Here is a 57671-nt window from a genome sequence, read left to right as displayed (position 1 = left end):
AATGGATATTGAAAAATGCAAAGTGAGTGGTGAGGGTGAGTGGCAGTTGTGGGTAGTAATCGCATGTTTAAAGCACTTTAATCAATATTCACCATTAACAACTCGCCGAATGATAAATATTATGAAAAATAAAAAAATTTATCCGTGGGTAGTGGTTATGCTTTTGTGGGGCGTAGCGCTATTGAATTATATGGACCGGCAGATGCTTGCTACCATGAAGCCAGCTATGATGACGACTTTTGCCGAGCTGGAAAGTGCTGCCAACTTTGGCAGGCTGATGGCAATTTTTCTTTGGATATATGCTTTCATGAGCCCCGTTTCAGGATTAATAGCAGACAGGATAAACAGGAAATGGTTAATTACAGGCAGTTTGTTTGTATGGTCTGCCGTTACTATGCTAATGGGATTTTGTACAGAATTTAATCAACTGTATATTTTGCGGGGTATCATGGGTATTAGCGAGGCTTTTTATATGCCTGCAGGCCTGGCTGTGATAGCCGATTATCATGAAGGAAAAACCAGGTCGCTGGCTATCGGAATCCACATGACCGGGATTTACCTGGGACAGGCTTTCGGTGGTTTCGGGGCCATTTTTGCCACTAATTTTTCATGGGAAACCACCTTTCATGTATTTGGGTTTATTGGGATTGCTTACAGCTTAATCTTAATATTTTTTTTAAAAGAAAAACGTGGCAGCCAGGATGAAAAACATGCCGGCCAAACTTTTTTTCGGGAGGTTGGATCAGCTTTAAAAGGTATGGGCACTTTATTAAAAACCATAACCTTCTGGGTGATCTTATTTTATTTTGCCGCACCAAGTTTTCCGGGGTGGGCAGCTAAGAATTGGCTGCCTACACTTATATCCACATCCCTTGATATTAACATGGACTATGCCGGGCCCATTGCAACAATAACTTTATCGCTCTCTTCTTTGATAGGCGTATTGGGTGGCGGAATTATTTCCGACAGGTGGGTGCAACGTAATTTACGGGGCAGGATTTATACCGGCGTTATTGGTCTCGGATTAACTATACCATCGTTATTATTAATTGGATTGGGTGGAAACATTGTTCCTGTTATAATTGGCGCCATTGGTTTTGGCTTTGGCTTCGGTATGTTTGATGTGAACAATATGCCCGTCCTCTGCCAGTTTGCATCACCGCGCCATCGCGCTACGGGCTATGGATTAATGAACCTTGTTGGAATATCATCAGGCGCATTCATAACAAACTTCCTTGGCGAATCAGCAGATTCAGGAACGCTGGGCCGGGATTTTGCTATTCTTGGCCTTGTGGTGCTGGCAGCTATCATTTTGGTACTTACGGTATTAAAGCCTAAGTATGTAAATAAAGTGCATCCGGGATAAGAAATTATAATAATGAAGATGTTTGCAAATCAGGCAGGAACTTACGCCGCCATGTTGAGGTAACGAGACATCTCCAAAATTTAAGCTGGTTGAATGCTAAGAGATTTCTTCTATCGTCGAAATGACGCTTGAAGAACTTCCTGTTTTGCCAATCACTTCAATTTCATAACATGCAATCTCAACATTTTTATCCCGAATTCACGTTAAATAAATTGTAGATTGATAAGAAGGCCTTGGTAATATTCCGGAAGTTATTTACACCACTTCACGAACCCCGATAGCTTTGTTTTTTACAACCATTCCCGATACCAATATAGCAGAGATAATAAACACATTAAACACAAACAGGTCTCCAATGATTACCTGGCTTAACGAATGCTGACTGTTAAAGATAAATTCACCGCCTGCAATCATTCTTATTACAGCTACTGCGGTGGTAGACCATACCAATATCAAAAACATTGATTGTAGAACAAATGGTTTTCTTTGAAATAGAGCAACCAACACACTAACGATAAATGAAGGAACGGTTGTGATTATGAAAAACAATGGCAGAGACTGTAATCCGGGGAAAAGACGATCATCGGTAACAAGATCGATCATGCAGTGGCAAAAGGTTAATGTAACTGCAATTTGAAAGCCGAGGTATGGCCAACACAGCGCTATAAGAATTAACATGCAGCCAATAAATAAATAACTGGTAAGTACCCTTCCTGTTGTGGCAATAGATGCATAAAATATTCCATTGCGGCCATTAATTGTTTCCAGGTACGATTCAAATAACTGCATGACCACATAAATAAATACTCCAATAAACAAAGCAGCAATCAATTCAATGAAAAATGACTTACTGATCTTTGTTTCCATCTTTGGATAAGTGCCAGCGTTTATATTCCTGCATTTCCATGCTGCAAAACCAAGAAAGCCGCCCAATAAAAACCCAAATGAAAACTCCATCATCTTCCACCAGTCAACAACCAAAAGCCGGGCGCCATATTTAGCTCCTACCGTAATCCAAAGCGAACCAAACCCAAAGCCTAATGCACCTCCAAGCAAACCATACCATACAAAGTGTAAGATGATCCTGAAATCCATGGCTGTTATTTTTGTTCTCAGGTAAATTAATAACCCGGCTGAAGCAAACAATAACCCTGCCCATGATTCCTTTCGTGGTTGATTGAACGGGTCTGAAAAATATATGATTTTAGGATCGTTAATTAATTTCAGGCCTATCACAAAACCAATTAAAAATATCAGAAAACCAGTAATAATGGTTTTGACTTTAATGCGCTCATGCACTAATCCCAAACCAATAAATAATCCGCTGCTTAATCCCCAAACACCACCTTTAACACTGGTGCCTGTAAAGCCCCACCAAACCGTGTCAGTGTCTCTAAGAAAACCAATGGTTTGCCCGTAAGTCATTTCACCACCCATCGCTGTTCCGGCAGTTCCGAAAACCACTGCTATTGCAGCAAACAAAAGCGGTACATCAAGCAACATGCAAATAGCGATCATAACCATGGCACCGGGAATCATGGCGCCATAAGGCCCTCCGCCAATAAATCCGCGTAAACCCCAGCCTAACAGCATCGATACAGCAGGAAATAAAATGAAGAACAACCGCGAAGGCTTATGTTTAATTGAGGTACTGCGCTGCGCGGCTACTGTCGCTTCCAATGCATTCATTTTTTTAATTTGAAGTTGTAGATGAAGTATAACCTAATCTGTTGCACGATTAGTAAAGTGAACTAATAAAGGGCTTTAAGATCGCTCAGGAGATTCCCACTTTCGTGGGAATGACGTGTGAGAAGTTTATGAGCTTCTTGCCTGTTTAGAAGGCAAGTGTAAAACACAACCATTTAAACGTCATGCCCAGCTTGACTGGGCATCTCATCAAGCTAAAAACTTAACCTTATAATTCAATCGCACAACCTATTAATCTATAACAGCGTTATCTTTTCCCTTGGCTTTTCAGGTATTTTATCAGCTTTTCAGGATGATCTGTTTGTAATCCATCTGCCCCCTGCTTCAATGCCTGTTTCCACGTTGCCGGCCCTTCATCCTCACGCTGCACATCGAGCCACACTGCGATTTTTCTTTTATGCACGAGGTTAACCAAATTAACAGTATATGCATTATCCACTACATCCAAATGTTTTGCGGCCAGGAAATTATTCAGTTGAAGGATGTCCGCATTTTCCGGAAGGCTTGACATGAGTGGAACCTGCGGCGCAACCTTTTTCCATTGTTCATATTGTTCTTCTTTATTCAAATAAACCACCACATTGTTTTGCATCCCGTAGTCTTTTAATAACCTGTATGTTTTCTTCACATCAGCATCTTTAAAATCCAGATAAATATTAATTCTTCCTTTACATACATTCAATACATCGGCAAACTCAGGAATGTGATAAGCTGCAGTATCTCCTTTAACAACAGGTTTTATTTCCAGGTCTTTGATGTCATTATAATTCAAATCTTTTACCTGCCCTTGCATTCCTGTCATCCTGGAAACAGCTGCATCATGCATAATAACCAGGTGGCCATCTTTGGTAGTGCGCAGGTCTGTTTCTATATAATCCACACCTTCTTTTATAGCGTTTTCATAAGCAGCCAATGTGTTTTCAGGAACGTTTAAATGGCTTCCGCGATGTGCTATTACAACTAATGCATGCTTCGTTTTTGGCAAAGGCGTTGATTGCCGTATATAGCTGTTTTGGTTAATGATATTGTATGCGCTTACAATGCAGGTAAACAGGAAAGTGAATAGTATAATTAAAAGTTTTCTCACAAATAAAATGAGGTTTTATGAATTGTCAATTTCCCGGTATCAATGCAGGGTTTACAACAACGTATTTTATAGATTCCAATTTTTCCTGCTGCTGGTAAGAATACGTTATGTGCAGCATTCCATCAGCAGCCTGCAGCATGGAAGGATATGAAAAACTTCCTTCACCTTTTTTAACCTGTTCAAGATGTGTTTTCCAGTTCCATGTTTTTCCTTCATCATCAGATAAATACAGGCTTATTTGATAACGCCCATCATCAATATCATTGCCAATAAATGCCCATCTTCCATCGCTAAGCTTTAATACCTGCACGCTGGCGGTATTGGGAATTTCTGTTTTTTGCGCTGCTGTCCAGGTTCTTCCTGTATCAACAGACTCACTTACCTGAACCCTTGGTGGCGTATCGCCATTATCGCGCATATACGATACAATCGTTCCATCTTTTTTTTGAATCAAAGAAGGCTGCACATTGCCTCTTCCAACTATTGGCAGGCTGGGTTGCCAGTTTGTTCCGTCATCATCAGAAATGGCAACCAGTGAAAAATTAAAACCATCGGAATACAGCGGAAGCAATATTTTATTTTCTCCTAAAAGCAATGGTTTAATTCTTGTCATCCAGCCAATGCTTCGTTTGCCTTCATCTTTAGCAGCATCAATGATCATTTTATCATATTCAGGAGCATAAGCTGCCCAAGCCGATGTGCCGTTAGGTAAATCTTTAAATTTAGATGTTGCTTCTTTTGCAAAATTCTCATTTGGTTTTAATAGAATATTATCCTGCCAGTTCCATACAGGCGCTCCATTCTTATTATAATCAATGGATGTTTTGTATTTAAGAATTGAATATTCCCAACGGTTGGCCTGCACCGCTATCCAAACGAGGAATAATTTATTTTGATGATTAAGAAAGAGCACGGGGTTACAATCCGGGATATTGTAGGTATCAGCCATGAGGAATGGTTTACTCCATACAGCCTCACCTTTTTTTAAACGTGCCCCCATAATTTTTACATCATCGGCGGTTCGTTCCCCACTGCCTTCAAACCACGCTGCAAGAAAATCACCATTGGGGAGATTCACTATGGAGCTGCCATGCGTGTGCAAAGGCTGGGGCGGAAAAATAAGCATGCTTTTAACCATAGCATTTAAGGTTGCAGTTTGACTGTATGCAATGCCATTTATCAATAAAACCAATACGAATAAAAGTTTGAATTTTTTCATTGATAATTATTTTGATTTACCTGTGCAGGCCCCGTTCCCGTAAATATTTTAAAAGGTTTGCCGGATAGTCTGTTTGAATTACGTTCACGGCTTTCATTTGTAAGAGGCTGTCGTAGCCCGAATTCTTCTTCGTTTTTTCAAGGTCATCAAATTTACCTAAAGCATTTAACCACACACGAACATTCTGGCTCCTGATTTGCCCCATCAATGTATGGTTATAAAAACCTGGATCAACATGTATAACCGGCACTTTGTAGTTTTTTAAAATGTCCAGAACATCTTCCTTCCTGTAAGCACGGGGCATTACTGCAATTGAATTGTCAATGCTGTCCACCGTAGAAGTATAGCGGTAATCATACACAAAAAACAGCACCTGTTTTTGCATGCCTGTTTCGCGAATAATTTTGCAAACATTTATTGCATCTTCAAGAGAGTCTAATTTAAAATCAATATCAACCATGATGTGATCTTTTGCCGCCCGCAGCGCACTTTCAAATGTTGGAATTCTTTCGCTGGTTGCTTGCCCGTTTTGCAATAATGGTATTTGTTTCAATTCATCAAAAGTGTAACTGCTCACTTCACCTTTACTTGAAGTAATGCGGTCGATATTTTTGTCGTGCGATAATACATACACACCATCTTTGGTTTTGCGAACATCGAGTTCTATGATATCTGCACCTGTTTTTATGGCCTTCCTTATGGCTGCCAGCGAATTCTCAGGATCAACCAAATGTGCCGACCGGTGGGCTGTAACCATCACATGTTCCGGGTGGTGATAGAACTCGTTTAATATGGTATCAACGCGTGTGTTTTGAGCAAGTAAGGGCTGGAGCAGGGCCATGGAAACCAGGCTGGACAATATGATGCGAAGAAGCTTGTTTAATTTCATCTTTAATAAATTAATTTGGTTTATCATTTTCTTATTAACGTAAGTTCAGACAAGTATAAAAGAGGCAGATGTTATGAAATGGAAAACTGATTGCAAAACATACACCTCTTTGAACGTCATTTCGACGATAGGAGAAATCTCTTAACATTCAGCCAGCCTACATTTCATGAAAATCATTACCCCGGCATTACGATGCAAATTCCTGCTCAATTAGCAAACCTCTTCACTATTAAGTTCTCATCCCTGCACTTACGTTATTATAAGTCATCTATTCTCCCTGCTTAATAAAAGCAATTAAATCAGCCATCTGTTGCTTATCAATTTTTTTTTCAAAATCATTCAGCATAGGTGACACCTCTAATGTTTTGAGTGATCTTATATCCTTTTTTGCAATGGTTATTTTTACACCGCCCTGCTTGTTCACAACAATAGCATTGGATGTTTGCGAAACTATAATCCCTTGCTGCATCGATCCATCATTCAACACTATGTTCCATAATTCGTAACCATGAGAAATTGAAAGATTTGGATCCAGGATATTAATCATAATATTCTCCGGGTTCCAGCTTTGAACTGTGCCAAGGTCAGGGCCAAAAGCAGTGCCCATTTTACCCCTTAGCTGGTGGCATGCCAGGCAATTGGTTATGCAAACCGCCTTTCCTTTGTTGGCATCGCCTTTCAATTTAAGTGCGACTTGATATTCTTTTATTACCAGGCTACGGTCTTCTTTCTTTCCTGATAACAATGTCCTGGCATATGCTTTAAGAGAATCCGGAATATCCCGCATAAGAACCACTGTTACAGGCCAGCCTAATTCCGCTTTTGTTATTGTTCCGTTTGAAATGTTTTGAAGCAACAGGGAAATGCGGGGCACGGAGAAAGGTTCAGTAATAAATGTATTAAGCGCGTCTTCTTTTATGCCGGGAAATAAGGATGCCCAGTTTTTTAATATAAATGTTGAAACTGTTGTATCCGGAATTTTGCTTAAGGCACGTATGGCAGCCACCTGTATATCCCTTGGCGCATCCGGTGTAATTAAGCTTTCTAAAAATGCAGCTTCCTGTTTAGGATTTTGAAGTGCCATAAGATTAACAGCCTCTGTTCTTATATCCGGTGACATGTTTTTATCAGCCGCAATTTTTTTAGCTTCCTGCATTACAATGGGCTCCGGCGAACTATCGGCAATCCCAATATTTTCCAGCATGATCCGGGCATTTCTTCTGATGTTTACATCAGGATGATGAAGGCAAACATCAATCAATAATTTCCGCTCTGATTTTAAACCATCAGGAACTGAGCTTCTGTTTTTAAGACCTTCTGCAAGCCCTTCCAATAAAGGTGCTTTCCAGGTCATTGCTACTCCGGCGGCTGGTTCAACGGCTCTCTGTAAATATGAATGTATTGTTTTGAAATCCTTATTTGCCCCGATCACAGTTCCAAGACGCGTTACCAGCGAAGCATAAGCAGGAACTGCAGGATCGAATTTTTTTAGCACACCTTCCAGCATAGCATCACTTTGTGATGATGAAGCGCTTAATGCAGCTACCTGTACCCATTTATCATTAATATCTTTAAACAAAAGTTCCTGCCTTGCCGCACCTGCTTCCGGGGTGTTTAAATAACCCAGCGTGCACAATAACTGGTATCTCACTTTATCATTAGTATCTGACTTTAAAGCAATCAATTCAGGCGCCAGTTCAGGCGATGTATGAAGATGAAGTTCCGCCAACTGAATTGCATTTTCACGTACACCGGGTTCCGGGTCCTGCAATGCCTTCGCAATTAATTCCGGCGTTAATTTATTCATGCCCTCTAATGTCCACAACGCGTGTAAGCGGCCTAAAGATTTTGTGTTTTGCGCCATCTTAACCAAATAAGGAACCACCATGTCATGATTTCTATCTATCAATAATCGTTGCGCATTGCGCCTCCACCAGATATTAGGGCTGGAAAGTTTTTCAACTAATTGTATATCGGAAGAATCGTTCAGGTTTAGATGAGAAGTCCAACTCGCAGGAGCTGCGTCTGTTGCGCTTATACGATAGATGCGGCCTTTATCACGGCCATTATAAAGTTTACCGGATTCTATATCAGATTTCGACATCCATTCCGGATGTTCAATAATTTCCCTGTAATAATCCACTACATACAACGCTCCGTCCGGGCCGATGTACATGTTTACAGGCCGAAACCATGCATCGGTAGAAGCCAAAAACTCCTGGTGTTCAAAAATCCGGCTTGCAGTAAAAGAAGCGCCTTTATCTTTTAGGCGATCGGCGTGCACCAGGTTACTTACAGGTTCACATACAAAGGTAATGTCATGATTAAACTTATCAGGGAAAGCACCTCCCTGGTAAGTTGTAATACCGCAGGCGGAAGTAATCACACCCACATCAGTCAGCAATTGATGTTCCGGATTTTTGGTAACCGGAAACACATCGCAGGCATCTCCGTGATCAGAAAGAGATTCCGTAGCATCGCCAACAATTTGATCGGGATTGCGTTTGAGATAACGGTTTGCTATTACTTCCTGATAAATATGATTGGCATTATATACCAGGAAATGATGCCCCCAATCATCAAAACTTTGCCCGAACTGGGTGGAACCTGAAGTTTCTTCCAGTGCATGCATATCAGGCTTAAAGCGCACAATACGTCCCTGTGCGTTTACCGGCAAGCGGGCGCCGTTAGGATCGTCGGGGAAAAAAATATCTCTGCCCTTATCTCCGAATATTTTTTGATAAGTGTTTGATTCTTCAACGCCTTCATGTGCGAGATAAATCCAATTGTCTAAGCCATATAAGGGACGATTAACAAGATATTGCGGGTTCGTTAAAGCAAACCCCGTAAGCATCACCTTTCTTATGTCAGCCTTGCCATCACCGTTTGTATCTTCCAGGTAATACACATTTGGAGGATCCGTTACAATAATGCCTTTTTTCCAGCGCATCACACCGGTAGGAAGTACAAGCGTATCAGCAAATACAGTTCGTGTATCCATCTTTCCATCTCCATCCGTATCGCTCAGCATAATTATTTTACCGGAGTTACTCACGTTTAATGGGTAACCATGCATTTCCACCACATACATGAGGCCTTCTTCATCTATAGTCATATCAACTGGATCAGAGACCATAGGCTCGGCGGCCACTAATTCAATCTTAAATCCGGCTGGCAGTTTAAATGTAGAAAGTGCTTTTTCGGCAGCTTCGCCGGAAGGAGAGGAGGGCTGATGCCCGCAGCCTGCCGTAATTAATACAAGCAGCCATGCGGGCCATCCAATACAATTATTGAATTTATTCTTCATCATCAAAAAATATATTTTTCGAAGCATTATTTCACATTCGTTTCATTGCCTGTTACACCATCCGGGTAAGCTGATCCCTTCCTTTCTTTTCTTCTTCTATTTTTTAATTGTAAATGAATCAATCACTTTATTGTCAGCATTTGTTGCCGTAAAGCTTAATGTGTTTCCTTCAATTTTTACATACTGATAGAGGTCTCCGTTAAAATTTCTCAGCACTGCATACGGCTCTTCAGGATGGGTTTCGGGTTTTGTTGGAATGGCTACAGACTCCACATAAGCCGTGCCTTCGTTGTAAGAACCAACAACTTTTCCTCCCTTCATGGGCTTGGTGCGCATATAGTAATGGATATGACCATTCATTACCATATCAACATGATATTTGTCGAAGAGCGGTATCCATGCTGCCTGTATATCAGGGTAAGGTTCATCCCAGTTGTAGGGCGCAAAATGGAACATGGCAAACTTCCAGGTGGCATCGGTTTTAGCAAGCTGATCTTCTATCCATGCTTTTTGTGAATCTATCGGAGCTGTAGATTCAATCATCAGGAACAAGGCATTTTTATACCTGAACGAATACGTATGTTCAGGTTGAACACCAGCCGGTGCATTTTTGGGATAGCTGAACAGATCGCGGTACATCCACGCGCCTAATCCCTGGTGGGTGTCATGGTTACCAATTACCGCCATCAAAGGCTTCCTGCAAATAACATCTTTACTGAATTGAAAAAGGTCATCCCATTGATCGCGATGCAAGCCTTCGCTAACCATGTCGCCGGCTATGGAATAAAATGCTGCATCAGGATGAGATTGATCAGCAAGATTATAAAGCTTAGTTATTGTGGGAGAGTGGTGCGTGTCACCAGTCCAGACAAAAGAAAATGAACTATCCTGTGCCGGGGTTGAAAACGTATATTTTTCGTTCCAGTTGGTTTGTGGCGGAATCTGATATTCGTAGGTTGTACCTGGCTTTAAGTTTTTTAATTTAGCTGTAAAACGGTTAATAAACCTGTCATTCATAAGATCACGATCTTCCATCCTGTATTTTTCTGCAGCAACCGACTGCACTGTATCTGAACCTTTTTCCCGGTAGTTGATTTTTCCTGTATCAACGGTAGTATCTGTTCTCCACTGGACATCAATGCTGGTTGCGGGATCATCACTCCAGGTCAGCATAACCTGGTCAGGCGTAGAAGAAGAGGGATACGCTGTTTTACGAAATGCCCCGATCAAATGCGATTCTGTTCCCCTTCCCCTGATCGTTGTTAGCAGCTTTTGGCCTTTCATATCGCCCGGCACATTTATCAACACCAGTTCCGTCCAGTCGTGGTAAGTAAATGCACTATCCTGAAGTATTTCTACATATTGGTCTGCCGGGAAGAAATTACTTAATTCAAGTTGATCATTTTTATTTTGAGGGGCCACTGAAACAAAATAATGCAGCATATAATCTTCGAAACCATTTACGCCCAAACCTATATGACCTTTATCAAAATTTTTCTGCCACACCTCATACGTAACCTCTTCATTTTTCATGGTTTTGCTGGTCTTTACAAACCCGGTGGGAGCCAACCAAAACGGCACCGTTTTTTGTTGTGTGCTTCTCATAACAGACACTACAACCGGCACATTCACATCGAACATCCAGTGCCTGGTTGCCAACACCTCTTTTTCATTGTCATTAAACAAAGCCATAACCTGGTCATTGGTCAGTGAATCCAATTGTTTTTCAGTCATGGTTTTGTAGAGTTTGGTAACGGTTTCATCCATCACATCCTTTACTGTTTGTTCCCCGGTATTTTTATCAGCACAGGAATTGAATGTTATTACAACAAACAGAATCAGAATATTTAAAAGCTTTGAAAATTTACTTGCCAATTGATATTATTTTTTATGATTTACCCAGTGTTATGTGAGCAAACTATGTCGTTCAGTTGTGAATGAATACACGTTCCCTCTATTTTACCGGTGCACTGATCACTCCAAGGTACCGGCCTATCCAATAAGGTAGCAGCCAGATATCGCCTGCGCTATATTCAGACCTGCCTCCATCGCCATCGTCCAGGTCAAACCTATTGGAATTATGACGGCTGATGCCCAGCTCATCCGGTGGCAAAACTTCCGTAGTGGTTTGCTTCCTGAAGTTGGGGGCCACCAATTCGATGTCTTTTCGCTGGCTGTTCTTAACGGTCCAGTTTACTAAATCGAGGGGATAATTCTGCAGGTACCAGATAGCTTCATTCAGATCAAAATCTTTTGTTCCGGTTAATGCTGTCATGATATTCCACAAGCCTTCTTTCTCCGGGCGTTCACGCTGCCAGTGATCAATGATAGCTTTTTTGAAATCGGCTTTTAGCGTATCATTTAGTGCATAGCGATACAATCCCCAGTAACCACAGTAATACATTTCGTCATCGGAATGGTTCCAGCCATCAGATAATTCCTTGCTCAATTCATCGGCATCATCCGGCGCATGGCCAATTTCTGCCATTGGCCGCATCAGGTTTTTCAAATATCCCTTTTCGTTCAACAGGTAAAAAGCGGCTTGTTTGTACTTCTCTTTTTTAGTGAAATAATAGGCTGTTTGCAGCATGGCAATAATGTTGGATGAATTGATCTTACGGTCGCCCACATTTTCCGGGCGGGCATTTACATAATCAGGATGCCACCTGCCCCACCGGGTTGGTTTGCCGTCCCAGTCTATCATATAAAAATCATTTTTGACAATAGTTGACATCAGTGTATCGATCAACATAATAGCTTTATTACGGATGTCATTTTCATGCACCAGTTCTGCAATTGCACCCAGGGCAAAAATGTGACCGATGGCTTCATCGCTGCTGGTGGTTGATTTCCAGTCCCACTCGGGGTCATCGGCCCTGCGCCAGGCCGGATCATGATATTTATAACCGCGCCTTTCAAACGACCTTGATGGAAATCCCGGAACAGGATTAATAGTATAGAGGCGTTCAATCGCATCCAGCGATTCCCGTACATTTTGCAATGCATCAGGTGATTGGGTAACGGCATATCGAAATGTTTCGCCGGCCAGGTACATGGAAGTCCATAAACCATCATTATCCGAATCTTCCATGCTCCCGGTGGTTACATCACCATCCTTCATATTTGAAACGGTGGCATTAAAACCAAGCCGGATATGCCGGTTTCGTACCTGTTTTTCATAAAACATCGCTTTATCATGCAAAGACATTTCTTTAAAATAAATTTGACCCAGTCCTTTAGTAGTTAATACAAGTACGGAATTGTCAGGGCCTTTTGCAATGCTGATCACCGTATCAGAAGGCAGCCAGCGTTTGGATGCGTAATAATTGAACTTTCCATCTTTGCGCAATTGCATGGCGCCCCATGTTGAGCCAAACCAGAGCGTACCATCAACATTGCTGATAGTGGTCAAATCGGGCCAGGGCATTTTTGTATGAATAGTGCCGGTTTGTTTTTTTGTTTTTGCATCAATTTCAAAATAACCGTCAGTTGTGCCTACGAACAGTTTTTCATTGGCGGGTTCAATACAGGTAAGATTATTTCCGCTGACTACTTTCGTCAGCGTTTTATTTGCGGGAGAAAAATTGCTGATGGATTCATTGCCCAGGATCCAGAAGATATTATTTGCTGTGTCAAACCTGATGTCTTTTATCGCTTCGCCTGGAAGATTACCTGCCCATAAATTTTTAGAATCTTTCAGTAGCGCCAGGTTTTTACCATCCGAAATAAGAAAAGTAAAATCTTTACCCCCGGCAAAAATTTTGGCGCCGGGCGTGGCATGCTTTGAGAATAACTTTGCTGCCCAGGCATTGCTTAATAACGCCTGCGTATCTATGTAAACCAACTGGTCGCGGTAAGTCCCGATGCCTGCGATTTTTTTATCAGAAGTTTGCTTGTCCTGTTCATCAGTTACAAGTGTTCCGGGAAAAAGTAACTGGCCGGCGCGTGTACGCAGTAATCCTTTTGACGATAGTACCTGGATGTAACCGTTTCTGTCTGAAACAACTTTCAGCAATTTTGCATCGTTATCTGTATTCAGGAATTTGATGCTATAGTCTTGCAAAAAAACATTATCAGCGTATTGCGTAGCCTGGCTTTTTGATAAAAATGATGTTAGAATAAAAGAAATGAAAAGAAAAATAGCCTGTTGATTTTTTCGATACATCATTACTGATTTAGTTTAATTTTTTAATGCCGGGCGTTCAGGGCTTAATACCTTGTTTTCAGCTTTTAAACCTGGTTGATTATTTCAGGTAATACCAGGCAGTGGCTTTTTAATTGAGAATTATAATGCGCTGCGAAAAAGGTTGTTTAATATAATTAAACCCGTCTGCTGAGCACACCCGAATAAAGGGAAGCTGCTTATCTTTTTTAAATTCCCTGCGGTTTTGAATAAAGCAAGCCAAAAAAGCTTACAGCGCTACCGGAGGCAGCGGCTTTAAGAATATATTTTTAGCATAATGATTATAGAATAAGCAATGCGGATTGCGTTAAGAAAACGATTCGCATTGCTTGTTTAATAATACTATTGCAGCAGCCACATTTTTGAATACTGATCGTCAACCTGGGGCGATAAACCGGCAACGCCTTCATTATATGCATCTACGTTTTGCCCTAATTCATTTGCGGGATAACGGTAACGCAAAGGAAACTCGTAACCGCTTAAATAGCCGTTTTTAAATATATCAGGTAGTTTGGTGCGCCTGATATCAAGATAAGTTTCCGCAGATACAAAAAATAACCCAAGCCATTTTTGATCGGCAATTTTGGCGAGTTTGCCAGCCTGGTCTGCCGGTAAAGCAATACTTGGCTGAGCCAGGTAAGTATTTATATCCGCTTCTGATATTCCCCACCGCTCCATGGAAAATCGAATTCCGTTGCGATAATAAGTATCTGCACTTCCTGTTATCATGCCTTTTGCAGCCGCTTCTGCCAGAATAAACTGCAACTCATCGCTGTTCATTATCATGGCTTTTAACAGCGGGTGGCTGTTTTGCCTGAACAACTGGGAGAATTTAGATACTTTAAAATTACCATACGCGCCGCCGAGGGCAGTGTTCCAGTGGGCGTTGCCATTTTTCCAGTCTCCCGGCATACCGGCAACAAAACCCACATATAGTTTGTTGGAATCCAGCAAAATATCGGGTGTTAAGTATTGCGCCATTTCAGGATTGGAACGATCTATCAGCTCCCAGGTGGAAGTATAGGTAAAACCATTTGGATCTGTTGTATTAACCGTAACGCCGTTAAGTGCAGGATTACTTGTCCATGGATTTTCAACAGGCGCAATCCAAACTTTTAACCGGGGGTCGTTTAATTCCGTTAATTTATCTACAAGTGTTTTGCAAGGCCTTCTCCTGTCAAACTCAGTACCGCCATTATCATTTAAAGTACCTCCCTGCCAGGAGTTTTCCGCAGTTGTGCCAATATAGGAAATAGATACATTATCATCTGCAGTAGTAAAAACAGGCGTAGCGGAAGCATTTTGTATAATGGCTGCAATTTGCTGCCCTGCATCGGGTATTTTATTGGAAGCCCGCATTAATAAGCGGATCTTAAGTGAATTGGCAAATTCCTGCCATTGCAATTTATTTCCCTTAAACACAAGGTCATAAGTGGAGGAAATAGCCTCAGTACCATTCGCTATCATGGTATTGGCATCATCAAGCTCTTTGAGCAGGCCTGTATAAATATCTGCCTGTTTATCATATTTTGGATATAAAATCCCTTCCCGCGCTTTAAGCGCCTGTGAGTAGTAAACGTCGCCATAATAGTCAGTCATAAAAGAAAACAACAGCACCCTGAATGTGGTAAAAATCCCTTTATGCACCATCGATCCCCGTTTGTCTGCCAGCCCGATGGCCCCGTCAACCAGCTTCAGGATATTCATAGCAGCATACATATCATCCAATGGCTGTTTAAAGCCGGAGTAGTAGTTGTCGCTGCCCTGGTAATTTCTTTCAATATACTGAACAGCGCCGGGGAGCCTGCTGGCTTCGTAGCCCATATTCTGGTAAAAAAGAGCAGTTTGTTTAATTACAGATGACAGGAGATAAGCATCATTAACATCTTCCACAGCATCTAATTGTTGCAGGCTGTCGGAAGTCCTCAATGCATCTTTACTGCAGGAAGCAACTGAAGCCATTAAAACAATTGCAAGAACTTTTATTGAAAATGATTTCATAATGTAATTTTTATGATTAACACCGCAGATTAAAAATTAACGCCGAGTTTTATTCCATAAGAGCGGATACTTGGCAATGTGGCACGAAGAATTCCCTGATTAGTGCCCACCCCGCTAAATGCCGATTCGGGATCTTCATGCCGGCCTGACTTATTCCACTGGAAAATATTTCTTCCAATTAATGAAAGTGTTAAGTTATTCATCTTATACTTGCTGATTAGTTTATCAGGCAGGGTATAAGCAATTGAAATTTCCCTTAGTTTAAAGTTCGTTGCATCATAAGTGCGGGTAGAAGAAAAATTCCAGATCACATCCCCGTAACTGTTATAGGGATATTGATAAAAAGTGTTGTTCTTATCTGCACCATTAACAATATAATCTTCATCCTTGGCATCGGCCGGGTCGCCGGTATAATCTGGATTAACGAATACGCCTTTTGCATAACTGGCGTCATCTACTTCGTCTGTGCGCTGCCCGTCATTGTTATTATTAATAGCCTCGTATTGGCTCGATCCTGCGGCAGGCCAGGGCAGGCCACCCAATGATGCATCACGCCCGCCTTCCCAGTAGGGATTATTGGTTCCTTTTGTGCCAAAGGTTGTTTTCACCCTTCCGTTTGATTCAAGGTATTGTTGGTTTACAGAAATATATTGTCCTCCTTTACGAAGACTGCCCACTATGTTAATTGAAAACCGTTTGTACCTTAAAGTTGTATTAAGGCCCAATATAAAATCCGGGTTGAAATTGGCTAACTGCCTGCGGTCGGCATTATCGGGACTGTTTTGAAATTCACCCCCTTCTCCGTCCAATAAAGGCATGCCTTTATATTTACCGGTTTTCACCCTCAGTATGGCATTTTGTTCATAAATATTTCCGATTTCCTCGCCTTTGGCAATCTTCACAACTGTTTTGCCATCATAATTGGCGAAGATGTATCCGTTAGGGGCAAACTTGTCTGACAGCTTTGTAATGGTGGCTTTGTAATGTGTAAAGCTGGCGGAAACGTCCCAGTTCCAGTTTTTAGATCTTACAGGTGTTACAGTTAAGCCCCATTCGTAACCCTTGCTTGTAACATTACCAATATTGGTTAGCAGCCCGGTATAACCCGTTCCCGGTACCAATGGAATATTATCAAGCTGGTTTTTTTGTACTTTTTCGAAATAAGTAAAATCAAATTTTATACGGTTTTTAAGCATCCAGATATCTGCTCCCAGCTCCGTTGTAATAGAATGCTGGGGTTTTATATCCGGGTCCACCAGGGCTGCATTCAGCACCACCGTTTTTGCTGCGCCCCAATCACTCGTTTCAAAGGAATAGGTATCTACAGACCTTTGTTTTAATAATCCATTTCCCACATCTGCCACGGCCAGCCTGCCTTTCAAAAGATTAAAAATTTCGGGTAACTTAAATGTTTCGGAGGCTATCCAGCTAAGCGATGCTGACGGGTAGAAATAATTGATTTTTTGCTCTGCATAAGCGCCATTAAAATCTTCCCTGCCGGTAACATCTAAAAACAACTGGTTGTTATATCCTACAGTAGCAAGCGCGTAAGCACTAAATCCCTGGGTTATATTATACGGTGCATTGGCGCCGCTGGTAATAGACAAAGTGCCGGGTGCTGCATTGGCAAGCGTAAACAGGGCAGGGGTGCTGAGATCGCCGGCTGTTGCTTCCATGCTGGAAGTATTTGAGTAAGCATAATTGCCTCCCACAGAAGCTGATAAAGAGAATTTTTTGAAATTATTGCTATAGGTTAAAATAACATCGGAACTTGTTTGCAGGTTAGCGTTGCTGCCCTGAACAAATTGCCCGTATTTATCGCTTCTCGATCCCCATGATTTCCTGAGTTCATAGTTCTCTTTTACATTATCCATGCCGGTGCGTAATAACAGCGAAAAAGCTTTTCCCATTTGCCAGTCTAATTGCACTTTACCAAAATAATTATCCCTTGTAAAACGGTGCAGATATTCGTAAGTGGTAAACCAGGGGTTGTCGTTTGCCACGCCTCCATCAATATCCATAATGGAGCCATTTTGCAAACTTCCCTCAAACCCTGTGAGCCAGTAATTGTGCATTTCTGAAAGTGGCTGCAGGTTATTGGGAAAATTAAAAAGCAAAGAGTTTAATACGCTGTTTGATCCTACGCTGTTTTGTTTATTTGGCGAATAAGTATGAAAATAGTTGGCGCTTACCGAAATTCTTACATTGTTGGTTATTCTGTACTCTGTATTGAGGTTAAACGATTTTTGATTGGTTTTTGTATTCGGCATCACGCCCTCGTTCCCCATGTTGGACATTGAAAAGCGAAATGATCCTTTAGTGTAATTACCAAAAACGCTTATACTGTTGGTAATCGTGTTTCCTGTTCGAAGGTAGGCTTTCACCCGGTCTTCATTGGAGGATATTTGCGGGCCGTTTGCCCATTGCTGCGCTTTTACATCCCAGTAATCTGCTGTAAATGACCCATCGGTAGGAGGCCCCCATGTATCGGTATTATCATATTGCCATTCGTAAATCCGTTCGCCCTGCCCGTATTGCATTTGTTCAGCTATAAACTGGTAAGGCTGGTCTGCAAGCGCAGAGAGATTATATGATACTCCAAGCCCTTTTTGGCCGCCTCTTCCAGACTTTGTAGTAATCATCACTACGCCATTACCGCCCTGTGCGCCATAAAGTGCGCCTGCGCTACCTCCTTTAAGAATGGAAACAGAAGCGATGTCTTCAGGATTTAATTGAGAAAGAATATTTCCAAAATCAACCCCGTCTTTCGACGTAAATGTTTGAGTGCCTACCGGTATCCCGTCAATCACATACAGCGGTTGCGACCTGGAAGATACGTCAGCGCCGCTGCTTATTGAAGGCATTGTTGTTGTGCCACGAATATTTACCATTACGGAGGAAGTAGGGTCGCTGCTAAGGTTAGTAAGGTTTACACCGCTTACCTTACCATCCAGGGATTTCAGCACGTTTGGATTAGCTGCTTTAACCAGGTCTTCGGAATTAATATCGCTCACGGAATAGCCTAACGATCTTTTCTGCCTTGAAATGCCAAGGGCGGTCACTACTACATCATCTAAAGAAGAAACTTCAGGGCTTAATGTAATGTCGAGATGCAGTTGGTCGCCCACCTTTACGGTAAAAGGTTTATATCCTACATAGCTAAACCTTAATTCAGCAGAAGGCGGTACCGATATTGAAAAGTTTCCTAAATTATCTGTGCTTACGCCTGACGTTTGCCCCACTACAGATACCGATACGCCTTCTAAAGGGTTACCTTTTTCGTCTTTTACCGTTCCGGTTATTCTCACATCATTTACCTCCAATTTCGTTTTCTTTTCTGCAGGCGGTCTCATGGTTTTGCCGGTCTTAAACCTGTAATTCCCACTATAAGAAAAACCTTCCAGGGGAATATAAATAAGCGCAACCATGATAAGGAGGGAAATACATCTTAACTTAAACAGGATGCGGTCATTTTTAAAAAATTGATGCAAAGGGAAAGATTTCATCGTTAAGCATTTTTAGTTTGTAGAATTTTTAATTAACAGAGAGCTAATAAAACAGCGTTGGTAATTTCGGCAATTGTTTAAATCAAAGTAAAAGCTAAGGCTCTAAATCCCAAACGAAAATAGATTATATGCCTGTTAACTTTATATTGATTGTTACCAAATCATTGTACCATCTTATCATGTTAATTTGAGGGTGGAATTCAGCCGCCCGTCCCGGGCTTAACATGTACTGCATAACCGGTTTTGAAAGCTTTGGGTTATGCTGCTTTAATTCACATTAAACTGTTTGATGAATTCAACGGCACTATCAAAAGAAATTAACAGCTAAAGACGGGCAGTCGCATATAATTTATAACATATTTATTAAACCCATAAGCATGTTTAAAATTATTTAAGATAGCTGCGGCATCATGCAAGGCATATTTTTTTTCTGTTATTAATAGTTTACGGCCGCCCTTATCTTTTTATAATAGTTATGGAGAAGGTGGTTGATAGTGCGCTATATTTATTAAAAGGCTAATTTGCGATGATATAAATACATTGACGGCGTTTGGCACATACTGACATAAATATCTGGCAATCGTTCTTAAGTGGTGATAAATTTTCATTTGAAGAATTAATGAAAACTTATTACGAAGTTCTTTTCAACTATGGTTCAAAGTACGCAGGAGATAAAGAGCTTATAAAGGATTGTATTCAGGAATTATTCATTGGCCTATGGACCAGGCGGCATAATCTTAGCCAGGATGTAAATCCTAAAGCATACCTTATAGCCTCTTTCAGAAGATCCTTACACAGAAAGATACAATCTGAAAAGAAAATATTGCAGGCAGGGGAAGTACCCGGCAACTTTGATTTCGAATTATCAATTGAAGAAAGAATAATTTACAACGAAAACGATAAGCTACTGGCCTATAAATTAAAAGAATTAATTGAAGCCCTGCCCGAGCGGCAAAAAGAAGTAATATACCTTAAATTTTTTGTGGGATTGAACCGTGATGAAATTGCCGAAATTATGGGTAACAAGCCACAAACTGTTTCCAATCTTTTACAAATAGCTTTTAAAACACTAAGGATAGAATTGAAAGATATGTCCGTTGTTAAGATTGCACTAATGATTACAGCCTTTTGTTTTAAATAGCTGTATTATCGGTTTATCCATACCGGCGCCAGCCAGGCAACAGGTTTTTTTGCATCGGCATTTTTTGCATCGCCACCGCCGGCATTCCAAACCCGTACAAAATAATATGTCGATCCTTCATCTGGCAGGCTTACATTCCAGGTAACCGTATATTCCCCTTTGGTAGTATAGGTTTTTGCTATTTTGCCGCTGTCTGTAATAATATCAAGTTTTGTAATTTTATCTGAAGCATCATTTATATCGGGATCGTTAATATTGATTTTAAAACGATAGGTTTTTGCAGAAGGAATTGTAGAGCCCATAATGTTATCATTAACCGTATAACTGCATTGAATATTTTTTTCAAGCGATGCATATGTTCGCCTGTTTTTCATTGCATCAAGAATGGCCGCTTTCGTTTTATTCTCTGCCAGCACAAATGTTCTCGAAGTATGATTTGCTATGCCGGTTAAACCATGATTATCATTACCGCAAACAGGCGAGACTTTCCATCCTTTATCCAAAGCATTTATGAAACCTTCATAATGAATTTTATTATTTGAATTGATTACTTCCAACATGGTAATAATATTGGTTATGGAATCGTCCCGGTATGCCCAGTTGTTATATTGTTCAGGCCCGGGATGATTAAAGCTTGCTACCACCGGACCTTCTCCGTTTGGTTTTACAGTTTTAAGCCAATTATATAAGTATTTAAGATCAATACCTGGTTTTAATGCATTAAGGTATGTTGCTGTATTGATAACATTGATATGCCCCTGGCCGTTGGGTCCATCATTTTCCGAATGCTCATAGCCTCTTATGGCAACGAAATCTTTGTTGGTAGCAGCTTCAGCGCTTTTCGCGGTACTTATCCATGCTTTATTTAAACTATCCGGTGGATTAAAAATATATTCCTGTGAATGATCTGTTGTTACATAAAAATCATAACTGTTTTCTTTCGCCACTTTATAATGTACAACAGGATCTCCCTGGTATTTTTGCCAGCCGGCTTTTAATGAAAGGCCAGGCCCCGGATATTGGCTTGATTTTATAATGATAATAGCAGGGCATGCCTCAATTTTTACGTAGCCAGCCTTCCATGTGTCTATAGCATCATCGGTGCTGTCTTTATCAAAAACTGCAATTCCTTTACAATTGTTTTTTTCTATCTGTTCACCATGAGACCATGTATAACTTGTGTGTGCATGTGTGTTGCCTGTATATATATTGTATTTACCTGCAATCTTATTGGTTTGCGCATTAAGCATTTTGGCAAGCAAGAAAAAGCAAAACAAAAAAGCGTACCTGTATTTTTCTGTAATCGTCATGCGTTAGGTTTTTATCATTTATCAAGAGACGCAGAATAAATTTTGATACCATCTATTATTGCCTTAAAAAAATTTTCTTTTTATAGTATCCGGAAACTGCTTTTGTCTCTTAATACTTGACGGTTGTTTTATGCTGTAAGCATGATCATGGTTAAGCATTGCTTTGGATCAGAATGTAAAACTTGTTCAGAACCCGGGATATTAAAATTTAATTGAATGGAGATGAAGTTCAGATTATTAATTATGCTTGTTTTCTGTTTATCCTGTTTTCAGAAAACAAGCAACGCCCAAACAAAACCAAACATCATTGTAATAGTAGCAGATGATCTTGGTTATGGCAGCCTCGGCTGTTATGGACAGCAAATGATACATACGCCAAACATTGATGCGCTTGCTGCTGGTGGTATTAAACTTACAGATTACTATTCCGGCTCAAGTGTGTGTGCACCATCAAGGGAAGCAATGCTTACAGGCATGCATACCGGCCACACGTTTATACGTGGTAATTTTCTTACGGATGAAAAAGAAGATCCGGCCATGCCCTCTGATAAAACAACGCTTGCAGAGCTGTTAAAACAAAATGGTTATGAAACAGCGTTGTTTGGCAAATGGGGGTTAGGTGGCGAAGGCCATGGCCCGGAAACGCAGGGATTTGATAGTTCATTCTGTTATCTTGATCAGATAAAAGCACATAATTATTACCCACCTTTTTTATATGAGAACGGCAAGAAGATAAAGATAAAAGCTAATGCCAATGATGGCCGTGGTGAATATAGCCATCATCTTTTTGCCGCAAAAACTTTGACATATATCAGCAACAGGAAAAAAGATCAGCCGTTCTTTTTATTCCTGCCTTATACGCTTCCGCATGGGGAATATACCTTACCTGCAGCTGCGCCCTACTCTTCCAAAGACTGGAAAGAGCTATTTAAAGTATATGCCACCATGATATCATTGCTCGACAGTGATGTAGGCAGAATTGTACAGGCTTTAAAAGATAAGGGCTTATTTGAAAACACGCTTATCATCTTTACAAGTGATAACGGCGCCAACCTTGCCTTCGCAAAATTCTTTAATGGCAACGGGCCTTACAACGGCGCCAAATTCGGGTTAAATGAAGGTGGCATACGTGTTCCGTTTATTGCGCATTGGAATGGAAAAATAAAGCCTGCCCGGCAATCAAATCATGTGTGCGCATCCTGGGATATCCTGCCAACAATATGTGAAGCGGCCGGAATACAAAGGTCTTCAAAAATTGATGGAGTTTCTTTTCTTCCTTCACTCTTAAATCAAAAACAAACAGCGCATGAATATTTATATTGGGAATATTACAACTATAATTATAACTGGGATAAGCCGGAAAACAATTTGCCAAGAAATTATCTTGATAGCCGGGCTGTAAGAATTGGCAAATGGAAAGGCCTGCAGCAAAATATGTATAAAGATAAAAATGCGGCCATTGAGTTATATGATCTTTCAAATGATGCGGGTGAAAAGATAAACCTCGCCGAAAAAAATCCTGAAATTGTAAAACAGGTGCAGCAGGTTTTTAAAGAAGCTTCGCTTCCCGATCCTCCTTTTTTTCCATACACCAAATAATTATCGAATAAATAAATCATAATGAAAAATATATCATTTATTGTAAAATGTTTGTATGCTTTTGCATCATTATTCCTGCTTTGTTTTTCCCTTCGAAGTGAAGCCCAGATGCATGTTATTGACGTAAAGAGTTCTGATGAACTAAAAGATTTTTTTAAGTATTCAGAAGACAGAATTCCATTTATAAGTTCACACAGGGGCGGCCCATTAAAGGATTATCCTGAAAACTGCATTAAAACATTTAATAATACTTTGCAACATACATGGTCGCTGATAGAAATGGATCCGCATTATACCAAAGACAGTGCTTTGGTTGTAATGCACGATCCAACGCTTGACAGAACTTCAAACGGGCATGGTAAAATAGCAGATCATACGCTGAATGAATTAATGCAGCTGCGTTTAAAAGATATGGAAGGTAAACTTACCAATGAAAGAATGCCAACATTTGATGAAGTGCTTGAATGGGCAAAAGGTAAAACGATGCTGATGATTGATGCGAAAGAAGTACCAATAGAAGTGCGTGTTAAGAAAGTAAAAGAGCATCATGCTGAAAACAATGCAATGGTAATGGCCTATACGCTGGATGATGCAAAAAAATGTTACGCGCTTGATAAAAATATTATGATGGAAGCCGTATTTATTCATGATAAAAAAACGGCGGATGAATTTGATAAATCAGGTGTGCCATGGGAAAAAGTTGTTGTATTTGTAACGCATACAGAACCAAAAGAAGCAGATATATTTGATTACATTCACGCCAAAGGGGCAATGTGCATAAGAGGCAGTTCAAGAACGATTGATAAAGACTTTACAAAAGGTATCATAAAAGACACGGCTGCCTTGTATGAAAAATACAGGGAACTAATTAAAAGCGGCGCCGATATAATTGAAGCAGACCTTGGTATTGAAGCCGGAGCCGGTATAAAATCTTTGCAAAAAATGACCGGCAGCAAAAAGAAATATTTTAAAATAGTAAAATGAATCATCACGTTATAAGGATTATTCTAATCAAACTGTTTGTATTTGTTATTGCAGGTGCCGGAAATATTGTATTTGCAGGTAATATCTATAAGACCATTTGTAACGATTCATTGCCAAATCAAATATTAATAACGGATCAAAACCTTAACCGCTTACTTATAGTTGATGCTAATAAAAGGCAAACAACCTGGGAATGGCTTCCTGCCAGAGATGGAATTGATTCAGCTAATGTGGAATGGTTTCATGCCATCAGCGAAGTAAAACCTGTTTTCAATTCACAATATATATTGACTGTAGCTTCCGGTGGCGGCATGGCCCTTATACGCATTACCGATAAAAAGGTTTTGTTTTATGCTTATGCCGGTGGCAATACGCATTCTGCTGCTATGCTGCCTGATGGTAATATTGTTACAGCATCCAGCACCGGTAATTATTTAATGGTGTTTCATACGGATACATTGAGCTTTCCAAATAATGTCTATTCAAAAAAAATATACCTGCCTTTTGCACACAATACTGTGTGGGATAAAAAGCGGCAGGTGTTATGGAGCGCGGGAAAAAATAAAATATATAAATACAGTTATAATTTTAATTGCCAGTATCCTGATTTGATTTTATTGGATTCAATAAAAATTGATGGCGATGATGCGCATGATCTTTATCCTGATTATGGTAAAGATTCTTTATGGGTCACAACCCCTAAACATGTTTTTAAATTCAGCCCGGCAGATAATAAAATAGTTGCAGTTAACGATGTGAATACGGTAAATATAAAATCTGTTTCATCCGGCCCCGAAGGATATAAAACTATTATGATGAAGCCGAAAGAAAAATGGTGGACGGATGAAGTGAATGATGCTGATGGTAGTATAATTTATCAGCAGGATAGTCTTAAAATATATAAGGCAAGATGGCTGTTAAATAATGATTTTTCTGAAAGGGAAAATGAAGAATTTACGCCTTGCCGGTAGTTTGTTCTTAGATAAAAAATAAATTATAATAGTATCAACGTTCAAAAAAGTGCTCTTACTAATTAAACTGATTAAAGATGATTGCAAAGCCAGCGTTATTTAGCTTATTTTTTTTTCTGAGTAACGGCCTACATGCCCAGTCAACACCGGCGAAGCCCAATATTATTTTAATTTATACAGACGATCTTGGTTATGGAGATATAAGTGCTTACGGCGCAACCAAAGTGCATACACCCAATATTGATAAACTGGCCGGCGAAGGATTAAGTTTTACCAACGCGCATGCATCTTCGTCAACCTGTACGCCCTCACGCTATTCATTGCTTACAGGCAAATATGCATGGCGGCAGCAAGGCACCGGGATAGCGCCGGGCGACGCGGCGCTCATCATCCCAACAAATAGTACAACCCTGCCCGGTATGTTGCAAAAAGCCGGATATAAAACCGCTGCTGTTGGTAAGTGGCATCTTGGTTTGGGGCCGGCCGGTGGCCCGGATTGGAACGGCGATATAAAACCCGGGCCTTTGGAAATAGGTTTCAATTATTGCTTTATTATGCCTGCAACCGGCGATCGTGTTCCATGTGTTTATCTCGAAAATCATCGTATTGTAAATCTTGATCCTGCTGATCCTATACAGGTAAATTATAAAGAAAAGGTTGGCAATGATCCTACCGGAAAAGAAAATCCTGGGTTGTTAAAAATGAAACCTTCGCACGGTCATGATAATACAATTGTAAATGGTGTTAGCCGTATTGGCTGGATGAGTGGTGGCAATAAAGCAAGATGGGTAGATGAAAAAATCAGTTCTGTGTTAACCGGTAAAGCCATTGACTTTATTAATCAGAATAAAAACAATCCTTTCTTTTTGTATTTCGCAACACATAACATACATGTGCCGCGTATGCCCGATTCTGCATTTGTTGGTAAGAGCGGTTTGGGTGCAAGAGGCGATGCCATTCTTGAGCTGGACTGGATTGTTGGGCGCATTACACATACACTCGATAGCCTGGGCATTGCCGATAATACACTGTTGATTTTTTCGAGTGATAACGGGCCGGTTGTTGATGATGGTTATATGGACGAAGCGGTAAAAAAATTAAACGGGCATACACCAGGCGGGCCATTAAGAGGAGGTAAGTACAGCGCTTTTGATGCCGGCACAAGAATACCTTTTATTATACGCTGGCCGGGAAAAATTGATGCCGGAAAAAAATCGGATGCATTGATAAGCCAGCTTGATTTATATGCATCATTTGCAAAACTTACAGGAACAAAAATCGGTAATAATAATGCGCCGGACAGTTTTGATGAGCTTAATGTGCTTTTAGGCAAGTCTTCAAAAAACAGGCAATATGTTATTGAACATGCAGTGAACGGAACGCTTTCAATAATAAAAGATAACTGGAAATATATTGAACCGCATGCAGGTGATGCGTTAATGAAAAATACAAATATTGAAAGCGGCTTTAGTCTTCAGCCGCAGTTGTATGATCTCTCAAAAGATATAAAAGAGCAAACAAATCTCGCAGAAAAATATCCTGCGAAAGCCAAAGAATTAGCCGCCTTGCTTGAATCTGTAAAGAAGGAACCATAATAATTTATCCAATAAGAAAAAATTTTTCTGATCAGATGGTATCTGTATAGTTTTTTTGTCTCTACATCAATAACCACCATTATGAACAAAAATGATTTTCAGGAACATTCAGATCTTAACGATCTTATATGGAGCGATGACTTTAGAAACTGGGTGTTAAGGCCTGATGCGGTTTCTGATGCATTTTGGCATGAATGGTTAAGCAAAAATCCAGATAAAAAACAGTTAACGGATTCTGCAAAAAATATAATTCTTTCATTAAAAGCGAAAGAGCCGGGATTAACAGCAGAGGAAATGAGGATGGCCATACATAAAATTATGAATGAAAGCTATGCGACTAAACAAGCCGTGGTGAGAAAGCTCATGCCTCAAAAATATTGGTATGGTATTGCTGCTTCTATAATTTTTCTGCTGGTTACAAGCTTGTTTTTTTTGTTTAGAAATCCGCAATCAAACAACAATCTTTTATCAAAACAAAAAATTGTGCAGGATAGTGTGCTGGTGGCAGAAAATAATACAGGTAAGCCCAAAACAATTGTGCTGGAAGATGGCACTAAAATAACACTGGAAGATAATTCTTTCATACGCTGCCCGGCCAGTTTTAAAGGTTTGCTCATGAGGCGTGTTTATTTAACAGGCGATGCTTTTTTTGAAGTAGCACATGATGAATCCAAACCCTTTTTGGTATATGCAGGCGGGCTTATAACAAGAGTGCTGGGTACAAAATTTTTTATACACTCACTCGATAAAAATAAACAGGTTAGTGTAGAGGTAATGTCGGGTGTAGTGGCTGTTTATCGGGAAAAAGTGAAAGACTCTGTCAGCGCTGATAACAAAAAAGAATATTCGCTTGTATTAACACAAAATCAAAAAGCAAACTATTCAGAAGCAGATGAAAAGCTGGTGGCTACACTTGTTAATAACCCTGTAGAAATAGCGCCTAACACAACAAACCTGAATTTTCAAAATACATCGGTAGATAAAATATTTGATACTATAAGTGCTGCTTATGGTATTGATATAGTTTTTGATAAAGCTTTATTTGCCAAACGAACTTTTACAGCTGAGTTAGCTAAAGAATCATTGTATGAAAAGATGGATATTATAACCAAAGCATTGAATGCCCGTTATGAAATTAAAGATGGAAAAATCTTTGTTTATGCGGAATCTCAATAAAATTACTGATAGCTTTTAAAACAAATTTTCTCTAAAGATTGCTTTGTACAAATGCTGCGGATTATGTAGTGAACCGCAGGCAATAAACTATTGTTTAAGCTGCAATAATCTTTTAATTTAACCAGAAAATAAACTCACTATTACTATATCATTAAATGTAAATAGTTAACTATAAACAACTGTATTTACGAACTAAACTTGCCGGATATGAAATTGATCAAACCTATTTTGCTGGTAGCATTTACTATAATGCTTGGCACGCAAACCATGCTCGCACAAAACGTTTTAAACAAAAAGATTTCACTTGAAACGAGCAACGAAAACATTACCCAAATCCTTAGCCTTATTGAAAAAGAGGCTAATGTAAGATTTGCCTACAGTGCCGAAAATTTTGGAACAGATAAACTGTATTGCAACTATAAAGTGCAACCGCTTTCCAATATTCTTACCCAGGTATTGGAGAAAGATAATATTGCTTACAAGGTGCAGGGCAATCTTATCGTTTTGTACAAAAAGGAGACGGCCAATAAAAGAACGGATACCATTATAACCGGCAAAGTGCTGAGTACTTCCAATGAAGCATTAAGCAGTGTAAGCGTAACTGTAAAAGGCGGCCAAAGCGGAACATCTACAGATGAAACCGGCAATTATGCTATATCAGTTCCCGACCATAATGCTGTGCTTGTTTTTTCTCATGTAGGATATAATTCAGAAGAAGTAGCCATAAACGGGAGAGACGTTGTAAATATTTCCCTCACACCTTCATCCTCTTCCCTTGAAGATGTTGTAGTAGTAGGATATGGCACACAAAAGAAAGCTGTGGTAACCGGCGCCATTTCGAGTGTAAAAGCATCCGATCTCGAAAACCAGCAAATAGGCAGGATTGAACAGGCGCTGCAGGGCCGGGCATCAGGATTAACCATTGCATCAAGCTCGGGCGCACCCGGCTCTGCTGCAACGGTGCGGATAAGAGGCACCACTTCATTGAATGATGGCGCCAACGAGCCTTTGTATGTTGTGGATGGCGTTGTAGTTACAAGCGGAGGTATTGATTACCTGAACCCATCTGATATTGAATCTATAGAAGTTTTAAAAGATGCAGCTTCTGCGGCCATATATGGCGCCCGTTCTGCTGCCGGTGTAATTTTGGTTACCACCAAAAAAGGAAAATCAGGTGCCCTGCGTATTTTATATAACGGTTATTACGGCGTTCAGTCTCCTGCAAAAAAACTTAACCTGCTCAATGCCTCGCAGTATGCTTTTTACCGGAATGAGCAGGCCGTAAATGATGGCGGCAACGCGGTATTCGAAAACCCTGAATCTTTTGGCAAAGGCACCGACTGGCAGGACCAGGTATTTAATAATCATGCCGCTATTCAAAACCATAACGTAAGCTTAAGCGGTGGTGGCGACCGTTATACTTTTTATTCATCCTTTGGATACTTTGGACAGGATGGTATTGTGGCTCCGCAGATATCTGATTACAACAGGTATAATTTCAGAATAAACAGTTCTTATAATGTAACACGATGGCTCACGTTTGGAGAAACGTTGGGTTATTCCCACATCGATACAAAAAGCAATGTGGCCGGCAATACGGATTTTGGCGGGCCGCTGAGCTCTGCCATTATGATGGACCCTATAACAAAAGTGGTAATTACTGATCCCGCTGAGGCAGGCGAAGTGCCTTATTCAACGCAGCCTGTGGTAAGGGATGGTAATGGCAACCCGTATGGCATATCCAGCTATGTGGTGCAGCAGGTTACCAATCCCCTGGCTTATACCAAAATAAATGAAGGCAACAATAACTGGTCTGATGATTTTGTCGGCAACGTTTTCCTGGAAGCCCAGCCTGTAAAAGGTTTAAGATTACGTTCAACTGTTGGCGCCACACTTAGCTATGGCGGCAGCGAAAGGTTTACCCCAATCTATTATCTCAATTCAAACCAGTTCGCTACCAATACTGCGTTTGGACGCACCATGAACAGGTCGTTAAATTATAATCTTGAAAACACCGTTTCTTATGGCAGAGAATTGAACAAACACGATTTCACCATACTGGTGGGCCAGGGTACATATCTTGACAACAACAGCCGCGGAACCAGCGTTACCTACTACAACATTCCCGCTTCTACATTTAAAGAAGCTTCGCTGAATTATGATGTATCAACAACCGATATTTCAGCCAGTGGCTTTGAAGGCATTCATCATACAGTTAGTTCATTGTTCAGCAGGTTAACTTACGACTACGATGGTAAATATCTTTTCACCGGTATTATAAGAAGAGATGGTTCTTCGCGTTTTGGTCCTAATAACCGGTATGGTTATTTTCCATCTGCTTCTGCCGGCTGGGTTTTGTCAAGAGAGAATTTCTGGGGCGATAATAACTTCATCAACTTCCTGAAATTGCGGGCCTCTTATGGTGTTACCGGTAATGATGTACTGGGTAATTTCCGTTATCTCTCCACTGTAGGCGGCGGAAGAAATTACAGCTTTGGCATTGATAACTATTTAATAGGATACAGCCCTGATGCACCCGCCAATCCGGATCTTAAATGGGAACAAACAAGCCAGTTAAATTTTGGGTTTGATGCGGTGCTTTTTCAAAACTGGTCTTTAACTTTTGATTGGTATAATAAAAAAACATCAGGCATATTACAGGTATTGCAATATCCTGCTTATGTGGGTGCTACAGGCTCTTCCTATGGTAATGTGGCTGATATGGAAAACCGCGGTATGGAACTGGAACTTGGGTACCGGAAAAAGATCGGCAATGTATCATTGAATGTGAGGGGCAATGTTTCAAAACTAAAGAATGAAGTAACCAACCTGGGACAGGAGAAACTCTTTCTCGAAGGCGGTGCAACCCTGCAAAGCAGTACGTATGCACTTACCCGCACAGCCGTAGGGCAATCCATCGGCGCTTTTTATGGTTTTAAAACCGATGGTATATTCCAGAATCAAAAAGAAATTGACAGTTATACCGGCCCTGGCGGCAGTCTTATTCAACCCAATGCTTTGCCGGGAGATTTCAAATGGATTGATTTAGATAATGATGGTGTTATTACGGAAGCCGACCGTACTTTTATAGGCGATCCTATTCCGGATTGGTCGTATGGTATTACCGTGAATGTTGCATGGAAACAATTTGATATTGTGGTGTTTGGACAAGGCGTTTCCGGAAATGATATATTCCAGGGGGTAAGACGGCTTGATATCCCCACTTCCAACTGGCAAACGAGCGTGGAAGGCCGCTGGCATGGAGAAGGCACTTCCAACAATTATCCGCGTTTAACAATTAAAGACCCCAATAAAAACTATGCTAATCCTTCTGATTACCGCTTGCAGAAAGGCGATTATTTCCGGATAAAAACCATGCAGGTTGGATACAATTTCCCGGTATCTGTGTTAAACAAAGCAAAGCTGAAAACAGTAAGGGTTTACATAAGCAGCAACAACCTTATAACCTTTACCAAATACACAGGCTTTGATCCTGAAATTGGGGGCAGCAGTTATGGAATTGACAGGGCTATTTATCCACAGGCAAGGTCATTTCTCATCGGTTTAAACTTTGGTTTCTAAACATCAAAAAGCTTACAATGAAAACAACTAATATACATACTATAGCACTGGTTTTATCGATCTCAATACTTGCAGTTTCCTGCAGTAAAGATTTGCTGGATGTAGATCCCGAAGGTACACAGGTAGAAACCAATTATTATAAAAATCCCCAGGAAGCATTTAATGGTTTGGTGGCAGCGTACGACCCTATTGGATGGGAAAGCGATGCAGGAAGTTCCTATGCCAATTTTCCAACACTCGTGGCTGCATCTGATGAATGTTATGGCGGTGGTGGCAGCGCTTCTGATGTTCCGTTTCTAAATACAATGGACAGTTATTCTATAGATGCTGCCAACGGCCCGCAGCTTGGTTTTTGGGATAAAAATTTTACCGGCATTTCAAGGGTTAATACTATTATTTCAAAGTTAGAAGCAGGCGTCCCCGGTTTGAGTGATGAACTGAAAAACAGGTATATCGCTGAAAGCAGGTTTTTAAGAGCGCATTATTATTTTGACCTTGCAAGATTATTTAAAAATGTTCCGCTTTTTACGGAACCGCTTGCTGCTGATGAAATATATAATGTTACTCAGGCAAGCGTGGAAGATGTATATGCGCAGATTGAACAAGACCTTAAAGACGCAATTGCGGCAGCCGAATTGCCGGATATAGTTGACAGAATAACGGAAGGCGGCAGGGCAACCAAAGGCGCAGCGCATGCTTTACTGGGCAAGGTATATTTATACGAAAAGAAATGGCCCGAAGCTGCAAGTGAATTAGCCATAGTAAACGGTACGCCGGGGCAGGCAAATGCTGCTTATGGTTATCAGTTACTTTCAAATTATGCAGATATTTTTAAGGTGAATAATAAGTTCAGCAGTGAGGCTGTATTTGAAATATCACATACAACATTGGGCGGCACTACATGGGGCGATGTTTCAATTGCGGAAGGAATGATAGCCTGCCAGATGGTTGGCCCAAGAAGTTATAACGGCCCAACTTATTATTCGGGCTGGGGCGGCTGCCCTATATCAGATAAGCTGTTTAACGATATGCATGGCGACCCGAGATATTCAACTACCATAAGCGATATTGATAGTCTTGTGCAATTAGGTGAAGCCACTTATGTGCCGGGTTATCAGAATACCGGGCATTTTGTAAAAAAGTTTGCACCACTTATAGAATTTAAGAGTACCGGCGCAGGGGCGGCGCCTTTAAACTATCCGCAGAATTATATTGAAATTCGGTTGGCAGACACTTATTTAATGGAAGCTGAAGCTTTGGTAAATGCAGGCGGCGATTTAACAAGGGCTGCTGCTTTATTGAATGCGGTGCGTGCCCGTGTAGGGCTTGAGCCCGTTGCTGCAACACTGGATAATATTTACAATGAACGTTATCTTGAACTGGCAACAGAAGGCCATCGCTGGTACGATCTTATAAGGACCGGAAAGGCAGAAGCGGTATTGGGGCCATTGGGTTTTAAAGCCGGTAAGAATGAATTATTACCTATACCGTTACCCGAACTGAACAATACAAAGCTTGTGCAAAACCCGGGTTATTGAGTGATTAATACATTATGTTTTTTATATTGCTTAATTCATGATTAAAACAAAAAGCTTGTCAAAGAAAATTACAAGAAGGGAATGGGGCAAACTGTCATTAAGCGGTGTTGCCGGGTTAATGATTGCACCGGCTTTTGCAAATGCAACCATTCAAAAGCCCTTTGCCGGCAATGTTATTATCGGCGTTCAAACTTATAGTTTCAGAGACCGGGATTTAGATGCTGCTATTAAAGCCATGCATGAATTGGGTTTGAAAAGCTGCGAGTTGTGGCAGGGCCATGTTCAGCCAAGAGAATTTATGTGGAAGCGCGATGCAACACCCGATGAACGCAGGCAGGCTGCAGAAGGTTTAAAGCAATGGTATGCCGGCCTTACAATGGATAAGATAGAAATTATCCGCAAAAAAATAAATGATGCAGGCATAACAATACAGGCATATAATCCATCATTCAATAAAAATAATTCTGATGAAATGTTTGAGCAGAATTTTAAAATTGCACAGGCATTGGGTACTGATACCATCACTACATCCACTACAGTAGATCAGATACCGCGTATTGATCCGCTTGCTCAGCAATACAAGATAAAAGTAGGCATGCACAACCATGCGCATGTAGAAGATGCGAACCAGTTTGCCACGCCCGATAGTTTTATGCGTGGCATGAAAGGGCTGTCAGATTTTATCCGTATCAACCTGGATATTGGTCATTTTACGGCAGCTAATTTTGATGCTGTTGACTTTATCAAAAAATATCATGATAAAATTGTTTGCCTTCATTTAAAAGATCGTAAAAAAAACCAGGGCCCGGGTGTCCCTTTCGGCGAAGGCGATGTGCCCTTAACAGAAGTACTGCATCTTATAAGAGATAATAACTGGCCGGTTCCATGTAATATTGAATATGAATATGATGGAACAGATACAGTTGCCGAAGTAAAAAAATGTATTGATTATTGTAACAAAGCATTGAGCGCTTAAGCCATATTTAAATCATGAAAGAAAATAAGAAACCAGTTTTATCAAGAAGAAAATTCATTGCAAATACAGCGGCTTTATCTTCTTTTTTTATTGTGCCGAGATACGTGCTGGGAAAAGGTTATACAGCGCCGAGTGATATGATAACAATGGGTTTTATAGGCGCAGGCCGCCAGGCTTTTAGTTTACAAAAATCTTTTTTAAATACAGGCGAAACGAAAATTGTGGCGGCTTGCGATGTGTATAAGCAAAAGGTGGAAACTTTTGCAAAACAAACCGATGAATTTTACGCGAAGTCGGCAAATAAACAAACGTATAAAGCCTGTGATAAATTTTACAACTTTACTGAATTACTCAGCAGGAAAGATATTGATGCAGTTGTAATTGCAGTTCCCGATTTCTGGCATGCGGCCATAGCAGTGCGGGCCGCCAATTCAGGAAAAGATATTTATTGCGAGAAGCCATTGTCGCTTACAGTGGCCGAAGGCCGGGCTATGGTAAATGCCGTTAACATAAACAAGCGTGTGTTTCAAACGGGCAGTATGCAACGTTCATGGCCCGAATTCAGGCAAACGGCAGAGTTGATAAGAAATGGTTATTTAGGCGACATAAAATTAATACAGGTAAATGTTGGCGGCCCGCCGGTGCCGTATAATCTTCCTGAAGAACAATTGCCATCAGGCCTCGACTGGAATTTATGGCTTGGCCCGAATACAGAACATGTTCATTATAATAATTTATTAGATCCGGTGCTGGGCAATCCTGCCTGGGGCAAGTGGCGTGATTACAAGGGCATGGGCGGCGGCGATATGACCGATTGGGGCGCACATATGTTTGACATTGTTCAATGGGCTTTGGATATGGATAGAAGCGGGCCCGTTGAAATAACGCCACCAGGCGTTAACGGCGCTGATGCATTAACCTACAAATATGCTAATGGCATAACCATGAAGAAAGAAGATTTCGGTAAAAACCATGCGATACGTTTTACCGGAAGCAAAGGCACACTTGATGTGCAACGCAGAAAACTTGAAACAAATCCAGCCGAATTAAAAGACCGTGTTATCGGGCCAAATGAAATTCACGTGTATAACAGCCAGGATCACTATAAAGATTTTTTAAATGCCATTCGTAAGCGTACACAACCCATTGCAGATGTGGAAACAGGCCACAGAAGTTGCACGGTTTGTAATATTGGTAATATAGCGTATGAAACAAAGCAGTATTTGAAATGGGATCCGGTAAAGGAAAAATTTACCAATAATGATAAGGCCAATAAAATGCTTTCAAGATCAATGAAAAAAGAATGGGCCGTGTAGTAATATAGATGGAATTATTATTTGGTTACCGGCAGAAATACTTTGTGGTATTGACTGTTGTGTCATCTATCCGGTTTTAATCGTGACTCCCTTGTACTGTATATTTTGATTGCAGCTTTTATAAAAATCATTTTTAAACTACTTAATAACATGCGCGTAAAACATTGCTTACAAATTTTTATTTCTTTATATTTAATCGTAACCACTGCAAGCGTACATGCGCAGCAATCCCAAAAACCAAATATTGTTTTTATTATTTCTGACGACCATGCTTACCAGGCCATCAGCGCTTACGGAGGCACGCTTGCATCAACACCTAATATTGACCGGATAGCTAAAGAAGGCGCAATTTTCAGAAATTCATTTGTTACAAATTCACTATGCGGGCCAAGCAGGGCAACACTTATTACAGGTAAATACAGCCATCTAAACGGTTATAAGGCAAATGAAGGAAAGTTCAATGTTAACCAGGAAGTTTTTCCAACATTTTTACAGGCTGCAGGATATCAAACAGCGTATGTTGGCAAATGGCATTTGGGCACATTGCCAAAAGGGTTTAATCATTTCAACATACTTCAATCACAGGGGGCGTATTTCAATCCTGAATTTATAAATACATCAAATGATACAGTTCATTACGAAGGATATGTTTCCGATCTTATCACAAAATTTTCGCTCGATTGGTTAAATAGCCGCGATCAGTCAAAACCTTTCTGCATCATCATTGGCCATAAGGCAACGCACAGAAACTGGTTGCCGGCTGTTGAAGACTTAGGCGCTTATGATGATGTTGATTTTCCTGTTCCATCAACATTCAACGATGATTATAAAGACAGGGTAGCTGCGCAAAACCAGGAAATGGAAATAGGAGAGGTGATGCGTTTGAAAGAAGATTTAAAAGTGCATGTAAATTATGAGGGCCCTTCTTTTAAGCAAATGAACGCACAACAAAAACAGGCTTACATAAATTATTATGAGAAAAAAATAAGCAAGGAATTTGATGAGGAACATTTAAGCGGTGAAGCGCTTACCAAATGGAAATATGAAAGGTTTTTAAAAGATTATCTATCTACCGCAAAATCGCTCGACAGGAATATTGGAAAAGTATTGGATTATCTCGATTCAACAGGGCTGTCAAAAAATACAGTTGTAATATATGTTTCAGATCAAAGTTTTTATTTGGGTGAACACGGCTGGTTTGATAAACGCTTCATGTATGAAGAATCTTTAAGAACTCCTTTTGTAATGCGTTATCCCGGTGTAATTAAACAGGGAATGAGCATTGATAAATTTGCGGTTAATATAGATTGGGCGCCTACCTTGCTGGATATTGCCGGTGTAAAAGCACCGGCGGAAATGCAGGGAAAATCTTTACTGCCTTTGCTTGAAGGAAAACGTGTTCCCTGGACAAACCAGGTGTATTATCATTATTATGAATTTCCGCAACCGCATCATGTACAACCGCATTTTGGTGTAAGAACGGAAGGTTATAAACTGATATGTTTTTACGGCGATAGATTGGAATGGGAATTATTCGATCTTAAAAAAGATATACATGAGTTAAACAACGTGTATGGTAAGCCGGGGTATGAAAAGATAACTGAAGAAATGAAGCAAAAACTTGTATCGCTTATACAGCGATATAAAGACGATGAAGCTTTAAAGATTATACAAGCCGGCCATGCAATAAATTAAACGAATGATGAAAAGATTGTGTTTATTATTTACTGTTTTTGGATTATTTGTTTTTAAACTTAATGCGCAGCAAACCAATAAAAAACCTAATATAATTTTTATACTCACAGATGATCTTGGTTATGGAGATATTGGTGTTTTTTTTCAGAATGAAAGAAAAGACAGGGCTGACAGGAGCGAACCGTGGACAGCTACACCTAATATAGATTCGCTTGCTTATAGTGGCGCTATGCTTACACAAAATTATTGCGCTGCGCCTGTTTGTGCACCATCACGTGCATCTATATTGTTAGGCATGTCGCAAGGTCATGCCAATGTTCGTGATAACCAGTTTGATAAGGCACTTGCCGATAATTATACATTGGCTTCTGTATTGGATTCGCTTGGCTATACAACCGCAGCAATTGGCAAATGGGGTTTGCAAGGCGATTCTAATAATGTTGAAGTATGGCCGGCGCATCCGTTGAACAGGGGCTTTGATTATTTTTTCGGGTATATGCGCCACCGCGATGGCCATGAACATTATCCTAAAGAAGGTTTATACCGGGGCATAAAAGAAGTATGGGATAACCACGTCAACATAACAGATAAGTTGGATAAATGTTATACAGCCGATTTGTGGACAGCCAGAACAAAAAAATGGATTGTTGATTTTGAAAAAGAAAATAAAGACAAACCTTTTTTTATTTACCTGGCTTATGAAACACCGCATGCAGTGCTGGAATTGCCCACACAGGCTTATCCCGAAGGCAAGGGGTTGCATGGCGGATTGCAGTGGCTCGATGAAGCCGGGCATATGATAAATACTGCTTCAGGCAAAATAGATTCTTACTATCATCCTGACTATGCGGATGCAACTTATGATGATGACAAAGAAAGGTCAACGCCCGAGGTTGCCTGGCCGGATATTAATAAACGTTATGCTACTGATATAAGAAGGATTGATGATGGGATTGGTGATATTATACAATTACTAAAAGATCTTAATATTTATGATAATACATTGGTGGTTTTTACTTCTGATAATGGCCCTTCCATCGAATCTTATCTGCCTGAAAAAATAACACCTGAATTTTTCAACAGCTTTGGCCCTTTTGATGGTATTAAAAGAGACTGCTGGGAAGCCGGCATACGCATGCCAACCATAGCTTCGTGGCCGGCAAAAATTCCGGCGGGCAGCAAAATTGATTTGCCCAGCACTTCTTACGACTGGATGGCTACGTTTACAGATGCTGCAGGCTTGCCGGCTCCTGAAAGTTGTGATGGCGTTTCTTTATTGCCTTCACTTACAGGGAATGGCATCCAGCAAAAGGGCCTTGTATATGTGGAATATTTTCAGAATGAATCAACGCCTGGTTTCCCTGAATTCGCACCGGCCCACCGCAAACGCAAACGTGGCCAGATGCAGGTAATACGTTTTGATGATACAGTTGGTGTTCGGTATAACATTAAATCTGCTGACGATGATTTTGAAATATACGATGTGGTGCACGACCCACAGGAGATAAATAATCTTGCCGACAATGCATCTGTAAAAACATTACAGCAAAAGATGAAAGATAAAGTATTACAGGTAAGGATGGCTGATACCGCTGCAGCCCGGCCTTATGATAGCACATATATTCCGGCAATAAATAGCAGGAATACATCAGCAGGTTTGCGATGGAAATTTTATGAAGGCAGCTTTCCCTGGGTGCCTGATGTTTCTTCGCTTAAAGCTATAGATAGCGGAACAGTCAAAACATTCGACCCCAGTCTTATTAAAAAAAATAAAACCGGTATCTTATGTATAGAAGGGTTTATAAAATTGCCAGCGGATGCCGTATATAATTTTTATCTTAACGCTGATGCACCGGCGTTTGTACGTTTACATGAAGCGCAATTAATAGATGCGGACTACGGTTATAAAAAAAATACAGTAAAAACATCCGGCGTAAAATTAAAGGCCGGGTTGCACCCGGTAAGGTTATATTACAGGTATAGCCCGGCTGCACATCATATATTAAAATTCCAGTGGCAAACAGGGCATAATTCGCGTAAGGATGTTACTGCAGGCACGATGAATTATTAATAACCCAAAGCAGCGGGAATTTCAATCAGAATTTATGATAACACCGCAAACGTTTGCCTAAGCTTTGTACGTTAAGGCCATTATTTTACGTGCGTTTACTTCAGCTAATGATCACTTATTAAATTAAATATCATACCGGTTCAACTCAACCTGTTAATCCTGCATTAAATTCAATTCCGATAAAAATTTAAATAAACAGGATGGTTATTTTTGCAATGCTAAATGAAAAGATCAGTCATTATACTACTCACTTTTATTTACGCTTTGTCCTCCACCGGCTTTGCAGTAAAGGCTGATTATTGTTGTCAAAAATTACAATCCGTACAACTCATTTTAGCAGAGGGGTTAAAAGATGAAGATGGCTGCTGCAAAGTAAAATACCAATCGTTCAAGGTAAATGATACACATGCAGCCGCTGAACTGGCAGCAGCGCCGGTTTTGCCATTTACTTTCCTTCATACAAGCTTTTATTCTCCTGGCTTCATTCATCCCGCCTCTTCTAATAATAGTTCTGCTGTAAGCATTCATGCGCCGCCTTTAGTTGCAACATCGCCTGCTTACATTTCCAACTGCGTTTTCAGGATTTGATTGTGTGTTTTGATTTTATTGATTACAGGTAAATTTTTTACCTGTGGCTTTATTTATTTCAAAACATACAATTAATCTCAAATGAAATTCTTTATTCTTGGCATTGCCTTATTCATTTGCGCATTGCCTGCTCATGCACAAAAAGACAGTACAGTAATATTTAAAGTAAGCGGCGCCTGCGATGCTTTTTGTAAGCCGCGTATTGAGGCCGCTGCGCAGGGTCGCGGCGTACAGGCTGCAACATGGAGCGCTCAAACAGGCATGCTTACGCTCCGGTACGATCCATCTAAAACCAGTATCCAAAAAGTACAGCAACGGATCCTGGATGTGGGCCATGATTTGGAAGACAAAAAAGCAGATGATGCCGTATATAATGCTTTGCCAAAATGTTGCCGTTACAGGCATGATAATATGCAGGCATTACATCATGGTGATACTTCCGCTTCCATACCAAACAATATTACCCCGCCAACTATAAAAGGGGTTGTAATGGAAGAAGATAATAAGGGCGTTTTTAAGCCACTGGCAGGAGCGTCTGTTACATGGCTAAACACAGGAAGTGGAACAACCACAGATGAAAATGGCATATTCAGCTTGCTGCAAACTGGAGAAAGATTGGTGGTGAGCTATACAGGTTACGAGGCTGATACTATTACTGTTATCCCAACGGGCGAATTGAAAATTATCTTAGCCAATAACCGGCAGTTAAAAGAAGTGAAAGTAACCACTTCAGGTGCATCTAATTTTATTCGTGATAATGATGTGGTGCGTACCAATGTAATTACACAGAAAGAATTATTTAAAGCTGCCTGCTGCAACCTGAGTGAAAGCTTCGAAACTAATCCTGCTGTTGATGTTGCCTACAGCGATGCCGTTACGGGTTCCAAGCAAATCCAGTTACTGGGCCTGGCGGGTATTTACACACAACTTACGGTAGAGAACCTTCCTGGTCCTCGTGGCCTGGCGATAGCGCAGGGCTTAAATTATATTCCCGGTACGTGGATAGAAAGCCTGCAGTTAAGCAAAGGCATGGGTTCTGTTGCCAATGGTTTTGAAAGCATTGCCGGGCAGATTAATGTGGAATTGAAGAAGCCGACTTCAGCTGAAAAGCTTTTCGCTAATGCCTACGTAAATAGTTTTGGCAAAACAGACCTGAACCTAAACCTTTCGCATAAAATAAATGATAAATGGTCAACCGCTTTGTTGTTGCATGATGATTTCCTGGCCAATAAAAGTATTGATATGAATGATGATGGCTTTCGCGACCTGCCTGCCGGCAATTTATTCACCATTGAAAACAGGTGGAGTTTCGATAACGCAAAAGGCATAACATCTCAATTCGGTATTAAATATTTGAATGATGACAAAACGGGCGGCCAGGTAAATTATAATGCATCAACCGATAAATTTACAACCAATAATTACGGGCTTGGCATTAATACTAAACGCATCGAAGGTTTTGGTAAACTTGGTTATGTATTCCCGCAGAAAAAATATAAAAGCATGGGGCTGCAGCTATCTGCATTTGACCATCAGCAAAATTCATATTTTGGCTTTACAACATACAATGCGCACCAGCAGAATTTTTACTCAAACCTCATTTATCAATCCATCATCAATACAACCATCCATAAGTTCAGAACAGGCTTAAGTTTTTTGTATGATAAATATGACGAAACCCTTGACAGCGCTGCTTATAAGCGTACCGAAGTTGTGCCCGGTGCTTTTATTGAATATACCTGGTCGCCCGTAACCAATTTTGATGTAGTTGCAGGCTTACGCGAAGATCATAACAGTTTATACGGATGGTTTACCACGCCGCATTTAAATATTCGTTATGCGCCTTTTAAATCAACAACCATAAGAATTAGCGGCGGGCGGGGGCAAAGAACAGCCAACATTTTTGCAGAAAATAATGGTGTTTTGGCCAGTGCCAGAACCGTAGCAATCATTTCTTCATACACTAAAGGCGCCTATGGTTTAAAGCCCGAAATATCCTGGAATAAAGGCATTAGTATTGATCAGAAGTTCCGTTTATTTAACCGCAGCGCCACTGCCGCTGTTGATTTTTACCGCAATGACTTTAGCAACCAGGTTATTGTTGACCTGGAAAATGCACGTGTAATAAAATTTTATAACCTGCAGGGTAAATCTTATTCAAACAGTTTCCAGGCAGAAGTATCATTTATGCCTTTACGAAGATTGGATGTACGGTTAGCCTACCGGCTGTTTGATGTAAAAACTACATTCGATAGCGTGTTGTTGCAAAAGCCATTTACAGCAAAAAACAGGGCCTTTGCAAACTTTGAATATGGCATCAGCGGATGGAGATTTGACTACACCCTCAGCTACAATAGCCGGAAGCGGTTGCCTTCAACACAGGCAAATCCTGAGCAATATCAAAGGCCGGATTACGCACCTGCGTACGTAATAATGAATGCGCAGGTAACGAAAAGTTTTGGAAAAGAAAAGATTGTTGATGTATATCTCGGTGCAGAAAATCTCACCAATTTTTATCAGAAGAATGCCATTATTGCGGCAGATGAACCATTCAGTAAATATTTTGATGCTTCATTGGTTTGGGGGCCATTAACCGGCAGAATGTTTTATGGTGGCTTAAGATTCAGGATAAAATAACGGGCGATGAAGCCGGAATATCCGACACGGGCGTGAACGTTAATCAGCACCCGGAAAAGATAGTAAAACAAGCGCAGGTATTGATAAGCAGGAACATAAAGTAATAAGCTTCCTTTATTAAACTTGACAATATACTGCCTCTTATCTTAATTTATAATCCCCAATGCCTGTTTGGTTTTTCTCCCATTTCAAGCATCAATTGTCCGCCTTTTAATAATTCTTTTGCCGGGAATTTAAACGACTGAAGAAGCCTGCCATTTAAAAAGGCTTTTTGCACATACTTATTTTTCCACGATGCATTTTTTGCTTCAATCACAAATTGCCCGCCACGCCCGTATAAATGCCGGAGGTCAATAACGGTTTTTTCAAACAAAGGGCTGGCTATTTCATATACCGGTTCGGCGTTTGCACCACCATCGGTTTGAAAAAGCCCAATGGCTGCCATTACAAACCAGGCACTCATTTGACCCTGGTCCTCATCGCCCAGGTATGCATCTGCTGCACCAAACCCGTAGTACCGGTCTATGATTGACCTGCTCCATTGTTGAGTTTGCCAGGCTTCTCCTGCCCAGTTGAATAAGAATGCAAAATGCATGGATTGCTGGTTCCCCTGCACCACCGGGAAATCCCAATATTGGTCGCCGGGAGAATTATACCGCCAGGGTTCACTTTTTTTAAACCCTTCAGTTAATCGCCCGACAAACCTTTGTTTTCCTATAGTTTTAATTAATGCCGGAACATCCTGCGGCACAAAATAGGTTAGCTGCCATGCATTGCCTTCCACATATTCTTCATTGGCACCGGATTTATACGGGTCGAAAGGTGTAGCCCATGTACCATTGCTGTTGCGAAGCCTTGCATAACCGGAACTGCTGTCTATCGCGTTTTTCCACCAGTTTCCTCTTTCGGAAAAAACAGTGTAATCTTCTTTTTTATCTAAGGCTTTTGCCAATTGTGCAACCGTCCAGTTATCGAAAGCATATTCCAGTGTGTTTGAAAAGCGGCCTTTATCAGCCGGAACAAATTTGTATTTTAAAAAAGCTGCTATATCCCGGTTGCCTGCCAGTCCGTTGCCAACATGTTCAGGCAAGGCACTAACTGTTTTTGTTACTGCTGCGTATAAATTATTTACGTCATAATCCCGGATGCCCATTTGATAGGCGCTGACTAATAAAGGAATTTCATGTTCGCCTACCATAACGGGAATATATTCCATACCTGCGGGGCCTTTTGCGAGCCAACCATTGGCATTGTACATGCCTAACTGTGAAGATACCCACCTGTTTGACCATTCCGGTGCAACGAGGTTCCAGACCTGGTTGAGGTTCCAGAAGGTGTTCCAGAAAGCATCACATCCCAATGCTACAAACCCTTTTCCTCCCTGCTGAATCTTTTCCGTTGCATCCACCCATCTTCCATCAATATCACTAAAAGTATTCCTGCAAAAACTGCGGTACAGGTTTGTGTAAAAGCGCATCTTTTCTTTTTGATCGTTAGAAGTAATGCGCACACGATTCAAAAGATCATTCCAGGTATCTTTATTGTACTTTTCCACAGCTTCAAAACTCCATCCAAACCTGTCTTTTATTTCTTCCTGTAAATTATGCCGGGCCCCTTCCATATCCACATAGGAAATACCGGTACGCACCTGCACTATATTATTTTCCCTGGTATCAAATTCTGCAAAACAACCCATTGATGAGGGCGTTATAGATTCAAGATGCTTCGTGTTCATCACAGTGTCATTCTTCCAGGTGCCAAAATTTTTAACAGGCCGGTCAAATTCAATCCTGAAATAAATGGTATAGTCCTGGTCTGCATCTTTTGACCACACATTTTTTGACTGCTGCACGCTGTATCCTTCTATCGTGTGTTCATCTACCTGTTGCAAGGAAGCCTTTAGGATATTAAAATTGTATTCGGCGGGTATTTTCAGGTCGATCATTACACGCCCGTCCTTCTCTTTTGGAAAAGTGTACCGCTGAAAGCTGCAACGTGTTGTTGCTGTTAATTCGGCATTGATATTATAGTTGGTTAAAAAAGCACGATAATATCCCAAACCTGTTTTCTCGGTTGCTTTGTCAATTAAAGAACGGTAGCCGCTTGTATCACTGTATGACTGGTTGCCTACTTTTATTTTCAACCTGCCATTTACAGGCATTGTTCCCAGGCCGGCCATTGTCCATTCGTGCACATGACTAAAAGTACCGATGCTTTCGAAAGATGGATCATAACCAGCCTGCCAGCCAGGGTTTTGATTATCGGGGCTAAGCTTTACCATACTGAATGGCATCCATGGCCCGGGCGCAATCATCCACCGCGAATGCGCTGAACCGATATAGGTATCCACATAATCTGCCGGGGTAACAATTTTTTGAGGGGAGCGGATAACCCATCCGCTTTCTACGAGGCTGTCATCAATAAATACTTCGTACTTACTTTTTTTATCGGATATAACTGCAGGCATTGGCGCTTCAAACACATAGCGGCCATTTTCCAGGCTTTGCCTGAAAATATCTTTATCATCAAGTTTTACTAACAGTAAAGGATTACCGCTTAGCTGCGTCACGTCCACAAGCAGCGGCTGCACCCTGTCATCAACCTGGTAATTGGCTGCAGCTACTTTGCGTAGAAAAGCCTTTGAGCCAGGCAACACGGTATGTACCATATCAGGGCCTTCCAAACGTATATCATCAAAAACCATCCAGGAGCCTTCAAGGCTGGTAATTTTAACTTCATTGGATCCTTCAATAAGATCATTATTATTTAAGGGTATTTCTATTGCATATTTCAAAGATTGCCTGACATCTGCTTCAGGGCTATTTTCATTTTTGCCGGCAGGCACAGCAAATTTCCACGATTTACCGTTTACGGTAACTTTCAGGTACGGAGGTATTTTATCCTGGGCATCCAAAACATCAATAACCAATTTAAACGAACCATTCAAAGGCCTGCTTAGCCGAAACAGGATATTCAGTGTGTGTGTTCTGATACCTGCTGTTCCACTCGTTCCACCCCATGTATCTGCGGGGCCCGGCAAAACGTAAGGCCAATCTTTTTTTTCGTTTGACAAACCTATAATGTAAGAACGGTCATCCCAGCCAAAATCATTTTTCAGAAAATCCATATATCCTTTGGGAGATAATGCAAACTCCGCCGCACTGTTATCTTTTTTACCGATGGACCAAATAGTGTGTGCAGAAGCAGGAAAGTAGTTTAAACTAATAATTAGAAGGATAATGAATATTTTAAACATTAGTATTCTGATTTTAAATTTTCAAACGCCAGTTACAACGGTCAGTATATGAATGCTGCAATTACCTGTGAAGGTTATAAACAAATATACAAAAGCACTTGTCTTTCAAATCCTTTCAAACCTTATCAAAACAACACAAAGTTTTACCTTATTAATATTTTTTTAAGCCTGTTGCAAATCTATGCTTAAAAGAAATTTTACATCTTATCACAAACAGATGCCATAATAAAACTGATCGGGCATTGAGGAATTACGGATGCCTCTTTTGGAGCAGGAATAATCAGGCAAATATTTTACTCTATTTAGCAAATTTTGGCGCTGACCTGGCTTTTAACTCATAATACTTTTGGATTGTCAACTGATAGTCTTTGCAAAGGAATGCTATCGCGTTGATAACAGGCTTATGATTAAAAATTGGAGGCGCCATACGTTCTTCCAAACCTGGGTTGTGCTTTATAAAATAATATAAAAGATTGCTATGCTTTACTCACGCTAAACAAGATGATATAAAACGGATAAACGATTATACATTCCATTTTTTTCAAGAGCATTTAAAAATTTAATAAACATAAACTATAAAAAGGCTATGAGTCGAAACCAGATTTCAAAAAAACTACTGCTTTTTTTATGCGGATTTTGCCTGTGTATTGTCTCCATTGCGCAAACCGTGAATGGAAAAGTAACGGATGAAAACAGTGCACCGCTGGAAGGTGTTTCTGTACGTGTTGCTAATCAAACGGGAGGAACCGTTACCAATACCAGCGGGGAATTTACTATCAGGGCTGAGAAAGGAGTGAACCTGGAATTTTCCTATGTAGGTTATATCACATTAACCAAAGCTGTAAGTGGTGATTACATGAATGTGCAGCTAACAAGAAGCACTGATAATGCGCTTTCTGATGTTGTGGTGGTTGGTTATGGCACACAAAAGAAGGTAAACCTGTCCGGTGCTGTTTCCGTTATCGGCAAAGAAGAGCTTGAAAACCGGCCTGTGAATAATGCCGTGCAGGCTTTGCAGGGACTTTCACCGGGCCTGGTTGTAAGCCGCACCAGCGGCCAGCCCGGTTCTGAAGGCTGGAACATTAATATACGCGGGTACTCTTCACTCAATGGCACCAATAACCCGTTGCTGATTGTAGATGGTGTTGAGTATGCCAATCTCACATTGATCAATCCAAATGATATTGAATCTATATCTGTTTTAAAAGATGCATCTGCTGCTGCTATATATGGCGCAAAAGCATCCAATGGCGTATTGTTAATCACGACGAAGGCTGGTAAATCAGGAAAGGTAACGATGAATTATACCGGCATGTATCAACTTAAAAAGACACTAAGCCTTCCTCAAACAGTACCGTTTCATATAAGTGCAGAGCTGCAGAATCTTGCCAACGTTAACAATGGTGGCGCTCCTTCATGGACAGACGAACAAATTTCAATGTTTGCAGATCCTAATGTAACACTTGTGCCGGATGATCCGAGAAACACGTTTTATTATGGCGAGATGGATTATGTGGGTATGACCGTAAACAAAACATTTGGATCTTCACAGCATAATGTGGATGTTACCGGCGGCAATGAAAATACGCGGTATTTTATTGGCCTTGGTTACAACGATAATAACGGGATGTTTAAAGTTGGCCCCGATGCTAACAAACGCACCAATGCAAGAATTAATTTGACTACAAAGTTTAATAAAATACTAAGCCTTGATGCCCGCTTGTCTTATATACAAAACAAAATTGAAGCTGCTGCAGGAACGGTGCAGGGTGATTATGGTTTGTTATATAACATTTATAACCTGAGGCCAATATATCCGGTGTTTGTTCCGGAAAGTGATAACACTAAATATGTATCCATTTCAGGCAATAATACGTATGCAACCATGAAAGATGGCGGGTATAATAATACTATGCAGAACATATTGGATGGGGTATTCACTTTAAAAGCCGAGCATCTTGCAAAGGGCCTGGTATTAAGCACAAATTACAGCCCGCATTTGGAGCAGAATAACCAGAACCTGTTTTATAAAACCGTACCACTTTACAACTTTGATAAGACATCGGCTTCGTTTGTACAGAATGCACGGCTAAACAGTTCCAATTCTTTGCGCAAATACCGCACTGCGCAAAACTGGTACACCTTTAATGCATTGGCAGATTATACGCTGGCCGTACAAGAGCATCATTTTCATGTGTTAGGTGGTTTTCAATACCAGCATTATAACTATGATCTCGTAAATGCTTATCAAAACAACTTAACCAATAACAATCTTCCCACACTCAATTATACAACCAATTCCAACTTGCCTGTAACGGCAGTGGCGGATAACCTGCAGGAAAATGCCTGGCAGTCATTTTTCGGAAGATTTAACTATGATTATAAAGGCAAATACTTTTTTGAAGCTACGGTTAGAAACGATGCCAGTTCGCGTTTAGCGCCCGGCCATCGCAGCCAGACATTTCCTGCTTTTTCTGCCGCATGGCGCATATCCCAGGAAAACTGGTTTAATAATTCAGGCTTCTTCAGCGAGCTGAAATTAAGGGGCTCATGGGGTAAATTAGGCAATGCACAACTGGGTGAATTATATCAGAATAATTACCTGTCAATAGCAACTTTAAATACGGGTGTTTATCCTTTCAACAATACTGCTACCACCTATATTTACCAGGGTGCATTGCCATCTGAAGGCCTTGGCTGGGAAACCGTTACCACATCAGATATAGGTCTTGATTTTGGTTTGTTCAAAGGAAAGCTTTCCGGCAGTTTTGATTATTATAAACGCGTGAATGATAACATGCTTATCTCTGTAAACCTGCCTGCCGTATTAGGTGTAACGCCGAATACAACGAATGCTGCGGCAATGGAAACCAAGGGTTGGGACTTTGATATAAGCTGGAAAGACAGAATAGGAAATTTGTCCTATTATGTTGGCTTTAACCTGAGTGATAATCAAAATAAAATCACCAGATACCTGGGCAATGTTGTGTATTCCGAAGGCATAAATACAGCTATCCCCGGCATGCCCATCAATTCCATTTATGGTTACAAATCACTTGGTTATTTCCAGAGCGAAGAAGAGGTTGAGAAAGGTGCAAAACAATTTGGCACAACGAACCAGGCACCCGGTGACATTAAATACCTTGATGTAAATGGTGATGGCGTGATCAACGGCGGCACGGGCACAGCAGATGATCATGGCGATATGGTTTATCTCGGCAATACTTCACCACGTTATAATTATGGTATTAACCTTGGCGCAGAATGGAAAGGCTTTGACCTCGCTGTTTTTTTACAGGGTACCGGTAAAAGGAGTTATATAATTTATCCTACACAAGCCATTCCTTATGTACAAAGCTGGCGTTATCCTTTGGATAATTATGTAAACAATTACTGGACAGAAGATAACCGGGATGCAAAGTTCCCAAGGCCTATTGCTGGCGGCGGCACCAACACACATATCAACAGTGCATTTGTTCAGAACGGTTCTTATATACGATTGAAAAATCTCCAGATTGGTTATACGCTGCCATCAAATGTGCTGAGTAAAATAAAAGCGCAAAGAATAAGAGTATTCTTCAGCGGCCAGGATATATGGACACATACTAAAGCGTGGTATAAATACTTTGATCCTGAAAGCCCCAGCTACGCCTCTTATGTATATCCTTATTTCGCTGTGTATGCTTTTGGCCTGAATGTTACTTTTTAAATGAGGGTAAAAAAGTTAGAACATTTAAAATAATTGAGAGTTCATTTAAATCGCTTCATTAAAAAATATAAATCGATGATACGAAAATATTGTTTCAGGGTTGTACTGTGGTTGTTACCGGTTGGTATATTTACGCTTGCCGGATGCATGAAGAACCTTGACCTGTCGCCGGAATCACAACTGGCTGATAATAACTTCTGGCAAACAACTTCTGACATGAGCCAGGCATGTAATTATCTCTATACATTTTTAAATGGCTTAAGCACAGATGATCCTTCAGGCTTGCCAACGCCATTGCAGGATAATTATTCTGATAAAACTTTTGGCGACCGCTCTGTAGGCTTTGGCGACGGCTCAAGCGTTGCACCAGCCACATCCAATGAATGGACAAATTATTATAAAGCCATTCGTGCCGCCAATAATATTCTTGAAAAGTCTGTAACCGTAACCGGCGATGCGGCCACTATAAACAGGTATCTTGGAGAGGCACGTTTCTTCAGGGGAATGGCTTATTTTGAACTGGTAAAGCGCTTTGGAGATGTGCCCTATATCAACCGTACATTAACTTCAGGCGACAGCATGTTGTATGCAGCGCGTACTGCCAGGCAAACGGTTGTTGACAGCATTTATGCCGATCTTGATTTTGCCGCTGCTTATTGCCCGCAACCTGATGTATTGGCCTCCGCACAATATGGCCGCATTACACGTTCTGCTGCACTGGCTTATAAATCAAGGGTGGCCTTATTTGAAGGCACCTGGGATAAGGCACGCAGCATAGGCACTGCGCAAAGTAATTTACAGATTGCCGCCGATGCAAGCTATATGGTTATCACTGAAGGCAAGCATTCTCTATACACTGCACAAGGCCCGGAAAGTTATTATTACGAATTTCAGTACGATGGTGGTGCATCGGGCAATCCAATACAGGCAACAGTTGGGCCACAGCTTAACTATACTTATGCAACAAACAAAGAAAATATTTTGGTGAGATTATATGGCCAGAACCAGAATAACAATATTGCTTCGCACAGCTTTGGAAGAAGTTATCTGGACCAGGCACATATTGCACCCACGCGTGTGACCATGGATATGTATTTGTATAAAGATGGTTTGCCGCAGGGATTATCCGCTTATGATTCATCTGCAGATCAAACAAGCTCATTAACCGAATTCAGAAACCGTGATCCGAGAATGGAAATGTCTGTTTATAACAATACAATGATCACGCCTTCAACAGGTGGTTTAATTCCATATACAGCAGGTATCAATTATCGCTACAGGAAATATTGGATTGTGAGCGACTGGACGGCCAATGTAAGCTTTGTAAGCTTCAATGTATTAAGATATGCTGAAGTATTGCTCAATTATGCCGAAGCTAAATTTGAATTGAACGGCGCTATCAGTGATGCTGATTTAGATATTAGCATTAACGCACTGCGTAACCGTGCAACCGGCAATGATGTAAGCAAACTGCCATTGCTTACCAATGCTTTTGTAAGCGTCCACGGCCTTAATATGGAAACAGAAATAAGAAGGGAAAGAACCGTTGAGCTTGCCTTTGAAGGCCAGGCATACTGGGATATGCTGCGGTGGAAAACAGCAGAAGCCGCATTGCCTAAAACAATACTTGGAAGAAAATATTTTGCTGATGAAAATCCTTCCGGCACCACACCAAATCTTTTTAACGGTTATGTAGTACTGGAAGATGCATCATTCCGTACATTCAACCCCGCAAGGGATTATTTGTGGGGCTTGCCAACAAAAGAATTAGCCTTAAGTTCAAACCTTGCACAAAATCCAAATTGGTAATATATAGAGGAAGAAATTAAGTAATGCTACAAAAGAATTCTGTTGTTCGTGGGTTTTATATTTTGCTTTTCATGCTTGTGTTTTGCGGTAAAGTATTTACGCAGCAAACAAACGCAAGGGATTATCTGATAACTGCACTCAATGCTTCAGGCTGGCAACCCAATACCGGGGCATTGAGTGCCTGGAAAGCAAAAGCAAAAGAAAGTTATCTTCAAAAAATTCACGCATTACCGGACTCGGTAAAACAATATTTAATTAAGAATGCTGATGAAGCATTGTCTTTCAACTGGCCGGCATTGCCCGCCAGTTCTTTTCTTGAATACAGGGATAACGGCAACCGTATAAGATACGAAAAAAAACAAACGGAGCGCCGTAATTATTTGAATGCCCTGGTTATTGCTGAAATCATATCAGGCGATAAAAAATATATGCCGCAATTGTTAAACGGTTTGTGGGCAACGCTTGAAGAAAGTACCTGGGAAATTCCTGCTATTGTTGAACTACAAAAAGCTGGTGCAGATTTACCTGATCCGTCAGAACAGGTTATTGGCCTTGTTAGTGCTGAAACCGCTGCAATGATTGCGAATATTCAGTTTATGCTCGCAGGTCAGTTGGATGCTTATTCTCCCATCATCAATAAAAGAATAGCATTCGAGCTGCACAGGCGTATACTAGATCCTTATAAGCAGCGCGACGATTTTTGGTGGATGGGTTTTTCAGGCAAACCGGTCAACAACTGGAATGCATGGATAAATGCCAATGTATTGCAGGTGGCTTTATTATCTGAAACAAATATGAATGATCTGTTCCGGGTCATTCATAAAATATTTAAGAGCGCTGATTATTTTATCAATCAATATCCTGCTGATGGCGGCTGCGATGAAGGGCCTACTTACTGGAGCCTTGCCGGTGGTAAACTGATAAAACTGTTATACCTGGCTAACAGCGTTTCAGGAGGGAAGTTGTCATGGGCTACAAATAACTTAATGCATAACATCGGCACTTATATTTATAAAACACATATTGCCGGCGACTATTTTGTAAATTTTGCTGATGCAGGCAGCAAGACTATTCCCAATGCTGAAAGTGTTTACCGCTTTGGCGAGATGTTTAAGGATGATTCATTAAAACATTTTGCCGCCTATCTTTTCTCTTTAAAGAAAAATGAATTGCCGCCAAACAACCTGCCTGACTTTCTTGCTACGGCAGCTATTTTTAAAGAACTGGCTACACTTACGCCCGATCCAATGCTAATATCATCTGCAGCACTGGAAGATATTCAGGTATTTACAGCAAGGTCTGTTGCCGGTTCAACATCAGGGTTGTTTATGGCAGTGCAGGGCGGTCATAATGCCGAAAGCCATAACCATAACGATGTCGGCAATTTTATTGTGTACGCGAACGGTGAACCTGTTATTGTTGACGCGGGTGTAGGCACTTACACAGCGCAAACTTTTAGCAGCAGGCGTTATGAAATTTGGACCATGCAATCACAATGGCATAACTGCCCGTTGATAAATGGTGTAATGCAGAAAGATGGCAGGCAATACAAAGCTTCTGATGTTTCTTTTGAAAGAAAAAATAATGAAGTGAATGTTGCTATGGATATAGCAAAAGCTTATCCGGCAGAAGCTTATGTGAAAACTTGGAAGCGGAGGTTTTTGTTTAATCAGCAAAAAAGCAAGCTGGTGCTTTCTGAAAATTTTGAGCTTGAAAAAATCACAGGCGAAACAAAGATTAATTTCCTCAGCAGTTGTTCTGTTAAGAGTGATGTTAAAGGCGAAGTAGGTTTTTATAACAATGAAGGCCGGCTTATGCTTATATTAAAATACGCGCCAGGTTTAATGACCGCAGGTGTTGAAGAAAAAATATTGGATGATGAAAAATTAACGAATACATGGGGCAGTAAACTATATCGTTTATCATTCACTTTAAATGATAAGGCCTTAAAGAAAGGCGCCTGTGCATTTGAATTTATTAGCCCATAGCATTTAAACTTACCTGATAATACGAATGATTATGCGTAAAACCTGTTTTTATTTTCTTTTTATACTTTTTATTTTTTGTGCGAATGCTGCTTCTGCACAAAGGAAACAGAAGCAGGCTTCATTAAAGGCTGGAGACCAGCAAGGCATTAATATACATGAAATCCCTGTTTTATTAAAAAAGGTTGCTGACTGGCAACTGGCCAATCCTACCGGCAAAGCATTAAATTCATGGGAATATGGACCTTTTTATATTGGTTTGATGGCACTGTATAATGTTACAGCAGACAATAAATATGTTGAGGCTGTAAGGCAAATGGGCGATAGTGTTAATTGGGAACCGGTACCACGCCCTTACGATGCAAATGTGTTGGCTATTTCGCAGGCTTTCCTTGAACTGTATGAACTTACAGGACAGAAATCTATGGTTGATAAATCTCGTTTTGTGATGGATGCCACCATGCGCCGGGAGCTTGAGCCGGACATTAGTTTTAAGAACAATAAATATTGGTGGGAGTGGTGGAGCTGGTGCGATGCTTTATTTATGGCGCCACCGGCTTATGCAAGAATGGCGACTATTTTTAACCAGCCCAAATATATGGATCACATGGTGCGTGAATGGAAGCGCACATCAAACTATCTCTATTCACCTGCTGATAGTTTGTTTTTTCGGGATGACCGTTTTTTTACGATGAAATCAGCCAATGGTAAAAAAATATTCTGGTCGCGTGGCAATGGCTGGGTGGCTGCAGGGCTTGCAAGGGTGATGCAGTATATGCCAAAAAATCATCCTGACCGTTCGTTTTTTGAAAGCCAGTTTAAAGAGATGTGCTACAAGCTTAAAAGCATTCAGATGACTAACGGCTTCTGGAGCCAGAGCTTGCTTGATCCTGAAAACTATCCCCAAAAAGAATCCAGCGGCACAGGCTTTTATGTATATGCAATGACGTGGGGTGTGAACAACGGTTTGTTGCCGCGTGATGAATTTATGCCAACGATAGAAAAAGGATGGAAGGCATTAAAAGAATCTGTTAATGCCAATGGTAAACTGGGTTATGTGCAGGAAGTTGGCGATGCTCCGACAGATGTTGATTTTGATGACAGTGAAACGTATGGTACCGGTGCTTTTTTGCTTGCAGGAAGTGAATTATATAAGGCCCTTCAAACATCTACAAAAACATTAACCGGCTTTAATGATGACAGAAGTTTTACGCTTAACCTTTTGTTGAAAATAGCAGATCCGGTGTTGATGCCTTTAAGCAAAAACCAGTTGCATAAAGTATTTCCCAGGAAGGAATGGGAAACAAGGGAAAGTAATATTCAAACATCACCCTTACAGGCATTTGGCCGCACTTTATCAGGCATGGCGCCCTGGTTATCACTTGGCGCTGACAGTACTGATGAAGGTAAACTTCGTGCATATTACAGCGCGCTTGCAAGGCAATGTTTGATTAATGCCACCAATCCTTCTTCCCCCGATTATATGTTTGGTGATTCAACACAGGAAAGAATTGTGCATGCAGCTTACATAGCTTACCCGTTATTGATAGCTCCAAAACAATTGTGGGAGCCTTTATCAGCAATACAGCAAAATAATATCATTACGGCATTAGAAACACACCGTGCTTTTAAACCAAATGAAAGTAACTGGTTGCTTTTTCCTGCCATTATAGAAACAGCTATATGGAAGTTTACAGGCAAGTGTAATAAGCAGGCAATTGAATATGCAATCAAAAAACATGAAGAATGGTATTTAGGCGATGGTGTATATGGAGACGGGCCGCAATTTCATTGGGACTATTACAACAGTTATGTAATCCAGCCTTTATTAATTGAAGTATTAAACAACTGCAAGGCTATGGGCATGCCGGTAGATAATATGCTGAAGGAAGCTTTAACACGCGGCGAACGTTATGCGCAGGTACTGGAACACCTTATTTCACCCGAAGGAACATTTCCTGTTATCGGGCGCTCATCCGTATATCGTATTGCCATGTTACAACAACTGGAATATATGGCTTTCCGTGAACGCAAGTTGCCTTCAACATTAGATGCCGGTGCCACACGGGCCGCAATAACTGCAGTTATAAAACACATGATGCTGGCGCCGGGAACTTTTGATGAAAATGGATTTTTGAATGCAGGCATCGTTGGCGAACAAACCGGTGCCATCGATTACTATAATTACACCGGTGCCTTATATATGTGCACTATGGGTCTATCTCATCTTGGCATTCCTGCTAACAATGTTTTCTGGACAGCGCCTGCCGGTAAATGGACACAACGGAAAATATGGAGCGGGGAGAAGATAGCAGGTCAAACCGTGTTTAAATAATAAAGCCTGCTTTTTGCAGGCTCTTTAGTATATAACGAATATGCTCATTACTTCTCTAATTTTTTAATCTTCATCTTGTATTCCCTCGGGTTGGTGCCGGTTATCTTTTTAAATGTTTTTGCAAAATTGGAAAACGTGTTAAAGCCGCTCTGGTAACACACTTCCGTAATATTGGCATCGTCTTTCAGCAATTCTTTACAGGCATAATTTATTCTTATTTCATTTATAACCTGCATGAGCGTTTTGTTATATCTTTTTTTGAAGTACTTGCAAAAAGCAGCTTCATTCATGCATGCTATTTCCGCCACTTTTGAAAGGCTAATCTCTTCAAGGTAATTGTTCATAATATATACATACACCCTGTTCATGCGGTCGTTATCATAATCGTTGCCTTTGCTGGCAGGAATATGATTTTGATTTGATAACACTTCAAGGTTATCAGATATAGCTATTTCATATAAAATTTTTAATAAGAGCGAAATCCTGTCCGGTCCTTTTGCTGTAAGTAATGATTGCATCAGCGATACGAGCTTGTTAAAAGTTTCGCCCACAATCCTTAAACCGCTGGAAGCTTTTTCCAGCACTTTTTGAATCTGGTAATTTTCAGGAAGATCAAACAATCTTACGCCATTAAAATCTGCATCAAATTTTAATATGATAGCTTTTACTTCTTCATTGGAATGCGAAGCAGTTTTGTCGTTATGCCAGTGATGCGGCAGGTTTTTGCCAATTAAAACCATGTCTGAATTATCAAAACTGCTGATATGGTTGCCCACAAATCTTGAGCCGCGACCTTTAAGAATAGCTGTTAACTCATACTCGTTATGAAAATGATAAGGCACACTGAAATGCGGTTTTATGCGCTCTTCGATGGTAAACGAAAGATTAGGCGACGATGTGTTTCTAATTAGTATTGGCTTCATGCTGAACAAACAATGTTATAAATGCTAATGTAATAATTCCATATAAATCAAAAGCACTTTTTAATAAGGAATTTATCCTTTTAAAAAGTGTCCGGGTTAATTAAAAAAATTGTTTTTTGTTTTTTAAATATTATGACAAAACATTATTCCTAAAAGCTGCAAACCGGGAGCAGAAAATGCACATCTTTTTACGGTGGCCAAGGCAAATATTGTATTCATTTTTGCAAATAATGAAGCGGCTGTTTTTGCCAGACCTGAGTTTATTTGCTTATTGATTAAAAGTTTATCCGGTATTTATAAACCCTGCTTAAATTAAATATCGGATATATATGGTTTATTGATGCTGCAGCAAAGCATGTTGCATTTAAGATTAAAGCGTTGCTTAACCAAATGGCATATAAGGAAATAATATCTTCTGAAATAAATAGAACTCTTTACAAATTTAAACATCTAAATGAAAGGAATAAAACAAAGATTGAATAATGGTGAGCTATTGCTGGGCACATTTCTCAGCCTTGGCAATGCAATTTCAGCAGAAATAATTGCCAACGCGGGTTTTGACTGGGTGGTCGTGGATATTGAACATGGATTAGGCGCTGAAGCAGATATAATTAACCAATTGCTTGGTTTAAAGAACACGAATGTTTCAGCCATTATAAGAGTGGAAAGTTTTCATCGGCAACGCATCAATCGCGTATTGGATGCGGGCGCAGATGGCATTATGTGCCCGCGTATTGAAAACGCTGAAGAGGCATTGCTTGTTGCCAGGGCCATGCAATATCCACCCGAAGGAACAAGAGGCGTTGCCAAAATGATACGCGCCGCTAAATATGGAGATGATTTTGATGCTTATCGCAAAGCGGCTTCTGAAGAATTATTGGGCGTTATACAAATAGAAACCAAAGAAGCTTTAAATCATCTTGATGCAATTGCAGCAATTGAAGGTGTTGATGTATTGTTTATCGGACCATCTGATCTTTCCATGGCGCTTGGTATTTTCGGTCAGACAACGCACCCGCTTTTTGTTGAAACCGTTGGTAAAATTGTAGCTGCCGCAAAACGTGCCGGTAAGCATGTTGGAATACTGCTTGCCAATCCTGCTGATCTGAAAAAATATCAGCAACTGGGCATTCAGTTTTTTGCCTGCGGAACCGATGCAAGCTTTCTGAATTCAGGCGCCAAACAAACGATTGAAGCATTAAAAAAATCC

At 40.6% G+C, this 57671-nt stretch carries 33 protein-coding genes (2 of these 33 cut by a window edge); 21 read left to right on the top strand and 12 right to left on the bottom strand.

Annotated elements, in window-relative coordinates:
- Together ACTHN6_RS09035 and ACTHN6_RS09030 are read left to right on the top strand one after the other, a co-directional pair.
- Window positions 1–26, top strand: the 3' portion of a protein-coding gene (locus ACTHN6_RS09035; protein WP_440435426.1) for a sialidase family protein. It extends 1078 nt beyond the left edge of the window; the window shows 26 of its 1104 coding nt (coding positions 1079–1104); its start codon lies beyond the left edge, outside the window; it ends in the stop codon at window positions 24–26.
- Window positions 27–121: 95 nt separating this feature from the next.
- Window positions 122–1366, top strand: coding sequence for an MFS transporter (locus ACTHN6_RS09030; protein WP_440435425.1), 1245 nt, complete (start codon window positions 122–124; stop codon window positions 1364–1366).
- 255 nt (window positions 1367–1621) lie between these two features.
- Here the strand turns inward: ACTHN6_RS09030 and ACTHN6_RS09025 are convergent, their stop codons facing one another.
- From ACTHN6_RS09025 to ACTHN6_RS08985, 9 genes are all read right to left on the bottom strand, one after another.
- The gene (locus ACTHN6_RS09025) at window positions 1622–3055 is read right to left on the bottom strand and encodes a hypothetical protein (protein ID WP_440435424.1); all 1434 of its coding nucleotides are present in this window, start codon (window positions 3053–3055) and stop codon (window positions 1622–1624) included.
- A 265-nt stretch (window positions 3056–3320) separates the two neighbouring features.
- On the bottom strand, window positions 3321–4160 hold the full coding sequence (locus tag ACTHN6_RS09020; RefSeq protein WP_440435423.1) for a glycerophosphodiester phosphodiesterase family protein: 840 nt from the start codon (window positions 4158–4160) through the stop codon (window positions 3321–3323).
- A 25-nt stretch (window positions 4161–4185) separates the two neighbouring features.
- Complete coding sequence (locus ACTHN6_RS09015; protein ID WP_440435422.1) at window positions 4186–5379, bottom strand: sialidase family protein; 1194 nt, start codon at window positions 5377–5379, stop codon at window positions 4186–4188.
- 16 nt (window positions 5380–5395) lie between these two features.
- Window positions 5396–6268, bottom strand: a complete 873-nt coding sequence (locus ACTHN6_RS09010) for a glycerophosphodiester phosphodiesterase family protein (RefSeq protein ID WP_440435421.1) — start codon at window positions 6266–6268, stop codon at window positions 5396–5398.
- A gap of 268 nt (window positions 6269–6536) precedes the next feature.
- Window positions 6537–9578: a PVC-type heme-binding CxxCH protein gene (locus ACTHN6_RS09005; RefSeq protein WP_440435420.1), complete on the bottom strand. Its 3042-nt coding sequence runs from the start codon at window positions 9576–9578 to the stop codon at window positions 6537–6539.
- A gap of 93 nt (window positions 9579–9671) precedes the next feature.
- Window positions 9672–11450 (bottom strand): fibronectin type III domain-containing protein, encoded by a 1779-nt coding sequence (locus ACTHN6_RS09000; protein WP_440435419.1) that lies wholly within the window; start codon window positions 11448–11450, stop codon window positions 9672–9674.
- A 79-nt stretch (window positions 11451–11529) separates the two neighbouring features.
- A complete protein-coding gene (locus ACTHN6_RS08995) occupies window positions 11530–13743 on the bottom strand; it encodes a hypothetical protein (protein WP_440435418.1) in 2214 nt (737 codons plus the stop codon).
- A 357-nt stretch (window positions 13744–14100) separates the two neighbouring features.
- Window positions 14101–15759: a SusD/RagB family nutrient-binding outer membrane lipoprotein gene (locus ACTHN6_RS08990; RefSeq protein ID WP_440435417.1), complete on the bottom strand. Its 1659-nt coding sequence runs from the start codon at window positions 15757–15759 to the stop codon at window positions 14101–14103.
- Between the two features lie 29 nt (window positions 15760–15788).
- Entirely contained in the window at window positions 15789–19265 is a 3477-nt protein-coding gene (locus tag ACTHN6_RS08985; protein WP_440435416.1) for a SusC/RagA family TonB-linked outer membrane protein, read from the bottom strand.
- Between the two features lie 550 nt (window positions 19266–19815).
- Between ACTHN6_RS08985 and ACTHN6_RS08980 the strand changes: the two genes are divergently transcribed.
- Window positions 19816–20406, top strand: coding sequence for an RNA polymerase sigma factor (locus ACTHN6_RS08980; RefSeq protein WP_440435415.1), 591 nt, complete (start codon window positions 19816–19818; stop codon window positions 20404–20406).
- A 5-nt stretch (window positions 20407–20411) separates the two neighbouring features.
- Here ACTHN6_RS08980 and ACTHN6_RS08975 read toward each other — a convergent pair whose 3' ends face one another.
- The gene (locus ACTHN6_RS08975; protein WP_440435414.1) at window positions 20412–21716 is read right to left on the bottom strand and encodes a CehA/McbA family metallohydrolase; all 1305 of its coding nucleotides are present in this window, start codon (window positions 21714–21716) and stop codon (window positions 20412–20414) included.
- A gap of 222 nt (window positions 21717–21938) precedes the next feature.
- On the opposite strand from ACTHN6_RS08975, the gene ACTHN6_RS08970 reads away from it, so the two are divergent.
- The 13 genes from ACTHN6_RS08970 (at window position 21939) to ACTHN6_RS08910 (ending at window position 42444) form a co-directional block, all read left to right on the top strand.
- Window positions 21939–23315 (top strand): arylsulfatase, encoded by a 1377-nt coding sequence (locus ACTHN6_RS08970; protein ID WP_440435413.1) that lies wholly within the window; start codon window positions 21939–21941, stop codon window positions 23313–23315.
- A 21-nt stretch (window positions 23316–23336) separates the two neighbouring features.
- Complete coding sequence (locus ACTHN6_RS08965; protein WP_440435412.1) at window positions 23337–24299, top strand: glycerophosphodiester phosphodiesterase family protein; 963 nt, start codon at window positions 23337–23339, stop codon at window positions 24297–24299.
- Window positions 24296–25270: a DUF6528 family protein gene (locus ACTHN6_RS08960; protein WP_440435411.1), complete on the top strand. Its 975-nt coding sequence runs from the start codon at window positions 24296–24298 to the stop codon at window positions 25268–25270. The genes ACTHN6_RS08965 and ACTHN6_RS08960 overlap by 4 nt, the downstream gene beginning before the upstream one ends.
- Before the next feature lie 77 nt (window positions 25271–25347).
- Complete coding sequence (locus tag ACTHN6_RS08955; RefSeq protein ID WP_440435410.1) at window positions 25348–26865, top strand: sulfatase family protein; 1518 nt, start codon at window positions 25348–25350, stop codon at window positions 26863–26865.
- Window positions 26866–26946: 81 nt separating this feature from the next.
- Window positions 26947–28041 carry a FecR family protein gene (locus tag ACTHN6_RS08950; RefSeq protein ID WP_440435409.1) on the top strand — a complete coding sequence of 365 codons (1095 nt, stop codon included), beginning with the start codon at window positions 26947–26949 and terminating at the stop codon, window positions 28039–28041.
- Between the two features lie 207 nt (window positions 28042–28248).
- Window positions 28249–31623, top strand: coding sequence for a SusC/RagA family TonB-linked outer membrane protein (locus tag ACTHN6_RS08945; RefSeq protein WP_440435408.1), 3375 nt, complete (start codon window positions 28249–28251; stop codon window positions 31621–31623).
- 17 nt (window positions 31624–31640) lie between these two features.
- Complete coding sequence (locus ACTHN6_RS08940) at window positions 31641–33161, top strand: RagB/SusD family nutrient uptake outer membrane protein (protein WP_440435407.1); 1521 nt, start codon at window positions 31641–31643, stop codon at window positions 33159–33161.
- A 55-nt stretch (window positions 33162–33216) separates the two neighbouring features.
- Window positions 33217–34137, top strand: a complete 921-nt coding sequence (locus tag ACTHN6_RS08935; RefSeq protein WP_440435406.1) for a sugar phosphate isomerase/epimerase family protein — start codon at window positions 33217–33219, stop codon at window positions 34135–34137.
- Window positions 34138–34151: 14 nt separating this feature from the next.
- Window positions 34152–35453 (top strand): Gfo/Idh/MocA family protein, encoded by a 1302-nt coding sequence (locus ACTHN6_RS08930; RefSeq protein WP_440435405.1) that lies wholly within the window; start codon window positions 34152–34154, stop codon window positions 35451–35453.
- A gap of 150 nt (window positions 35454–35603) precedes the next feature.
- Entirely contained in the window at window positions 35604–37148 is a 1545-nt protein-coding gene (locus ACTHN6_RS08925; protein ID WP_440435404.1) for a sulfatase family protein, read from the top strand.
- Between the two features lie 4 nt (window positions 37149–37152).
- Entirely contained in the window at window positions 37153–39219 is a 2067-nt protein-coding gene (locus ACTHN6_RS08920; protein WP_440435403.1) for a sulfatase-like hydrolase/transferase, read from the top strand.
- A 222-nt stretch (window positions 39220–39441) separates the two neighbouring features.
- Entirely contained in the window at window positions 39442–39807 is a 366-nt protein-coding gene (locus ACTHN6_RS08915; RefSeq protein WP_440435402.1) for a hypothetical protein, read from the top strand.
- Between the two features lie 81 nt (window positions 39808–39888).
- Window positions 39889–42444 (top strand): carboxypeptidase-like regulatory domain-containing protein, encoded by a 2556-nt coding sequence (locus ACTHN6_RS08910; protein ID WP_440435401.1) that lies wholly within the window; start codon window positions 39889–39891, stop codon window positions 42442–42444.
- A gap of 151 nt (window positions 42445–42595) precedes the next feature.
- On the opposite strand, the gene ACTHN6_RS08905 is transcribed toward ACTHN6_RS08910, so the two are convergent.
- Complete coding sequence (locus ACTHN6_RS08905) at window positions 42596–45700, bottom strand: GH92 family glycosyl hydrolase (RefSeq protein WP_440435400.1); 3105 nt, start codon at window positions 45698–45700, stop codon at window positions 42596–42598.
- A gap of 586 nt (window positions 45701–46286) precedes the next feature.
- On the opposite strand from ACTHN6_RS08905, the gene ACTHN6_RS08900 reads away from it, so the two are divergent.
- The 4 genes from ACTHN6_RS08900 to ACTHN6_RS08885 all read left to right on the top strand — a co-directional run bounded on the left by ACTHN6_RS08900 (window position 46287) and on the right by ACTHN6_RS08885 (window position 55538).
- Complete coding sequence (locus ACTHN6_RS08900) at window positions 46287–49409, top strand: SusC/RagA family TonB-linked outer membrane protein (RefSeq protein WP_440435399.1); 3123 nt, start codon at window positions 46287–46289, stop codon at window positions 49407–49409.
- Window positions 49410–49484: 75 nt separating this feature from the next.
- Complete coding sequence (locus ACTHN6_RS08895; protein ID WP_440435398.1) at window positions 49485–51218, top strand: RagB/SusD family nutrient uptake outer membrane protein; 1734 nt, start codon at window positions 49485–49487, stop codon at window positions 51216–51218.
- 23 nt (window positions 51219–51241) lie between these two features.
- Window positions 51242–53206: a heparinase II/III domain-containing protein gene (locus ACTHN6_RS08890; RefSeq protein WP_440435397.1), complete on the top strand. Its 1965-nt coding sequence runs from the start codon at window positions 51242–51244 to the stop codon at window positions 53204–53206.
- A 25-nt stretch (window positions 53207–53231) separates the two neighbouring features.
- Window positions 53232–55538 (top strand): DUF2264 domain-containing protein, encoded by a 2307-nt coding sequence (locus ACTHN6_RS08885; protein WP_440435396.1) that lies wholly within the window; start codon window positions 53232–53234, stop codon window positions 55536–55538.
- 47 nt (window positions 55539–55585) lie between these two features.
- Here the strand turns inward: ACTHN6_RS08885 and ACTHN6_RS08880 are convergent, their stop codons facing one another.
- Window positions 55586–56461 (bottom strand): AraC family transcriptional regulator, encoded by an 876-nt coding sequence (locus ACTHN6_RS08880; protein ID WP_440435395.1) that lies wholly within the window; start codon window positions 56459–56461, stop codon window positions 55586–55588.
- A gap of 454 nt (window positions 56462–56915) precedes the next feature.
- Here ACTHN6_RS08880 and ACTHN6_RS08875 point away from each other — a divergent pair, with 454 nt between their 5' ends.
- On the top strand, window positions 56916–57671 hold the 5' portion of the coding sequence (locus ACTHN6_RS08875) for an HpcH/HpaI aldolase family protein (protein ID WP_440435394.1). It continues 15 nt past the right edge of the window; 756 of the gene's 771 nt are visible here — the first part of the coding sequence; its start codon is at window positions 56916–56918; the stop codon falls past the right edge of the window.

Source organism: Parafilimonas sp. (genome assembly GCF_051953455.1).
In the GTDB taxonomy this organism is placed as follows: domain Bacteria; phylum Bacteroidota; class Bacteroidia; order Chitinophagales; family Chitinophagaceae; genus Parafilimonas.
Note: the sequence above shows the minus strand (reverse complement) of the source record. Positions and strands in the feature narration are given on the sequence as shown.

Excerpts from the sequence above, each read along its gene's own strand:
- ACTHN6_RS08880 (WP_440435395.1), bottom strand. The coding sequence starts at position 56,461 with ATGAAGCCAATACTAATTAGAAACACATCGTCGCCTAATCTTTCGTTT.
- ACTHN6_RS09025 (WP_440435424.1), bottom strand. The coding sequence starts at position 3,055 with ATGAATGCATTGGAAGCGACAGTAGCCGCGCAGCGCAGTACCTCAATT.
- ACTHN6_RS08920 (WP_440435403.1), top strand. The coding sequence starts at position 37,153 with ATGATGAAAAGATTGTGTTTATTATTTACTGTTTTTGGATTATTTGTT.
- ACTHN6_RS08955 (WP_440435410.1), top strand. The coding sequence starts at position 25,348 with ATGATTGCAAAGCCAGCGTTATTTAGCTTATTTTTTTTTCTGAGTAAC.
- ACTHN6_RS08950 (WP_440435409.1), top strand. The coding sequence starts at position 26,947 with ATGAACAAAAATGATTTTCAGGAACATTCAGATCTTAACGATCTTATA.
- ACTHN6_RS09015 (WP_440435422.1), bottom strand. The coding sequence starts at position 5,379 with ATGAAAAAATTCAAACTTTTATTCGTATTGGTTTTATTGATAAATGGC.
- ACTHN6_RS08985 (WP_440435416.1), bottom strand. The coding sequence starts at position 19,265 with ATGAAATCTTTCCCTTTGCATCAATTTTTTAAAAATGACCGCATCCTG.
- ACTHN6_RS08960 (WP_440435411.1), top strand. The coding sequence starts at position 24,296 with ATGAATCATCACGTTATAAGGATTATTCTAATCAAACTGTTTGTATTT.
- ACTHN6_RS09010 (WP_440435421.1), bottom strand. The coding sequence starts at position 6,268 with ATGAAATTAAACAAGCTTCTTCGCATCATATTGTCCAGCCTGGTTTCC.
- ACTHN6_RS08900 (WP_440435399.1), top strand. The coding sequence starts at position 46,287 with ATGAGTCGAAACCAGATTTCAAAAAAACTACTGCTTTTTTTATGCGGA.
- ACTHN6_RS08970 (WP_440435413.1), top strand. The coding sequence starts at position 21,939 with ATGAAGTTCAGATTATTAATTATGCTTGTTTTCTGTTTATCCTGTTTT.
- ACTHN6_RS08990 (WP_440435417.1), bottom strand. The coding sequence starts at position 15,759 with ATGAAATCATTTTCAATAAAAGTTCTTGCAATTGTTTTAATGGCTTCA.
- ACTHN6_RS09030 (WP_440435425.1), top strand. The coding sequence starts at position 122 with ATGAAAAATAAAAAAATTTATCCGTGGGTAGTGGTTATGCTTTTGTGG.
- ACTHN6_RS09005 (WP_440435420.1), bottom strand. The coding sequence starts at position 9,578 with ATGATGAAGAATAAATTCAATAATTGTATTGGATGGCCCGCATGGCTG.
- ACTHN6_RS08915 (WP_440435402.1), top strand. The coding sequence starts at position 39,442 with ATGAAAAGATCAGTCATTATACTACTCACTTTTATTTACGCTTTGTCC.
- ACTHN6_RS08940 (WP_440435407.1), top strand. The coding sequence starts at position 31,641 with ATGAAAACAACTAATATACATACTATAGCACTGGTTTTATCGATCTCA.
- ACTHN6_RS08945 (WP_440435408.1), top strand. The coding sequence starts at position 28,249 with ATGAAATTGATCAAACCTATTTTGCTGGTAGCATTTACTATAATGCTT.
- ACTHN6_RS08885 (WP_440435396.1), top strand. The coding sequence starts at position 53,232 with ATGATTATGCGTAAAACCTGTTTTTATTTTCTTTTTATACTTTTTATT.
- ACTHN6_RS08925 (WP_440435404.1), top strand. The coding sequence starts at position 35,604 with ATGCGCGTAAAACATTGCTTACAAATTTTTATTTCTTTATATTTAATC.
- ACTHN6_RS08890 (WP_440435397.1), top strand. The coding sequence starts at position 51,242 with ATGCTACAAAAGAATTCTGTTGTTCGTGGGTTTTATATTTTGCTTTTC.
- ACTHN6_RS08995 (WP_440435418.1), bottom strand. The coding sequence starts at position 13,743 with ATGATGTATCGAAAAAATCAACAGGCTATTTTTCTTTTCATTTCTTTT.
- ACTHN6_RS08910 (WP_440435401.1), top strand. The coding sequence starts at position 39,889 with ATGAAATTCTTTATTCTTGGCATTGCCTTATTCATTTGCGCATTGCCT.
- ACTHN6_RS08975 (WP_440435414.1), bottom strand. The coding sequence starts at position 21,716 with ATGACGATTACAGAAAAATACAGGTACGCTTTTTTGTTTTGCTTTTTC.
- ACTHN6_RS08930 (WP_440435405.1), top strand. The coding sequence starts at position 34,152 with ATGAAAGAAAATAAGAAACCAGTTTTATCAAGAAGAAAATTCATTGCA.
- ACTHN6_RS08965 (WP_440435412.1), top strand. The coding sequence starts at position 23,337 with ATGAAAAATATATCATTTATTGTAAAATGTTTGTATGCTTTTGCATCA.
- ACTHN6_RS08895 (WP_440435398.1), top strand. The coding sequence starts at position 49,485 with ATGATACGAAAATATTGTTTCAGGGTTGTACTGTGGTTGTTACCGGTT.
- ACTHN6_RS08905 (WP_440435400.1), bottom strand. The coding sequence starts at position 45,700 with ATGTTTAAAATATTCATTATCCTTCTAATTATTAGTTTAAACTACTTT.